The sequence below is a fragment of the Streptomyces sp. NPDC090445 genome (genome assembly GCF_044769385.1).
In the GTDB taxonomy this organism is placed as follows: Bacteria; Actinomycetota; Actinomycetes; order Streptomycetales; family Streptomycetaceae; genus Streptomyces.
Genome location: NZ_JBIVXV010000015.1, coordinates 111,390 through 167,265, shown reverse-complemented (window position 1 = coordinate 167,265; position 55,876 = coordinate 111,390). Strand labels below are relative to the sequence as shown.

Sequence of the window (55,876 nt, the reverse complement as noted above, 5' to 3'; positions counted from 1 at the left end):
TCCTTGAGGATCTGCTTGCCGCCGTCCACCGTGACCGTGAGGTGGCGGGCCGAGAAGGAGACGTCGCCGGAGTCGACGAACTCCTCCAGCCGGTCGCCGACGATCCGGAACGTGGAGTGGCCGACGCCGACGATGTCGTTCGGGCCGAGCATCGCCGAGCCGGACTTGGCCAGCGGCTGGCCGTTGACGTAGGTGCCGTTGTGGCTGCCGAGGTCGTGGATCTCGAAGCGGCCGCCGGTGGAGCGGAACTCCGCGTGGTGCCGCGAGACCTGCAGGTCGGAGACGACGAGCTCGTTCTCCAGGGCACGGCCGATGCGCATGACGCGGCCGACGGCGATCTGGTGGAAGGTCGTCGGGCTGCGGTCGCCGCCGTGGCCGGCGTACGCACCCTGGGCGGGCTGGGCCGCGCCGGCCGCCCCCTGCTGCGGGAAGTGCTGCTGCCGGTCGGGCACCTGCTGCTGCGGCTGCGGCCACGCCTGCTGCTGGGCCGGAGCCTGGTACGCAGGAGCGGCCTGGGCCTGGGCCGGAGCCTGGTAGGCGGGGGCCGGGGCCTGGTAGGCCGGAGCCTGCTGCTGCGGCACGGCGGCCTGCTGCGGCGCACCGGCAACGCTCAGATTCAGCCGCGGGCCGTCGGTGGCATTGCCGAGGTGGACCGGCGTGCCCGGCACGAGCTCCGCCTGCTGGACCCGCGCACCCTGCACGTACGTGCCGTTGGTGCTGCCGTGGTCCTCGATGCCCCAACCCCGGCCGTTCCAAGCGATGGTGGCGTGCCGCCAGGAAACCCGGGCGTCGTCGATCACCATGTCTCCCTGGGGATCGCGCCCCAGCGAGTACGACCTGGACGGATCGAGCGTCCAGGTCCTTCCATTCAATTCCAGTACGAGTTCCGGCACTCCAGCCCCACTTAGGTCCCCCGAGAATCCCCCTGGCCGTCAGGGAGTCCGACGCCAGGGAGTCTAGGGATGGCTAACATCCGGGGGAACTATTTCAGGCCCGCGGCCACATGTGGAATCGGGGCCTTGCCGGGGCGCCTGCGGACTGCGGGCGCAAGTCGCCCGGAGCGTGCGATACGGGACTTCTCGATCACCGGTCCCGGCCGGGCCGCCGCCTCTGAGCGGGGGAAACCCGTTCCGGTGGGTGGGACGGGCCTCCGCCCCCGCGGGACGGGAAGATACGGTGAGGGCACCATGAGCGCTTCGCAGACCTCAGACGTCCCCACCCTCCTCGTCAAGATCTTCGGCAAGGACCGTCCCGGGATCACCGCGGGACTGTTCGACACCCTCGCCGCCTTCTCCGTCGACGTGGTCGACATCGAGCAGGTCGTCACCCGCGGCCGCATCGTCCTGTGCGCCCTCGTCACCACGCCCTCCCACGGCACCGAGGGCGAGCTGCGGGCCACCGTCCACAGCTGGGCCGAGTCGCTCAAGATGCAGGCGGAGATCCTCTCCGGCACCGGTGACAACCGGCCGCGCGGCAGCGGCCGCTCCCACGTCACCGTGCTCGGGCACCCGCTGACCGCCGAGTCCACGGCGGCGGTCGCCTCCCGGATCACCACCACGGGGGGCAACATCGACCGTATCTTCCGGCTCGCCAAATACCCGGTGACGGCGGTCGAGTTCGCCGTGTCCGGCTGCGAGACGGAGCCGCTGCGGACCGCGCTGGCCACCGCCGCCGCGCACATCGGCGTCGACGTGGCGGTGGTCTCGGCCGGACTGCACCGGCGGGCCCAGCGCCTGGTCGTGATGGACGTGGACTCGACCCTGATCCAGGACGAGGTCATCGAGCTGTTCGCCGCGCACGCGGGCTGCGAGGCCGAGGTCGCCGAGGTGACCGAGCGGGCCATGCGCGGGGAGCTGGACTTCGAGCAGTCGCTGCACGCCCGGGTGGCGCTGCTGGCGGGGCTGGACGCCTCGGTGGTGGAGAAGGTCCGGGCCGAGGTGCGGCTGACCCCCGGTGCGCGGACCCTGATCCGCACCCTCAAGCAGCTCGGCTACCAGGTGGGCGTGGTCTCCGGCGGGTTCACGCAGGTCACGGACGACCTGCGGGAGCGGCTGGGGCTGGACTTCGCCTCCGCCAACACCCTGGAGATCGTCGACGGCAGGCTGACCGGCCGGGTCACGGGCGAGATCGTGGACCGGGCCGGCAAGGCCCGGCTGCTGCGCCGCTTCGCGGCGGAGGCCGGCGTACCGCTGGAGCAGACGGTGGCGATCGGCGACGGCGCCAACGACCTGGACATGCTGAACGCGGCCGGGCTGGGGGTGGCGTTCAACGCCAAGCCGGTGGTCCGCGAGGCCGCGCACACCGCGGTGAACGTGCCGTTCCTGGACACCGTGCTGTACCTGCTCGGGATCACCCGCGAGGAGGTCGAGGCCGCCGGCCTGACCTGACCCCGGTCCGCACCCGCGCACGCGCACGGTACGAGAACGGGTACCGGTACGGGGACGGGCCCCGGCGGATCGATCCGCCGGGGCCCGTCCCCGTCCGCGTGAGGCGCGCCGCGGGCCGGTCAGTGGTCCGCGGGGGTCCAGAAATCGAGCAGCGTGGCCACGCCGTGCTCCACGGACTTCCAGGATCCGGTGAAGGAGACGACGGCCAGCGCCCCGGCCGGGAAGCCGCTGCGGTTCATCCGGGCCAGGGCGTCGCCCTCCACACGGCCGGCGAGGGCGTCGGCGAGGGCGTGCATGCCGGGGTTGTGGCCGATGACGAGGAGGTCCCCGACCTCGTCGGGGGTTTCGTTGAGGAGGGCGATGAGCTCGCCGAGCGAGGCCTCGTACAGCCGCTCCTCGTACACGGTCTTCGGGCGGTGCGGCAGTTCCTGGACGGCGAGCTTCCACGTCTCGCGGGTGCGGGTGGCGGTGGAGCAGAGGGCCAGGTCGAAGGCGATGCCGGTCTCGGCCAGCTTCAGTCCGGCGGCCGGTGCCTCCTTGCGGCCGCGTTCCGCCAGCGGGCGGTCGTGGTCGGCCACATCCGGCCAGTCGGCCTTGGCGTGCCGGAGGAGGACGATCCTGCGGGGTGTGTCGGCGCTCATGGCCCCAGCTTCGCACGGATCGGGCCGCGGAGCGGAGGGCGTTGGGGAGCTCGTCCGCGGGCGTTGGGGAGCTCGTCCGCGGGCCGGGGGCGCACCTGCGGCGTGCGCGGCTCGCGCGGACGCGTGGGCCGGATCAGCCCGCGGCACGCAGGAGCTCTTCGCTGACCTTGAGCAGGGGCGCGGTCTCGCCGGTGGCGGCCTGGACCTCGCCGGATCCGGCGAGGAGGAGCAGCAGGAGGCCGAAGGCGAGTGCGGGCAGGGCCAGCGCCCACCAGTGGAGCCGGGCGTCGGCGCCGACGGTGCGGTGGGCGGATGCGGGGGCCGGCACGGGGGCCTTCATGGGGGCTTCCAGGGTGTGTGTCGGGGACGGGCTGCTCCTTCGAATCTAGGGATCCGAAGCAGCCGTTCCCCTCAGGGGCACACCCCATCCGACCCTGAACCCGGCCCCCTAGGGGACGGTGGGGACAGCCCCGCCCCGGTGCCGGGTCAGGGCGAGACGACGGTCGCGATGACGGCGATGATCACGGTGACGGCGAGCATCGCGCCGAGCACGACGCCGAGCTTCTTGCGGCCGTCCTGGGGGTTCGGTTCGAGTACGGGCGACATGCCGTTCAGTCTCGCATGCCGCGTTCGTCCTCGATCGTGCGGTCCCGTCCGGCCAGCACGCCCAGGGCGATCTGCGGGACCAGCAGGCAGGTCATCACGGTCAGCGGCAGGTCCCAGCCTCCGCTGTGCTGGTACAGGGTGCCGATGAGGAGCGGGCCGGGGAGGGAGACGAGGTAGCCGGTGCACTGGGCGAAGGCGGAGAGCCGGACGACGCCGCCCGGGGTCCTCGCACGCAGCCCGATCATGGTGATGGCGAGCGGGAAGGCGCAGTTGGAGATGCCGAGCAGGAGGACCCACGCCCAGGCTCCGGCGGCCGGGGCGAGGTGCAGGCCGGTGTAGCCGGCGATCCCGAAGACGCCGAGGCCGGCGGCGATGGGGCCCTGGTTCCGCATCCGGCCGGCCAGGCTGGGGATGGCGAAGGCCAGCAGGACGCCCATGAACATGGTGGCCGCGAGGAGGACGCCCGCGGTGCCGGCGGAGACCCCGGCGTCGCGGAAGATCTGCGGGAGCCAGCCCATGGTGATGTACGCGCCGGTGGCCTGGAGGCCGAAGTAGCCGGCGAGGGCCCAGGCGGTGCGGCTGCGGGCGACGCCCGGGCCGGCCGGGGCGGGTGCGGAGCGGCCGGCGGCCCGCCGCTCGCGCCGTGCGGAGGCGGCCACGGGCAGCCAGGGCAGTACGGCGGCCACCGCGAGTACGCCCCAGACCAGCAGGCCGGTGCGCCAGCTGCCGCCGAGGGCGGAGGTCAGCGGGACCGTCGCGGCGGCCGCCAGTGAGCTGCCGACGGCCAGAGCCATGGAGTACAGGCCGGTCATGGTGCCGACGCGGTCGGGGAACCAGCGCTTGACGATCACCGGGAGCAGCACGTTGGTCAGGGCGATGCCCGCGAGGGAGAGGGCGCTGGCGGCGAGGAAGCCGGCGGCGCCCGTGGCGAGCGGGCGGATCAGCAGTCCTGCGGCGACGGCGGCCATGCCCGCGCAGACGACGGCGGCCGGGCCGAAGCGGCGGGAGAGCCGGGGTGCGGTGAGGCCGAAGACGGCGAAGCAGAGGGCGGGGACGGAGGTGATCACTCCGGCAACGGTGCCGCTCAGGCCGAGGCCGGTGCGGACCTCCTCGAAGAGGGCGCCGAGGCTGGTGATGGCGGGCCGCAGGTTGAGGGCGGCCAGGATGACGCCGAGGACGAGGACCGGGCCGAGCCATCGGGCCCCGGCGGTTTCGGCGGCGGGGGCGGTGGCGGCTGCGGGGGTGGCCGGGGCGGCGGTGCGGTGGGTCCGGGATGCCGCGGGCGCGCCTGCCGGCCGATCGAGAGCCCGGGTCTCGTCGTTCAACATTCACCCATCATAGAATCATGGGATGATTGACTGTCCAATCGGTTTCAGCCGTCCAGTCCGGAGAGGACTCCCGCCCGCATGCCGCTGACCTCGCCCCGCCGATCCGCCCTGGTCGACCAGGTGATCACCCAGCTCAGGAACCAGATCACGTCCGGCGAGTGGCCGGTCGGCGCCCGCATCCCGACCGAGCCGGAGCTGGTGGAGATGCTGGGGGTCGCCCGCAACACCGTGCGCGAGGCCGTCCGGGCCCTGGCCCACAACGGGCTCCTGGACATCCGCCAGGGGTCGGGTACGTACGTGCTCGCCACGAGCGAGCTGGCCGGAGTGATGCACCGCCGCTTCGCCGGCGCCGACCCGCGGCACATCGCCGAGGTCCGCTCGACGCTGGAGTCGGCGGCGGCCCGGCTGGCGGCGGAACGGCGCACCGAGCGGGACCTGGCGCAGCTGGAGGTGCTGCTGGCGCGGCGCGAGGAGGCCTGGGCGAGCGGGGAGGCGGAGCTGTTCGTGGCGGCGGACGTCGCCCTGCACATGGCGGTGGTGGCGGCCTCGCACAACGAGGTGCTGATCGAGCTGTACGCGGACCTCGGCGACCTGGTGGCCGAGTGGCTGCGCGCGGACGTCGGCGCGGACCTGGATCCGGCGGCGCTCCTGGACCACGCCCGGCTGGTCGAGGCGGTCCGGCGCGGGGACGGGGACACGGCGGCGTCGGAGGCGGCCGGCTACCCGTTCGCCTGCCTCGGCGGGCAGCAGGAGGCCCCGCCGACAGGCGCGCAGGCGGGAGACGCAGGGGCGGGGGATGGCATCACGCCCGCCGGTGGCTGATCCAGGTCGAGCGGACCTCCTTCCAGCACCGGCCGACGAGCTCGGCCCGGCCGGCCGGGCCCACGGCCACGGCGTTGCCGTCCCCGTCCAGGTCCCACCAGCGGTCGCATTCGACGTGCAGCCGGACCAGGTCGGTCCGCGGGTAGCTGTTGTGGCAGTACGCCGTGACCAGCGAGCCGTCGATGACGGTGTCGCAGTCGGCGCCGAACAGGTCCGCGGCCGACGTCGGCGCGGCCGGTACGGCGGGTACGGCGGGTACGGGGGGTTCGGCCGCTATGGGAGGTTCGGCCGGTGCGGGGGGTTCGGCGGGGATCCCGGCGAGGTCGGCCGCGGCGGGGGCCGCCGTCCCGGACCCGGATGCCGGATCGTCGCCCTCGGGCGGGGCGAGCACTCCGGGGATCAGGAATCCCGTCAGGACCGCCGAGGCCACCAGCAGTGACATCGCCCGGCTCGGCCTCGCACGCACGCCCGCACCTCCTCCCCGCAGCAGCCGGGAAGATCCCGACCCGGTCAGTTTGCAGGCTTCTGCCCCGGTTTTCGACTCGGGAAGATCCGGTCGGCCCTCGTAAATCTGATCGAGCGTGAGGTCCGGGCCCTGCCGGAGCCCGTGCCCCGGCACGCCAAACGGCGGCGGCCGCGCCTCCCGGAAGGAGACGCGGCCGCCGCCGTACGCCGTGCGGGTGAGGTTCAGGCACCCATCGCGTGCAGACCGCCGTCCACGTGGACGATCTCGCCGGTGGTCTTCGGGAACCAGTCCGACAGCAGGGCGACGACGCCGCGGCCCGTCGGCTCCGGGTCGCTCATGTCCCACTCCAGCATGGAGCGGTGGTTCCAGGTGTCCGCCAGGTCGGAGAAGCCCGGGATGGACTTGGCGGCCATCGAGCCGAGCGGCCCGGCCGAGACCAGGTTGCAGCGGATGTTCTCCTTGCCCAGGTCGCGGGCGAGGTAGCGGCTGGTGGCCTCCAGCGCGGCCTTGGCCGGGCCCATCCAGTCGTACTGCGGCCAGGCGAACTGCGCGTCGAAGGTGAGGCCGACGATGGCCGCGCCCTCCGCCGGGAACAGCGGCTTGCAGGCCATGGCCAGCGACTTCAGCGAGAACGCCGACACGTGCATGGCGGTGGCGACCGACTCGAACGGGGTGTTCAGGAAGTTGCCGCCGAGGGCGTCCTGCGGGGCGAAGCCGATCGAGTGGACGACGCCGTCGAGGCCGCCGAGCTCGTCGCGGACGAGGCCCTCCAGGCGGGCCAGGTGCTCGTCGTTGGTGACGTCGAGCTCGATGACCTTGACCGGCTTGGGCAGCTTCTTGGCGATGCGCTCGGTCAGCGACGGGCGCGGCCACGCGGTGAGGATGACCTCGGCGCCCTGCTCCTGGGCCAGCTTGGCGGCGTGGAAGGCGATGGAGGACTCCATCAGCACACCCGTGATGAGGATGCGCTTGCCGTCGAGAATTCCGCTCATGGTGATCAGTGACCCATGCCCAATCCGCCGTCAACGGGAATGACGGCTCCGGTGATGTACGCGGCGTCGTCGGACGCCAGGAAGCTGACCGCGGCCGCGATCTCCTCGGGCTGCGCGTAGCGTGCGAGCGGCACGTTCGCCACGATGGCCGCACGCTGCTCGTCGGTGAGCACCTTCGTCATGTCGGTGTCGACGAAGCCGGGGGCGACGACGTTGAAGGTGATGTTCCGCGAGCCCAGCTCACGGGCGAGGGAGCGGGCGAGGCCGACCAGCGCGGCCTTGGAGGCGGCGTAGTTGGCCTGGCCGGCCGAGCCCAGGAGGCCGACGACCGAGGAGATCAGGACGACGCGGCCCTTCTTGGCGCGCAGCATGCCGCGGTTGGCGCGCTTGACCACGCGGAAGGCGCCGGTGAGGTTGGTGTCGAGGACGGAGGTGAAGTCGTCCTCGGACATGCGCATCAGGAGCGTGTCCTTGGTGATGCCGGCGTTGGCCACCAGCACCTCGACCGCCCCGTGCTTTTCCTCGATCTCCTTGTAGGCCTGCTCCACCTGCTCCGAGTCGGTGATGTCGCAGCGGACCGCCAGGACGCCGAGCGCGGTGAGCTCCTGAGGCGGCTCACCCGAGCGGTACGTGATCGCGACCTTGTCGCCGGCCTGCGCGAAGGCACGGGCGATGGCGAGGCCGATGCCCCGGTTACCTCCGGTGACGAGAACCGAGCGGCTCAACGGATCACCCTTTCGACTAGCGGTCTGAGTACCAGAAACCTATAGGCCGCGCATGCCCCGCGCAGAATCGGTCTCCGACAGGGCCTCGGGACGGGCTCTGTCGAGTCCCTACAGAAAGTGGTAGGCACGAACGGCCCGGGCGCGCCATGATCGGGGGGACCGGCCCCGACCCCCGGGAGGACTTCCGTGCCCCATTCCATCGACGCGGCCTTCACCGCGCTGCCCCTGCGGGCGCTCGCCGACGCGGCGCTCGCCCGGGCCCGCGCGCTGGGCTCCGAGCATGCCGACTTCCGGCTGGAGCGGATCCGCAGCGCCTCCTGGCGGCTGCGGGACGCCAAACCGTCGGGCGGGTCCGACACCACCGACCTCGGGTACGCGGTCCGGGTGGTGCACGGGGGCGCCTGGGGCTTCGCCTCCGGTGTGGACCTGACCATGGACGGCGCCGCCCGCGTGGCCTCGCAGGCGGTGGCCATGGCCAAGCTGTCGGCCCAGGTCATCAATGCCGCGGGCGGGGACGAGCGTGTGGAGCTCGCCGACGAGCCCGTGCACGCGGACAAGACGTGGATCTCCGCCTACGACGTGAACCCGTTCGACGTGCCGGACGCGGACAAGGCGGCCCTGCTCGCCGACTGGAGCACGCGGCTGCTCGCCGCCGACGGGGTCGCGCACGTCGACGCCTCGCTGCTCGCCGTGCACGAGAACAAGTTCTACGCGGACACCGCCGGCACCGTGACCACGCAGCAGCGGGTGCGCATCCACCCGCAGCTGACCGCCGTCGCCGTGAACGGCGGCACCGGCGAGTTCGACTCCATGCGGACGATCGCCCCGCCGGCCGGGCGCGGCTGGGAGTACCTGACCGGCACCGGCTGGGACTGGAACGCCGAGCTGGAGGAGATCCCCTCCCTGCTCGCCGAGAAGATGCGGGCGCCGAGCGTCGAGGCCGGCCGGTACGACCTGGTCGTGGACCCGTCCAACCTGTGGCTCACCATCCACGAGTCCATCGGCCACGCCACCGAGCTGGACCGGGCGCTGGGCTACGAGGCGGCGTACGCGGGGACCTCCTTCGCCACCTTCGACCAGCTGGGCACGCTGAAGTACGGCTCCCCGATCATGAACGTGACCGGTGACCGCACCGCCGAGCACGGGCTCGCCACCATCGGCTACGACGACGAGGGCGTCCAGGCGCAGAGCTGGGACCTGGTCAAGGACGGCACCCTGGTCGGCTACCAGCTGGACCGGCGCATCGCGCGGCTGACCGGACTCGGCCGGTCCAACGGCTGCGCCTTCGCCGACTCCCCCGGGCACGTGCCGGTGCAGCGGATGGCGAACGTCTCGCTGCAGCCGGATCCGGGCGGGCTGTCCACGGAGGACCTGATCGGCGGGGTGGAGCGCGGGATCTACGTGGTCGGCGACCGCTCCTGGTCGATCGACATGCAGCGCTACAACTTCCAGTTCACGGGGCAGCGGTTCTTCCGGATCGAGAACGGCCGGCTGGCCGGGCAGCTGCGGGACGTCGCCTACCAGGCCACCACCACCGACTTCTGGGGCTCCATGGAGAAGGTCGGCGGCCCGCAGACGTACGTCCTGGGCGGCGCCTTCAACTGCGGCAAGGCCCAGCCGGGCCAGGTGGCGTCGGTCTCGCACGGCTGCCCGTCCGCGCTGTTCCGCGACGTGAACATCCTTAATACGACCCAGGAGGCCGGCCGATGAGCCGAACGAAGCCCCACGAGATCGTCGAGCGGGCCCTGGAGCTGTCCACCGCCGACGGCTGTGTCGTCATCGCCGACGAGGAGTCGACGGCCAACCTGCGCTGGGCGGGCAACGCGCTCACCACCAACGGCGTCACCCGCGGCCGGACCCTGACGGTCATCGCCACGGTCGACGGCAAGGAGGGCACGGCCTCGGGGGTCGTCTCGCGCTCCGCCGTGACCGCCGAGGACCTGGAGCCGCTGGTCCGGGTCGCCGAGGCCGCGGCCCGGAACGCGAGCCCGGCCGAGGACGCGCAGCCGCTGGTCACCGGGACCCCCGTGTCGCCGGACTTCACCGACGCCCCGGCCGAGACCTCCTCGGCGGTGTTCGCGGACTTCGCCCCGGCGCTCGGCGAGGCCTTCGCCCGGGCCCGGGCGGGCGGCCGGGAGCTGTACGGCTTCGCCAACCACGAGCTGGTCTCCACGTACGTGGGCACCTCGACGGGGCTGCGGCTGCGCCACGACCAGCCGAACGGCACGCTGGAGGTCAACGCCAAGTCCCCGGACCGGCAGCGCTCGGCCTGGGCCGGCCGCTCCACCCGGGACTTCAAGGACGTCGACCCGACCGTGCTGGACGCGGAGCTGGCCGTACGGCTGGGCTGGGCGGAGCGGCGCTTCGACCTGCCGGCCGGGCGGTACGAGACGCTGCTGCCGCCGACGGCCGTGGCGGACCTGCTGATCTACCAGATGTGGTCGGCGGCGGCCCGGGACGCGGTGGAGGGCCGGACGGTGTTCTCCAAGCCGGGCGGCGGCACCCGGCTCGGGGAGAAGCTGTCCCGGCTGCCGCTGACCCTGCGCAGCGACCCGAACGCGCCCGGCCTGGAGTCGGCGCCGTTCGTGATCGCGCACAGCTCGGGCGACGACGCCTCGGTGTTCGACAACGGCCTGCCCGTCCCGCCGACCGACTGGATCAAGGACGGTGAGCTGACCCGGCTGACCACCACCCGGCACAGCGCGGGCCTGACCGGGCTGCCGGTCTCCCCCGGTTTCGGGAACCTGCTCATGGACGCCGGCGGCGACAAGTCGCTGGAGGAGATGGTGGCCGCCACCGGGCGGGGCCTGCTGCTGACCTGCCTGTGGTACATCCGCGAGGTCGACCCGGCGACGCTGCTGCTGACGGGGCTGACCCGGGACGGCGTCTACCTGGTGGAGAACGGGGAGGTCGTCGGCGAGGTGAACAACTTCCGGTTCAACGAGTCCCCGGTGGACCTGCTCTCGCGGGCCTCCGAGGCGGGCCGGCCCGAGAAGACCCTGCCGCGCGAGTGGAGCGACTGGTTCACCCGGGCATCGATGCCCGCGCTGCGGATCCCGGACTTCAACATGAGCTCCGTCAGCAAGGGCGTCTGAGGCCTCCGCGGCCGCCCCGCCCGGCGGCGGCCGCCGCTGCCGGGCGTCGGAGGGGGCTCCCCGCCCGCCTAGACTGGCGGGGAAACCCCTCAGCACCTGTTTCATCTCGTTCAAGGAGAGTCACGACCGTGACGGACATCGTCGACGAACTGAAGTGGCGCGGGCTGTTCGCCCAGTCCACCGACGAAGAAGCGCTGCGCAAGGCGTTCGCGGACGGTCCTGTCACGTTCTATTGCGGGTTCGACCCGACGGCGGCCTCGCTGCACGTGGGCCACCTGGTGCAGGTGCTCACCGTACGCCGCCTGCAGCAGGCCGGGCACCGGCCGCTGGCGCTCGTCGGCGGGGCCACCGGCCAGATCGGCGACCCGCGCCCGACGGCCGAGCGCACCCTGAACGACCCGGAGACCGTGGCGAACTGGGTGACGCGGCTGCGCACGCAGATCGAGCCGTTCCTGTCCTTCGAGGGCGAGAACGCGGCGGTCATGGTGAACAACCTGGACTGGACGGCAGGCCTGTCCGCCATCGAGTTCCTGCGGGACATCGGCAAGCACTTCCGCGTCAACAAGATGCTGACGAAGGACTCCGTGGCCCGCCGCCTGGAGTCGCAGGAGGGCATCAGCTACACCGAGTTCAGCTACCAGCTGCTGCAGGGCATGGACTTCCTGGAGCTGTACCGCCGCCACGGCTGCATCCTCCAGCAGGGCGGGTCCGACCAGTGGGGCAACCTGGTGGCCGGACTCGACCTGATCCACAGGCTGGAGCCGCAGGCGCAGGTGCACGCGCTGGCGACGCCGCTGATGGTCAAGGCGGACGGCACCAAGTTCGGCAAGACCGAGAGCGGGGCCGTCTGGCTGGACCCGGAGATGACCACCCCGTACGCGTTCTACCAGTTCTGGCTGAACGTGGACGACCGGGACGTCTCCACCTACATGCGGATCCTGTCCTTCAAGTCCCGCGAGGAGCTGGAGGCGCTGGAGGCGCAGACCGCCGAGCGGCCGCAGGCGCGCGCCGCCCAGCGCGCGCTGGCGGAGGAGCTGACGACGCTGGTGCACGGCGCCGACCAGTGCGCCGCCGTGATCGCCGCCTCGAAGGCCCTGTTCGGCCAGGGCGAGCTCGCCGAGCTGGACGGGGCCACGCTGGCCGCGGCCCTGTCCGAGCTGCCGCACGCCCGGGTGGCGGAGCTCGCCCCGGTGGTGGACCTGTTCGCGGAGACCGGGCTGGTCGCCAGCAAGTCGGCCGGCCGCCGGACCGTGAAGGAGGGCGGCGCCTACGTGAACAACGTGAAGGTCACCGCCGAGGACGCGGTCCCGGCCGAGGCGGACCTGCTGCACGGGCGCTGGCTGGTGCTGCGCCGCGGCAAGAAGAACCTGGCCGCGGTCGAGGTCACGGGCGCCTGACCCGGGACACGGCCGCACGACCGTACGGCGCAGGGGCCGGTCCGGGCACTCCGTCCGGGCCGGCCCCTGCCGCATCCGCGGTGGTACACGCGCCGGGGTCAGGCCGTACCCCTCTTCCCGCTGCGCACCGACATGTAGATCATCTCGCCGAGGGCGACGACCGCGATCGCACCGGCGAGCTGGAGCAGGTGCCGGGTCCAGTCGATGCCCCGGGTCTCCGCGACGCCGATCCAGCCGGCGACGGCGTTGCCGAGGACGGCGCCGACCATGCCGAAGAGCGTGGTCAGCCAGAGCGGCTGGTGCTGTTTGCCCGGGAGGACGGCCTTGGCGATGAGGCCCAGCACGAAACCGACGATGATCGCCCACAACCACTGCATGTCGAGCCTCCTCGTGGCGCGTGGTGCGCAGCTGGGCCCAGTTTCGACCCGTCCGGCGTACTGCGCATTCCGGACGCGACCGTTCAGGGGCACCCCCTCTCCTGCCCGCCGTGACCTCGGCGTACGGTGGAAGGGTCCGGGCCGCGGAACGCCCGGGAGTCGGATCGGGCGGTGGAGCGTGCTGCGGAGGAAGCAAAGCGGGGCCGAGGTCTTCCGGATCACCGGGGCCCGGATGGGCCTCGACGAGGACGTGCGGGGGCGGCAGCGCCGGTACGTGATCTCGATGGCGGTCCGGACCCTGTCGGTCATCGCGACCGTGCTCCTGTGGAACGTGGAACGGCACCTGGCGGTCGTGACGCTCGTCGCGGGCGCGCTGCTGCCGTACGTGGCCGTGGTCATCGCCAACGCGGGGCGCGAGTCGACGCCGAAGCTGCCGTCGAGTTTCCTGCCGCCACCTGCACGTCCGCCGCTGGAAGCGGGAAACCTCAGCGAAACCTCAGATCAATCATGAAGTTCCGGTGCACCGCACCGGGTCGTGCGTGACATACTGCGTACGCGCTCCGCATCCCCCGTCGGAGCGACGGACCGACGCCGGGCAGCTCCCCCCGTGGCTGCTCGGCGTCGCCCTTTCCCGGGGCCGGTTTGTAGGGTTGAGCCGTGAACTCCCCTGACTCCCCCGAGACTCCCACCTGTTCCGCCAAGGGCTGCCGCGCTGCGGCTGTCTGGGTCCTGGCCTGGAACAACCCGAAGCTGCACACGCCGGAGCGGCGCAAGACCTGGCTCGCCTGCGAGGAGCACCGCGAGCACCTGTCGCAGTTCCTGGGGGTCCGCGGCTTCCTCAAGGACGTGGTGAAGCTGACGGAGTGGGTGCAGCCGGAGGGATCGGAGCGCCGCTAGCCGGAGCGCCGCTGGCCGGAGCGCCGCTGGCCGGAGCGCCGCTGGCCGGAGCGGGCGCCCGGCACCGGCGCCCACCGGCGCGCACCGGCGTCCACTGGTGTTCCCGGCTAGCCGCCGATCGCCGACATCGGGCGGTCGGGCTGGAGGAAGGACGGGTCGTCGAGCCCGGATCCGGCCTTCTTGCCCCACATCGCGGTCTTCCAGAGTCCGGCGATCTCCTCGTCGGGGGCGCCGGAGCGCAGGGCTCCGCGCAGGTCCGTCTCCTCGGTGGCGAACAGGCACGTACGGACCTGCCCGTCGGCGGTGAGCCGGGTGCGGTCGCAGGCGCCGCAGAAGGGCCGGGTCACCGAGGCGATGACCCCGACGGTGGCCGGGCCGCCGTCGACGGTCCAGCGCTCGGCGGGGGCGGAGCCGCGCTCCTCGGAGCCCTCCTCGGTGAGGGTGAAGCGGGTGCGCAGGGAGGCGAGGATGTCGCCTGCCGTGATCATGCCGTCGCGCTTCCAGCCGTGCTGGGCGTCCAGCGGCATCTGCTCGATGAAGCGGAGCTCGTAGCCGTGGTCGACGGCCCAGGCCAGCAGGTCGGGGGCCTCGTCGTCGTTCAGGCCGGGCATCAGGACGGCGTTGACCTTGACCGGGGTCAGGCCGGCCGCGCGGGCGGCGGCCATGCCGTCGAGGACGTCCTGGTGCCGGTCACGCCGGGTGAGGGTCTTGAAGACGTCGGGGCGCAGGGTGTCCAGCGACACGTTCACCCGGTCCAGGCCGGCGGCCTTGAGCGCCTCCGCGGTGCGCTTGAGGCCTATGCCGTTGGTGGTCAGCGACATCTTGGGGCGGGGCTCCAGGGCGGCGCACTGCTCGACGATCCCGACCAGGCCGGGCCGCAGCAGCGGCTCGCCGCCGGTGAAGCGGACGTCGGTGATCCCGAGCCGGGTCACGGCGATGCGAACCAGCCGGACGATCTCCTCATCGGTGAGCAGGTCCGACTTGCCCAGCCACTGCAGGCCTTCCTCGGGCATGCAGTACGTACAGCGCAGATTGCACCGGTCGGTGAGCGAAACGCGCAGGTCAGTGGCCACGCGGCCATAGGTGTCGAGAAGCACTGCGGCCCCTCCCCGGTCCGGTTCCTGTCAGAAGTGCGCCGCCTGCGTGGAGAATGCGAGCGCTGCGATCGAGCCTACGCGAGACAGGCGGCGGGGCGGGATACCCGTTCGAACCAGAGACGGCGTGGCCGTGTCGTACGGACGTACGACACGGCCACGCTGCGTACGCGGTGCGTTCACCCGGGCGGGGTGTCAGTGGGCGCCGGTTCCGGTGAGGGAGCGGACCTCCAGCTCCGCGAACTTCTCGGGGTCGGCCTTCTCCTTGGACAGGACGGTGCCCAGCCAGCCCAGCAGGAAGCCCAGCGGGATGGAGACGATGCCGGGGTTCTCCAGCGGGAACCAGTAGAAGTCGGCGTCCTTGAACATCGACGTGGGCTTGCCGGAGACGACCGGGGAGAACAGCACCAGGACGACCGAGGAGACCAGGCCGCCGTAGATCGACCACAGCGCGCCCCGGGTGGTGAAGCGCTTCCAGAAGAGGCTGTAGAGGATCGTCGGCAGGTTGGCGGAGGCGGCGACCGCGAAGGCGAGGGCGACGAGGCCGGCGACGTTGAGGTCGCGGGCCAGCGCGCCGAGGAAGATGGCGACGGCGCCGATCACGACGGTGGACCAGCGGGCCGCCCGGACCTCTTCCTCCTCGGTGGCGTTGCCCTTGCGGATCACGTTCACGTACAGGTCGTGGGCGAAGGACGAGGACGAGGCGAGGGTGAGCCCGGCGACGACGGCGAGGATGGTGGCGAAGGCGACGGCGGAGATCACGGCGAGCAGGATCGCGCCGCCGGTGGAGCCGGCTCCGCCGCCGAGTTCCTGGGCGACCAGGGGGGCCGCGGTGTTGCCGGCCTTGTTGGAGGCGATGATGTCGGTCCGCTTGAGCAGGGCGGCGGCGCCGAAGCCGAGGGCGATGGTCATCAGGTAGAAGGCGCCGATGATGCCGATGGCCCAGTTCACGGACTTGCGGGCGGCCTTGGCCGTGGGAACGGTGTAGAAGCGGATCAGGATGTGCGGCAGGCCCGCGGTGCCCAGGACGAGGGCGATGCCGAGGGAGATGAAGTCCAGCTTCGAGGTGGAGTCCTTGCCGTACTTCAGCCCCGGCTCCAGGAACTTCGCGCCCTGGCCGCTGTTCTCCGCGGCGGTGCCGAGCAGGTCGGAGATGTTGAAGTTGAACTTGAGCAGCACCAGGAAGGTGATCAGCAGGGCGCCGGCGATCAGCAGCACCGCCTTGATCATCTGGACCCAGGTGGTGCCCTTCATGCCGCCGACGGTCACGTAGACGATCATCAGGACGCCGACCAGCGCGACCACGGCGACCTTGCCGCCGTCGCTGGTGATGCCCAGCAGCAGCGAGACGAGCACGCCCGCGCCCGCCATCTGGGCGAGCAGGTAGAAGATCGACACCACGATGGTGGAGGTGCCGGCGGCGGTGCGCACGGGCCGCTGACGCATCCGGAAGGCCAGGACGTCGCCCATCGTGTAGCGGCCCGAGTTGCGCAGCGGCTCGGCGACCAGCAGCAGCGCCACGAGCCAGGCCACGAGGAAGCCGATGGAGTACAGGAACCCGTCGTAGCCGAAGAGGGCGATGGCGCCGGCGATGCCGAGGAAGGACGCGGCGGACATGTAGTCGCCGGAGATGGCGAGGCCGTTCTGGAAGCCGGTGAACTGGCGTCCGCCGGCGTAGAAGTCGGCGGCGCCCCGGGTCTGGCGGCCCGCCCAGACCGTGATGATCAGCGTGGCGACGACGAACAGGCCGAAGAGGGTGATGATCAGCGGCCGGTGCTCGCCGGCACCGGCCGCGGCCGTGGTGTGCGGCGCCGCGGCCGCCGCGAGGTGCAGCGTGCCGCTCATGCGCCGTTCTCCATCCGCGCCTTGATGGCCTCCGCCTTCGGGTCGAGCTTCTCGGCCGCGTGCCCCGCGTACAGCCAGGCGATGAGGAAGGTCGTCGCGAACTGGCCGAGGCCGAGGACGAGGGCGACGTTGATGTTGCCGAAGAGCTTGGTCCCCATGAAGCCGCCGGCGTAGTTGGACAGCAGGACGTAGAGCAGGTACCAGGCGATGAAGGCGACGGTGAGCGGGAAGGCGAACGAGCGGTGGGAACGGCGCAGCCCGGCGAACTCGGCACTCTGCTGGACGGCGACGAACTGCTCGGCGGTGGGGCTGGCCGTGGACGTTCCCGCGCTGCCCGGCGGCGGCGCTGCTTCGGTGGTCACGGGGGGCTCTCCTTGTGACGCTGGTGCGGTGGGGACGGACAAATCAACCTCCGTGCGGGGGGACGGGCGAACCGGGGCCCCCTGACAACGGCACGGACGGGAGGCCGGGACGGTTCAACGTCCCCGAATTCTTTGGAAACTGATTTCTCGAACTGATGGCGGAGAGGCGAACACCGGCACTAGGTTCACCTGTCATGAACCCGTCGTCCTGCGCGACCGCGCGCGGACGACTTTTTCACGGATGATGTGGAGAACCCATGGCTCATCTGGGATCCGGCCGCCGGCGCCTCGCCGTACCGGTCGGCCTGGCGCTCACCGCCTCGCTCGCCTTCCTGCCCTCGGTCGCGGCCTCCGCCGCCCCGCTGGGCACCACGGCGGACACCGCCGCGGCGGCGAAGGCCGACACGACCGGCCCGAAGCTGTCGTACGTGGCGAACCTGACCGCGTACGGGACGGCGAAGCAGGCCAAGAAGGCCATCGAGGCCGCCGGCGGAACGGTGGTGACGGCCCATGAGCAGATCGGCGTGGTCGTCGCGCACTCCCAGAACCCGGAGTTCGCCAAGACGCTGCGTGCCCAGCGCAGCCTGTTCGTGTCGGTCGGCGCCACCCGCACGGCCCCCCTGCAGGCGGTGCAGACCACCGACGAGGGCGCCACGCAGAAGCTGAGCGCGGCGGACGCCGCCAAGGCCGCCGCGGCGGCCCAGGCGGATCAGGAGCCGCTGGAGCCCAACCAGTGGGACCTGCGGACGATCAAGGCCGACCAGGCTCACAAGATCAACGATGGCAGCCAGGACGTCACCGTGGGTGTCATCGACACGGGTGTCGACGACACCCACCCGGATCTCGCGCCGAACTTCTCCCGGGCACAGTCGGCCAACTGCGTCGGCGGTGTCGCCGACACCTCCGAGGGCGCCTGGCGCCCGTACCCGGACGGCAGCGACCACGGCACCCACGTGGCCGGCACCATAGCCGCGGCCCGCAACGGCATCGGCATCAGCGGTGTCGCCCCGGGCGTCAAGGTCGCCGGCATCAAGGTGAGCGAGCCCGGGACCAGCCTCTTCTACACCGAGGCGGTCGTGTGCGGCTTCATGTTCGCCGCCGAGAAGGGGATCGAGGTGACCAACAACAGCTACTACGTCGACCCGTGGCTCTACAACTGCAAGTCGGACAGCGACCAGGGCGCGCTGGTGGAGGCCCTCTCCCGGGCCACCAAGTACGCCGAGCGCAAGGGCGTCCTCAGCGTCGCCTCGGCCGGCAACTCGAACCACGACCTGGCGGCGGACTCGATCCTCGACGACTCCAGCCCGAACGACACCACCCCGGGCCCGCGCACCATCGACCCGAAGGTCTGCCTGGACCTGCCGACGCAGCTGCCCGGCGTGGTCACGGTGAGCGCGACCGGCGACAAGGGCTTCAAGTCGTACTACTCCAGCTACGGCCTCGGCGTCGTCGACGTGGCCGCCCCCGGCGGCGACAAGTACCAGGTCCCGGCCACCCCGGACGCCAACGGCCGCGTGCTGTCGACCGTCCCGGGCGGCGGCTGGGGCTACAAGCAGGGCACCTCGATGGCCGCCCCGCACGCGGCGGGTGTCGCCGCGCTGCTCAAGAGCGCCCACCCGGAGGCCTCGCCGGCGCAGCTCCAGCGCCTGATGAAGGCCCAGGCCACCAAGGCGGACTGCCCCGCGCAGGTGTACGACGCCACGGGCGCGCTGGTCGACGCCACCACCTGCTCGGCCAAGTGGGGCCAGACGGGCTACTACGGCTACGGCGTGATCGACGCGCTCAAGGCCGTCAAGTAACCGCCTGCCGGCGCCGGTGACACGGGGGCCGGCCGGGGAGCGATCCCCGGCCGGCCCTTCCGCTGTCCGGGGGCGTCAGGGCTTGATGATCACCTTGAGCGCGGTGCGGTCGTCCATCGCGCGGTAGCCGTCCGGGACCTCGTCCAGGACGACGCCGCGGTCGAAGACGGGCGCCGGGTCGATCGCGCCGCTCAGCACGTCCTGGAGCAGCTCCGGGATGTACGCGCGCACCGGGGCCACACCGCCGCGCAGGCTGATGTTGCGGTCGAACATCACGCCGAGGTCGAGGCCGGTGCCGCTGCCGTGCGGGACGCCGACGTAGCCGATGGCGCCGCCGTCGCGGGTGATGCCGACGGCCGTGCGCATCGACTGCTCGGTGCCGACCGCCTCGATCACGGCGTGCGCGCCCTGCCCCCCGGTGAGCTCGCGCACGGCGGCCTCCGCGGCCTCGCCGCGCTCGGCGACGACGTCCGTGGCCCCGAAGAGCTTGGCGATGTCGGTACGGGCCGCGTGCCGGCCCAGGGCAATGATCCGCTCGGCGCCCAGCCGCTTCGCCGCCAGGACACCGCACAGGCCGACCGCGCCGTCGCCGACGACGGCCACGGTGGAGCCCTCGCGGACCCCGGCGCCCACTGCCGCGTGGTGCCCGGTGCCCATCACGTCGGACAGGGCGAGCAGCGCGGTCAGCAGGTGGTCGTCGGAGGCGGCCTCGGCGGGCAGCTTCACGAGGGTGCCGTCGGCGTGCGGGACGCGGACGGCCTCGCCCTGGCCGCCGTCGTGGCCGACCGAGCCCCAGAACCCGCCGTGCACGCAGGAGGTGAACAGGCCCTCGGAGCAGTAGTCACAGGTCCCGTCCGACCACATGAACGGCGCGACGACCAGGTCGCCGGTGCGCAGCCCGGCCACCTCGGAACCGGTCTCCTCGACGATGCCGAGGAACTCGTGGCCGATGCGCTGGCCGGGCTGCCGCGCCGACTCGCCGCGGTAGGCCCACAGGTCGCTGCCGCAGATGCAGGCGCGCAGGACGCGGACGACGGCGTCCCCGGGATGCCGGACGGCCGCGTCGGGCACCTCCTCCACGCGTATGTCGTACGGGGCGTGGATGACGGTGGCGCGCATGCTGGTACTGCCCTCCGGGTCAGGGGTCGGTGCGCATCCGGCCGTCGTCGGCCGGTGCGGCTGCCCTACCGTACGCCTGCCCGGTCGCGGCGAGCGCACCGGTGGTCAGCAGGTACTGGGCCGCCGCGTACGTGGCCATGATCCAGAAGTCGGGGCGGGGCAGCTGGGGCCAGTCGGCGACCCCGCTCGCGATGAGCGAGTCGGACAGCAGGAACAGCGCCCCGCCGATGCCCGCGCGCAGGCCGAACACGCCCGCCCGGCAGGCCATGGCGGTGAGCAGCAGGCTGTAGCAGGCGACCGGGATCCGCAGGTCGGCCGGCAGGTCGCCCCACAGCAGCCCGACGGTGCCGAGCAGGGCGGCGGCGTAGCCGGCCGCCAGGGCGGGCTGGGTCCGGCCCCGTCCGAAGAGGACGAGGTAGCAGACGTGCCCGGCGGCGAAGGAGCCCATGCCGACGAGGAAGGCGGGCTCGGCGTCGAAGAGCAGGGCGAGGTCGCCGCCCCAGCCGAAGGCCAGGGCCGCGAGCAGCAGGCGGGGGGCCCGGCAGGTGACGGCGTAGGCGATGAGCAGCGGCATCAGCAGCGGCTTGAAGAGGACGTGGCCGGGGTACCAGGCGGCGAGCAGCGATACGAGGTCGGCGGCGGTGGCGGCGGCGAAGGCGGCGAGCAGGACCCGGCCGGCGGTGGCGCGGGCGCCGGAGGCAGCCCCCGCACCCGCACCCGCACCCGCGCCCGTGCCGTGGGAGCCCGGTCCCGCTGCCGCGGAGGCGGCGGCGCTCATGCGGCCCGCTCCGGGGCGGCCGTCGCGGCCGGGGCCTCGGCGGCGGAAGCGGCGGCGGCAGGGGCGGGCTGCCAGCCGGGGCCGCGGAAGACCCGTCCGGCGCGCTCGCGCCAGCTGCGCGCGGCGCGCACGTCGCGGGCGATGGCGGCGTACTCGTGGGTGGCGACGCGCAGCGGGTTGTACGTGCCGATGTTCTTCGTCAGCCCGAAGACGGGCTTGGCCTCCTCCGGGACCCAGGAGCCGAACATCCGGTCCCAGATGATCAGGATCCCGCCGAAGTTGCGGTCCAGGTAGCCCCCTTGGGAGGCGTGGTGGACGCGGTGGTGGGAGGGGGTGTTGAAGACGTACTCGACGGGGCGGGGCAGCTTGTCGATGCGCTCGGTGTGGATCCAGAACTGGTAGAGGAGGTTGACCGAGTAGCAGAAGGCGACGGCCGCCGGGTGCACGCCGAGGGCGATCATCGGCAGGTAGAACGGCCAGGAGGTGCCGCTGGTCCACGGCTGGCGCAGGGCGGTGGTGAGGTTGAACTTCCGGCTGCTGTGGTGGACCACGTGGCAGGCCCACAGGATCCGGATGACGTGGTGCCCGCGGTGCTGCCAGTAGTAGAAGAAGTCCTGGGCGAGCAGCATCAGCAGGAAGGTCCACCACAGGAACGGCACGCGCAGCGGGGTCAGTTCGTAGACCGCGGTGTAGATCGCGACGACCGGGATCTTCCACAGGAGGTCGAAGAAGATACTGCCGATGCCCATGGTGAGGCTGGTGACGGCGTCCTTGGTCTCGTACCCGGCGGCGTCCTCGTCGGGATGGATCCGGTAGCTCACCACCTCGATCACGGTGAGCAGGACGAAGGCGGGTATGGACCACAGCACGACATCGGGCAGATTTGGCATGGGCGCACCTTAGGGCGAGTTCCGGGGTGCCGCTAGGGGTTGTTACCGATCAGTATCCGACGGGGTTACCCCGGGTACAAGGGGCAGAAGGGGGAGGATGCGTGGCAGGGCTGGAGACGGCCGTCCTCCGGGCGGCGAGCACGGCGGCGGGCCTGCTGTGGAAGGCGCGGCTCGGGCAGGTGCCCGGAGCGGGCCTCACGGACCGGGCGGTACGGCCGGCGCCGCGCTGGCGCCGGCCGGCGGAGCTCGGCGAACCGGAGCTGCGCCGGCTCGCGGAGCAGCTCGCCGACCGGCTGGGCGCGGCTGCGTCCCGGCTGCCGGAGCACGAACGGCTGGCCGCGCTCGACGCGGTCGCCGACGCCTTCGCCGGACCGGGGCGGCTGGACGCCGACGCCCTCTTCGCCGCGGACCTCGACCCGGCCGAGCTGGCGGCGAGGCTGCCCGTGCCGCCCGGCGCGGGCCTGAGCCCGGCGGCCGAGGCCGTGTGCCGGGACCTGATCCGGCTGGCCTGCGTCCACGCCGTGGAGTACCTGACCACCCTGCCGTCCTTCGGGGCCCGCGCCGAGGTGGAACTCGTACGCCGCACCGGCGCGTTGCAGCGTACGGTGGACCGGCTCGCCGACCGTGCCGACGGGGCGGCCCACGCCTTCGAGGAGCGGTACGCGCGGTACGTGGCCGACACCCACGGGCGGCTCCGCCTGTTCGGCCTGACCACCGGCCGGCGGCAGGAGGAATGGCCGCTGGACCTCGCGTACATCAGCCTCGCGGTGAGCGGCGAGCAGCAGCCGATGCTGCCCGGCGAACCGGGCGTGCACCGGACCACCGTCAAGGCGGAACAGGCCCTGGCCGCCGAGGACCGGGTGCTGCTGCGCGGACCGGCGGGCTCCGGCAAGAGCACCCTGGTCCAGTGGCTGGCGCTGAACGCGGCCCGGCAGAGCGGCGGCCCGTGGTGGAGCACCTGCGTCCCGTTCGTGCTGCGCCTGCGCGCGTTCACCACCGCCGAGAACCTGCCGCTGCCCGAGGAGTTCCTCAAGGCCTCGGGAGTGCCCCTGTCGGCCCCGCCCGGATGGGTCGAGGACCTGATGCTCAGCGGCCGGGCCCTGGTCCTGGTGGACGGCGTGGACGAGGTCCCGCAGCGCCTGCGCAGCCGTACGGAGGCCTGGCTCCGCTCCCTCGTCTCCGCCTTTCCGAAGGCACGGTACGTGGTGACCACCCGCCCGTCGGCGGTCCCCGAGGACTGGCTCGCCGGGCAGGGCTTCGTACCGCACGCACTGCTGCCGATGGAGCGCGAGGACGTGGGGGCGTTCATCGCGCACTGGCACACGGCGGCGCGCGCGGAGACCGGACCGGCCGGGGAGGACCTCGACACGTACGAGGCCGCCCTGCGGGAAGCGGTCTCCGCCCGCCGGGACCTGGGCCGGCTCGCGACGAACCCGCTGATGTGCGCCCTGCTGTGCGCCCTGAACCGGGACCGGCGGATGCAGCTCCCCCGCGCCCGCAAGGAGCTGTACGACGCCGCGCTCGACATGCTGCTGGTCCGCCGGGACACGGAGCGGGAGATCGCCGGGGTCGAGGGGGTCGACCTCACCCGGGACGAGCAGATCGTGCTGCTCCAGCGGTTCGCGTACTGGCTCATCCGGAACGGTCAGGTCGAGGCGGGCCGGGACGAGGCCGTCGAGCTGATGGAGGAGTGGCTGGAGGGCATGCCGCAGGTCCGCGAGCAGGCGGACGCCGAGCAGGTGTTCGCGCACCTGCTGATCCGCAGCGGGCTGCTGCGCGAGCCGGTGCCGGGCTCGGTGGACTTCGTCCACCGGACCTTCCAGGACTACCTGGGCGCCAAGGCGGCCGTGGAGTCACGGGACTTCGGCGTGCTCGTGAAGAACGCGCACGACGACACCTGGGACGACGTGGTCCGCATGGCCGTGGGCCACGCCCGCCCCGACGAGCGGACCCGCATCCTGCGGGGGCTGCTGAAGCGCGCGGACAAGGTCAAGGGCGCCCGCAGCCGCCTGGTCCTGCTGGCCGCGGCCTGCCTGGAACACGCCCCGGAACTGGACCCGACCCTCCGCCGCGACATCCAGACCCGCACCGCCGAACTGCTGCCGCCGCGCACACCGGAGCAGGCGGAGGAGCTGGCCAAGGCCGGGGAACTGGTGCTGGAGCTCCTGCCGACGCCGACCGACGACCCGGGCGAACCGGAGGCAGCGGCCACCATCCGCACGGCGGCCCTGGTGGGCGGGGAGCGGGCGGTCGCCGTGATCCGCCGGTTCCGCGAGGACGTACGCCCCAAGGTCGTCACGGAACTGGACTCCTCCTGGGGCCAGTTCAAGGCCGGCGAGTACGCCGAGGCCATACTCGCCGGCGCGTCGCTGGGCAAGGGGGTACTGACCCTGCGGACGCAGTCGCAGCTGGACTGCCTGGCAGCGCTCCCGCAGTTCGACCGCCTCCGGCTGTACGGCATCCAGCGGGTGCCGCCCGAAGTCGCCGCCCGCCGCGGCCTGAAGATGCTGTACGTGCTCGACTCGCCCGAGCTGACCGACCTCGGGCCGCTGGCCGACCGCCGGGAGCTGGAACACATCGGCCTGACCAACTGCACCGCGCTGTCGGACCTGGGCCCGCTCGGGGAGCTGCCGCTGAAGAACCTGTTCACGTTCGGCAGCCACCGAGTGGGCCTGGGGGTCCTGGAACGCCTGTCGGAGCTCTTCTCGCTCGGCCTGGCCACCACCGGCGGCCACCGGTCGGTGGGCGAGTTGCCGGGACGGCAACAACTCACCAGCCTATGGCTCTACGAGGGGGCGGAAGACCTGTCCCTGGACGGTCTGGAGCGCTGGCCCGGCCTGCTGTACCTGAGCCTCGCGGGGAGTCGGCAGGCCGAGGAGCTGCGTGCGATGGCCCGTCTGCCGGACCTCACCTCGTTCCAGCTCCTCCACCACCACGCCTTCGACGCCGAGGACCTGCTGCGGTTCCCCGGCCTGACCAATCTCTTCTTCGCCGATTGCCGGTTCGCCACCGGGGTCGCGGCCCTGAAGGAGCTGACGGGGCTAACCACCCTCTCGTTCAGTGCGTGCGGCACGGTGGACCTCACCCCCCTCGCGCAGCTACCGGAGCTGACTGTCCACGTGTATCGGGACACGAACGTGCGCGGCGCCGAGCTGTTCCCGCCGGAACGGATCAAGGTGTTCCCGTAACCCGCCCCGGCGGGAGCCCGTGTCACCAGACCCGGACCGAGCCCCCGCGGGCGAAGGCCGGGCTGGTGGCGTCCGGCGGGGGCTGCGGCAGGGGCTCGGCGATCTCCGCGACCGTCGGGCCGTGTTTCGCCGCGAGCGCGTCCAGCAGTGCCAGGTCGAAGCCGTAGACGCGGGCCGCGTTGCCGCCGGCCATCGCCGCGACCTCTTCCCGCGGGAGGCCGGCGTACGCGATGCGCAGGCCCTCGCGGGAGTAGGGGGTGGTGCCCTCGTCGTGGGGGTAGTCGCAGCCCCACATGATCTTGTCGAGGCCGATCCGGTGGCGCAGCGGCACCTCGTGCGGGCGCATGAAGCTGGCGCCCACGAAGCAGTTGTCCCGCCAGACCTCGCTCGGGCCCTTGCCCATGGCTTCGGCGAGCCCCGCACCGAATTTGGACTCTGCGGTGGAAGTGGAAGCAGCCGCCACCAGTCGGCCGTGGTAGTAGTCCAGCATGTCGAGCACGCCCGGGATCCAGCCGGAGCCCTGCTCGGTCAGGACCAGTTTCAGGCCGGGGTGGCGGCGGAAGGCGCCGCCGAAGACGAGGTGCCACAGGGCTCGGTGGGAGAACCAGGTGGTCTCCACCATGAAGACCGCCCGGGCGGCCGGCTCGTCCCCCAGCGGCGGCGAGGCGGAGCCGCCGTGGTGGTTGACCGGGACGTCGAGTTCGTCGCAGACGGCCCAGATCGGGTCGTAGGCCTGTGCGTACAGTTCCGGGACGCCGCTGCCGGGCGGGGCTCCGGGGAGCAGGATGCCGCCGGTCAGGCCGGCTTCCTTGGTGCGGCGGATCTCGCGTACGGCCTCGTCGACGTCGTTCAGGAGGATCTGGGCGACGCCTGCGCGGCGGCCCGGCGCCTGCGTGCAGAAGTCGGCGAGCCAGCGGTTGTGTGCGCGCAGGCCGGCCCAGCGCTGTTCGAACTCGGCCCGGGTCGGGGCCGGGGCCATCAGGGAGGCGCTGGGGAAGAACGGCGGGATGGTGTTGGGGTACACCACCTCGGCGACGATGCCGTCGGCCTCCAGTTCGGCCAGCCGCCGGTCGGAGTTCCAGTTGCGGTCGGCGGTGTCGGCGAGGAGGTCCTCGTACGGGTTGACGTAGTCGGCCGCCCAGGCGTCGAAGGCGTCGTGGTGCTTCTTCTCCAGGTACGGCCTGTAGTCGAGCAGGTCGGCGCCCGCGTGGCAGTCGGCCGAGATGACCGTGTAGCGGTCGCCGTTCACGGATTCACCCCCAGGACCGGGAAGTCGTTGCCGGTCAGCCAGTGCCGGCCGGTCTCGCGGGAGCGGGACCAGGACGCTTCGGCCGCCGCCTGGTCCGGGGACTGGCCCAGGTCGGCGGGGGTGGGGCCGATGCGGCGGGCGGTCGGGGCGAGTTTCTCCGTGTCGAAGCCGAAGACCTCGGCGGCCGCGAGGCCCAGCATGCGGCGGGTCTCGGCGACGGGGATGTCGTGGAAGGTGTCGCGGAGCCACTGCCGGGTGGCGGGCCAGGTGCCCTCGGGGTGCGGGAAGTCGGAGCCCCAGAGGATGTTGTCCACGCCGATCTCGTACCGCTGGGCGAGTTCGCGCCGCTTGGTGTTGGTGGCGCAGATGAACACCTGGCGGTCGAGGTATGCGCTGGGCGGCCGCTTCAGCTCGGCGAACGGGGAGAGCTTCTTGCCGCCGTGGGCGCCGAGGTAGAGCCGGTCCATGAACCACAGCTGGTTGGGCAGCCACCAGCAGCCGGCCTCGGCGACGCCGAACTTGAGCCCGGGGTGCCGCTCGAAGGCGCCCGACCAGAGCAGGAACCACAGCGGCCGGGCCGGCCACCAGGTGACCTCGGAGACGTAGATGCCGAGGTGGTCGCCGTACTCGTGGCGGGGTGCGGCCCCGGAGTGGGTGACGACCGGCATGCCCGTTGCGGCGGCGGCCGCCCAGACCGGGTCGTAGCGGCGGTCGTGGTAGGGGGCCTTGTCGACCCACATGGAGGGGATCATCAGGGCGCCGAGGCCGGACTCCTTGGCCCGGTGGATCTCGGCGACGACCTGGTCCGGCTCGGCGGTCACGGGCAGCAGGGCGACGCCGCAGTGCCGCTCGGGGTGCTCGGAGACGAACTCGGCGAGCCAGCGGTTGTGGGCCCGGGCGCCGGCCATGCCGAGGTCGGGGTCCTGGTCGCCGGAGAGGCCGAGGCCCACGCCGAAGGGGGCGGCGGTCCGGCTGTCCACGGCGTCGGCGTCGGGGAAGACGACTTCGGCGGCCACCCCGTCGCCGTCGAGTTCCTTGAGCCGTTGGCCGGTGTCCCAGCCGCCCTTGAGGCCTTCCTCGTGGTCGTGGAACCACTGGGCGGCGAAGGCCTCGTTGCGGATGCCGAGGCGGGTGGCCTCCTCGCGGCGGGCGTCGCGCTGGCCGAGGAACTCGTCGAACGCGCGGTGGAAGCGGGAGTCGAGGTAGGGGCGGTACTGCTCGGTGGGCAGTCCGGCGTGGCAGTCGGAGGAGATGATCAGGTACGGGTCGTCGTACGCGCTGTCGTCCAACGGTGGCTCCTCAGTCGAGGATGAAGCTCTCCAGGTAGGCGGGGTCGGCGCGGTCGAGCATGGACTGCGACCGGGCCCGGATCTGGCGGTCGCTGTGCTCGCTCGGCGGCAGCATCCAGAAGCGGCCGGCCCGGATCCCGTCGACCACGTGTGCGGCGACCTCCTCGACGGGGGTGAAGCGCACCTCGTGGCCGGCGGCCCGCAGGGCGGCCTCGTACTGGTCGAGGGTGCGGTACGGGGTCTTCCGCGGGCGCTGTTTGGCGTACCGCTCGGGGCGGTTGCGGTGGGACTCCCACAGTCCGGTGCGCAGCATGTGCGGTCCGGGGAAGAGGACGGAGGCGCCGATGGGCGCGCCTTCGGCCTTGAGGTGGGCGTAGAGGGACTCGGTCAGGGTGACCACGGCCGCCTTGGTGACGGCGTAGACGGAGGCGGTGGGCAGGGGGGCGATGCCGCCGTCGCCGGAGGAGGTGTTGACGATGTGGCCGGGGGTGCCGGCGGCGATCATGCGGGGGACGAAGGCCTGGACGCCGTGGAAAACGCCCCAGACGTTGACGGAGAAGGCCCACTGCCAGTCGGCGGGCTCGTGCTCCCACATGCGGCCTTCGGCGCCGGAGCCGACGCCCGCGTTGTTGCAGAGCACGTGGACGGCGCCGAAGGCCTCGTACGCGGTGTCGGCGAGGGCGAGGACGGCGTCGCGGTCGCCGACGTCGACGCGGACGGGGAGCACCTCGGCGCCCTCCGCGGTGAGCTCGCCGGCGGCCTTGTGCAGGGCGGCCTCCTCCACGTCGGCGAGGACGACCCGGAGGCCCTCGGCGGCGAAGCGGCGGGCCATGGCGAGTCCGATGCCTCCGGCTGCTCCGGTGACGACGGCGGTCTGGCCGGTTTCGAGCCGCATGTCACGCACTCCCCTCGGGCGGCGGGCCGTCGAAGGCCTGTTGGGGGTCGTCGTAGCGCTGGTGGAGGTAGGGCAGGAGGGCCTGGGCGCTGACCCGTTCGACGGCGCGGCCCTGCTGGTCGGTGGTCTTCTCGCCGATGGTGATCTCGACGATGCGGCGGACGGCGAGGTCGGCGACGGGGTCGAACATCGACTCGCGCAGGACGACGTCACCGGTGACGTGCTCCAGGGTGCGGACCTTCTCGTTGCGGGTGCAGTGCACGAGCACCGGGTCGTCCTCGAAGCCGGAGCCGTCCACCGCGGGCAGGAACTTGAAGTAGAAGTCGGTCCTGCGGGCCGGTGCGGGCGGCGGCAGCTCCCGGTCGACCGCCCCGCGCACCTCCACGAAGGCGATGCCGTGCCGGGCGAGCGAGGCCCGTACGACGAGCCCGTCGCGCTCGACGGTGACCTCGCCCAGCTTCTTCGGCTCGCCGAAGACCTCGCGGCCGCCGGTCAGGGCCCGCTCGTGGGTCATGGGCATGATGAGCGGGTACCAGCCGTCGACCCCGCCGTGCCGGGCCGCGACCGCCACCGATCCGGCGCCCAGGGGGTGGCCGGTCAGGTCGACCCTGCTCATGGCGGCCCGGACCAGGGGCCGTTCGGCGGGCTTCAGCGGGGGCGGCAGGACCGCCGCCACCACGTCGGGATCGCTCTCCCAGACCGCCACCACACCGGTGGACCAGATGTCGGGGAGGCTGGAACTCCTCGCGCGCGAGGCCGCGATCTCGGCCTCGGTGCGCGCTCCGTACCGTACGCGTGCCATGGCTCGCACCACCCTTCCGGGGATCCCCCGGACGAAGGCCCGGGGACAGGTTCTGTAACACAGTTACACCGCCCCCGATGAAGGGTAAAGACCGCCGCATGCAGTGAAATTGACGGTCCGACAGATTGCGATGGGAGGCGGCCGCCCATGGCCAGGTCCGTGCTCACCCGCGACGAGGTGCTGGAGGCGGCCGCCCGCCTGGTCACGCAGCACGGCCCGGGCGCCCTCACCATGCGCCGGCTCGCCGCCGAGCTGGGCACGGCGGTGACCTCCATCTACTGGCACGTCGGCAACCGCGAATCGCTCCTCGACGCGCTCGTGGAGCTCACCGTGCGGCAGATGGGCGCGATCCGGCCGACCGGCCGGACCCCCGCCGAGCGGGCCGTCTCCGTGGCCCGGGCCCTGCGCCGCGAACTGCGCGCGCACCCGCACCTGGTCGCGATGGTGCACGAGCGCGGGCTCACCGACCGGATGTTCCTGCCCGCCCAGCGGGCGCTCGTCCGCGAGGTGCATGCGGCGGGGCTGCGCGGGGCGCGGGCGGCGGACGCGGTCCGGGCCGTGCAGTTCCAGGTGGTGGGCTTCGTCCTGGTCGAGCGGAACCGGGAGCGCTCCCCCGCCCAGTCCCCGGCCGAGGGCGAGCTGTGGGACCTTCAGGCCGCCGGGGACCCGGCCCTGTCCCGGGCCCTGGCCCGCCCCGCGGACCCGGAGCGGCTGTTCCTGCTCTCCGTACGGGCCCTGGTGGCGGCGCTGCTGGGGCCGGGCGGGGGCGCCGGTCCGGACGCGGGTCCGGGTGCGGATCCGGGTGTCGGTCCCGGCACCGGTCCGGGTGCGGGCGGCCGCGGATCGGGCCGTCCGCGGCCGGATTCCGCCCCCGGCGGGGGGCGGGCTGTCGGTACGGGCCCGTATCCTCTGTGACCATGCTCGACGACCGTACGACCGCAGAGACGACGTGGCCGACCGCCTACCCGACGGGGTACGCGGTCGTCGACGTGGAGACCACCGGGCTCGCGCGCGACGACCGGATAGTCTCCGCGGCCGTATACCGGCTCGACGCGCGGGGCAACGTGGAGGACCACTGGTACACGCTGGTCAACCCGCAGCGGGACCCGGGCCCGGTGTGGATCCACGGCCTGACCAGCGAGATGCTGCAGGACGCGCCCCTGTTCAAGGACATCGCCGCGGAGTTCGCCGAGCGCCTCGCCGACCGGGTGCTGGTCGCCCACAACGCCATGTTCGACTGGCAGATGATCGCCCGGGAGTACGCGCGGGCCGAAGGGGCCGCGCCGGTCCGTCAGCGGCTGTGCACCATCGCCCTGTCGAAGGAGCTGGCCCTCCCGCTGCCCAACCACAAGCTGGCGTCGCTCGCCGCGCACTTCGGCGTGGTCCAGCAGCGCGCCCACAACGCCCTGGACGACGCCCGCGTCCTGGCGGAGGCGTTCCGCCCGTCGCTGCACGCCGCCGCGCAGGGCGGGGTGCGGCTGCCGCTGCTGGAGTGCCGGCCGCTGACGGAGTGGTCGGACTCCCCCGTCACCGCGCGGATCGGCCACCAGGCCTCGTACCGCGGCAGCAGCTGGCGGCCCGCGCGCAAGCGCCCGCCGTGCCCGCACCCCAACCCGGGGCGCTACGAGGACGGGAAGCCGCTGAAGCAGGGCATGCGGGTCGCCTTCTCGGGCGACACGTCGGTCGACCGCGAGCTGCTGGAGGACCGGGCGGTCGAGGCGGGTCTGCACGTGGCGACGAGTGTGTCGCGTCTCACGAGCCTGCTGGTGACGAACGACCCGGACTCGGCGACCTCGAAGACCGTCAAGGCGAAGTCCTACGGAACGCCGGTGGTGGACGAGGCGGCCTTCACCCAGCTGCTGCGGGACGTGGCTGCGGCAGACGGGTGAGCATCGGGCGACTCGCCCGGCGCCCGCTTCCCCGGCCCGCCCCGCGGTCCCACCCTGTGGCGCATGGCACGTTGTGAGGTCTGCGGAAACGATTACGGCATGTCCTTCGAGGTGCACGCGCAGGGCGCCGTGCACGTCTTCGACTGCTTCTCCTGCGCCATCCACCGCATGGCGCCGATCTGCGAGCACTGCCGGGTGCAGATCATCGGGCAGGGCGTCGAGGCCGAGGGCCACTACTACTGCGGGGCGCACTGCGCCCGCGCGGAGGGGAAGGTGGGCATCGTCGACCACGTGTGACACATCTCCTCGCGCTCCTCTCCCACTGCCCTTCCCGCCGGCTCCCCTCCCGACCCCGGACGGCCACCCGGCCGCCGGGGTCTTCGCGGCTGGGGGTACCGTCGTGGGCGTGTACCGCTTTGTGCTGACCCGGCAGTGGGTGACCCTCACCCTCCTCGCCCTCGTCCTCATCCCCGTGATGATCAAGCTGGGCTTCTGGCAGTACCACCGCCACGAGCACCGGGTCGCGCAGAACGAGCTGATCGAGGCCAACCTGACCGCGAAGCCGGTCCCCGTCACCGAGCTGACCTCCCCCGGCCACCGGGTCCCGCGGTCCGACTACTGGCGGGCGGTCACCGCCACCGGCACGTACGACGCCGCGCACGAGGTCGTCGTCCGGATGCGCACCTCCAACAACGACAAGGTCGGCTTCCACGTCGTCACCCCGCTCGTGCTGGCCGACGGCACGGTCGTGCTGGTCAACCGCGGCTGGGTGGCGGGCGGCGACGACCCCCGCGCCTACCCGCCGGTGCCGGCCGCGCCCTCCGGCGAGGTGACGGTCACCGGCCGGATGAAGGCCGACGAGACCAGCGGCGGCAGCGGCATCAAGGACCGCAAGGGGCTGCCGGACCGCCAGGTCATGCTGATCAACAGCGGGCAGCAGGCGGCGTCCCTCGGCCGGCCCGTCCTCGGCGGCTACCTGGAGCTCGCCTCCCCGGCGCCGGCGGACGGCGCACCCGAGCCGGTCGCCGATCCCGACCACGACTCGATCGGCGCACACATGGCGTACGCGGTGCAGTGGTGGCTGTTCGCGGCGTCGGTGCCGGTGGGCTGGCTGGTCCTGGTACGGCGGGAGAAGCGCGACCGGGAGGCCGCGGCGGCCGCGGCCGATGCCCCCGGGCGGGAGCCTGCTCCGACGGCGTAGGTTGTCGGGCATGGATCTTGGACTGAAGGACCGTGTCTACATCGTCACCGGCGCCACCCGCGGCCTGGGCTTCGCCTCCGCGCGCGAGCTCGTCGCGGACGGCGCCCGCGTCGTCGTGTCGGGCCGCGACGAGGAGCGGGCCGCGGCGGCCGCGGACGCGCTGGGCCCCAACGCGGTGGGCGTCGCGGCGGACAACGCCGACCCGGAGGCCGCCGGCCGGCTCGTCGCCACGGCGAAGGAGCGTTTCGGCCGCTTCGACGGCATCCTCGTCAGCGTCGGCGGCCCGGCGCCCGGCTTCGCCGCCGGCACCACCGACGCGCAGTGGACGGAGGCGTTCGATGCGGTGTTCCTCGGCGCGGTGCGCCTGGCCCGGGCGGCGGCGGCCGAACTGGGCGAGGGCGGGGTCATCGGCTTCGTCCTGTCGGGCTCGGTTCACGAGCCGATCCCGGGCCTGACCATCTCCAACGGCCTGCGGCCCGGGCTGGCCGGGTTCGCCAAGTCCCTGTCGGTGGAGCTCGGGCCGCGGGGCATCCGGGTGGTCGGGCTGCTGCCGGCCCGGATCGACACCGACCGGGTGCGGGAGCTGGACGCGCTGTCCGGCGATGCGCGGGCGGCCCGCGCGGCCAACGAGGCCCACATCCCGCTGGGCCGCTACGGCACCCCCGAGGAGTTCGGCCGGACCGCGGCGTTCCTGCTGTCGCCGGCGGCCTCGTACCTGACGGGTGTGATGCTGCCGGTCGACGGCGGCTTCCGGCACGGCTTCTGACCGGCCGACCGGCCGGCCCGACCCGACCGCCCGGCGCCCGACCGGCCGGCGCGCGTCGGGCTCCGGGGGCCCGTCAGGTGACGCGGCCGGCGCGGTGCCTGGGCACGCGGAGGCGGACCTCGGCCGGGAGCCGGGCCAGGCCCGCCGAGGTGCGGGCGTGGCCGAGCACCGGCCCGGACAGCGCGGCCAGCGCATCGGCCGGGACGGCGTACGGCTCCAGCTCCACGGCCATCCGCAGGCTCGGTGCGCCCCGCCGCCCGCGCAGCACGACCCGGCACCGCGCGACCCCGTGCAGCGCGCCGGCCTCCGCCGCCACCGCCTCCTCCAGGGCGCGGCCGCGGAGCACGGCGAACGCCCCGTCACCGGTGTCCACCAGCACGGCCGGCAGCCGCGGGCGGCGCAGCTGGGCCAGCAGCCACCACAGGGCGAGCAGGACGCACAGCGCCAGGCCGGCGGCGACGGCCCACCACCAGCCCCCGGCCTGCCAGTGCTCGCGCCGGGTCTGCTCCGCGAGCAGCGGCGCGTGGCGTCCGCCGAGCGGCGGCACCGCCGCCAGCACGCCCGCCCCGGCGGCGAGCAGGACGAGTCCCACGAGGCCGAGCAGGATCCGGTTGACCGTCCGGAGCACGCGGTTCACCTCTTCCCGTCGGCGGCCCGGGTGACCCGTACCCGCGGCTGCGGCGGGTGGGCGAGGCCCAGTTCGCCGATGCCGACGGCGAGTACGGCCTCCAGGTCGGCCCGTACGTCGTCCAGCTCGCGGAAGTGCGAGGCGGCCCGGACGGCGACCCGGGTGCGGCCCACCCGCACGCGCGCGGACCGCACCCCGGACACCTCCATGGCACGGTCCCGCAGCACCAGCGCGGCGTCCTTCCGCCCGAGCCCGGCCCGGACGCCTGCGCCGTCCCCCTCGCCGGGGGGCAGCATCGGCAGGACGCCGCGCAGCCCCGGGGTGAGGGCCAGCACCAGCAGGACCGCCCCGGCCACGGCCAGGACCCCGGCGGCGGCGAGCACTTCCGGGTCGGCGGGGGTGTGCTGGGCGAGCCGGGCGGCGAGGTCGCGGCGCCACTGCATGCCGGGCCGGCGGGCGCGTACGGCGGCGAGGTCGTAGAGGAACAGGCCCGCCGCCCCGAGCAGGACGAGGGCGGTCAGCGCGGCCGGGATCCGCCGGGCAGACCAGAACCGGCCGACGGCGGGCGGCCGGCCGGGGGCGTGGTCACCGAGACGGCGCCCGCCACGGCCGCGGCTCCCCGCCCCGTGCCTGCCCGCCCCCGGACCGGACGGCACGGGGCCGGCGGGCACGCGGTCGGAGGGCGCGGGGCCGGAGGGCGCGGGGCCGGAGGGCGCGGGGCCGGAGGGCGCGGGATCCGGCGGGGCTGCCGGTTCGGGGGCCGTCACCGCAGTTTCCGGTCCCGTACGGCGGCGCTGCGGGTGTGCGCGGAGTGCAGGTGCTCGATGTCGATGTCGACCTCCGGTACGGCCATGCCGGCGCAGTCCTCGACGCGCCGGACCACCTGGCGGCGCACGGCCGCGCAGCTCTCGGCGAGGTCCGACGGGTAGTCGAGCTCCAGGCTGACCCGGACCCGCGCGATGTCGTGGTGCACGGTCACGGCGGCGTGCGGCGCGGCCGCACCCCCCGGCCCGGCGCCCCCGGGCGGCCCGCCCGGCTGTGCGGCCAGCGCCTCCCGGGCGGCCTGGGCCGCGATCTTGGCCACGACCCGGTCGGCGATGCGGGTGGCTCCCCGCTCGGCGGGAGGCACCCGGGCCGGTGCCGCCCGCGGCGCGCCGGCCGGGGGCGCTCCGGCAGGGGGCGCGCCGGCCGGGGGCGTACTCGTCGGACGCTCACTCGTCGGGGGCGTGTCCTTCGGCGGTGTGCCGGTCGGCGGCGTGCTCATCGGCGGCTCACCTTCACCTGCCGCGGTCGCGGGGTCGGAAGAAGTCGCCCGGCTCCAGGTCCCCTTCCAGGAACCTGCCGACGACGAAGCCGACGGCGCCGAGCGCCGCCACGAGCAGGAAGGCACCGAAGCCCCCGAAGTAGCCGGCGAACGCCAGTGCCATGCCGGCGAAGAGGCCGACGACCGCCATCCTCATGCGGGCTCCCTCACTGGAGTCGGGGTTCCGGTTGCTCCTCGTCCGGCTCGTCGGGCAGCTTGACGTCGCTGACCGCGATGTTGACCTCGACGACCTCCAGGCCCGTCATCCGCTCGACGGCGGAGATCACGTTGAGCCGGACGGCGCGGGCCACGTCGCGGATGGCCACCCCGTAGTCGACGACGATTTCCAGGTCGAGGGCGGTCTGCACCTCGCCCACCTCGGCCTTGACCCCGCGGGTGACGGAGGATTTGGCCCCGCCGGGGACGCGGTCGCGGACGGCACCGAAGGTGCGGGACAGGCCGCTGCCGCTGCCCATGGCGTGGACGCCCTCGACCTCTCGGGCGGCGAGTCCGGCGATCTTCTCGACCACGCCGTCGGAGATGGTCGTGCGGCCGCGGTCGGCGGGGTCGCGTGCGGCGCCCCCGGAAGCGGATTCGGTCATCGTGTGTCCCTTCGCGTGGATGGACTCACTCGCACCACCACGGTAAGCGCGGGAGCGCCGCGGCGCCCCGGGACTACGCCGGCCGGTCGGCGCCGCCTTCCTCCCCGCTTGACCTCAACCGCGGTCGAGGCCGAAGAGTGGGGGCGTGATCACGGCCGAAGGGCCTGACGCAACGAGTGCAGCCCTGACGGGCACGAACGAGGGGGACGTCGTGAAGGCGATTCGGGTGGACGGGTTCGGGGGTCCGGAGGTTCTGGTCCCGGTGGAGTTGGCCGATCCCGTCCCGGGGGCGGGCGAGGTGGTGATTGCGGCCGAGGCCGTGGACACGCTGTACGTGGAGACACAGATCCGCGGCGGCTGGGGCCCGCGGTTCGGCATGCACCCCCCGTTCGTACCCGGCGGCGCGGCGGCCGGCACCGTCGTCGCGGTGGGCGGGGGCGTCGCCCCGGATTGGCTGGGACGCAGGGTCGTCGCCGCGGCGGGCTCGCGGGGCACCTACGCGGAGCTGGTCCGCGTCCCGCTGGAACGGGTGGTCCCCGTACCGGACGGGCTGGGGCTGCGCGAGGCCGCGGCGCTGGCACACGACGGGGTGACCGGCGCGAGCATCGCCGCGCGGGCCGGGATCACGGCGGGTGCCCGGGTACTGATCCTGGGGGCCGCCGGCGGCATGGGGACGCTGCTGGTGCAGTTCGCGGTCGCTGCGGGGGCCGAGGTGATCGGTGCGGCGCGCGGTGAGCGCAAGCTCGGGCTGGTCCGGGAGCTGGGCGCGCACCGGGTGGTGGACTACTCCGAGGAGGGCTGGACCGAGGGGGTCGGCGGCCCCGTGGACATCCTGCTGGACGGGGTGGGCGGCGACCTGGGCCGGGCCGCATTCGCCCTGGTCCGCGACGGCGGGTGGGTCTCGGCGCACGGCGCGCCGAGCGGCGGCTTCGCGGAGGCGGACCCGGAGGACGCACGGCGGCGCGGGATAACGCTGAGCGGGATCAAGGAGGTGCAGCTCGCCCCTTCCCAGGTGCAGCAGCTCACCGCGTTCGCACTGGGCGAGGCGGCGGCCGGCCGGCTGAAGCCGGTCATCGCCCGGACCTTCCCGCTGGCCGATGCGGCGCTGGCGCACCGGGCGATCGAGGCCCGGGAAGTGCCGGGCAAGGCGCTGCTGATCCCGTGAAGGGGGGAACGGGAACGACCGGCGGGCGCCGCCCGGCCCCGTCGGGCCGGGCGGCGCCTGCTCAGTCGGAGAGTCCGGCCAGGTCGCGCAGGCGGCGGGCCTGGGCGGCCCGCTCGGCGGCGCGCTGGTCGTCGTACGCGCGGGACGGGGCGCTGCGGAGCAGGGCCTTGGTCTCGATCACCGCGTCCCGCGGCGGGGCCAGCAGCGCCGAGGTGAGGTCCTGGACCGCGGCGTCGAGTTCCGCGGCGGGGACGACGAGGTTGGCGAGCCCGATCCGCTCGGCCTCCTCGGCATGCACGAAGCGGCCCGTCGCGCAGATCTCGAGCGCGCGGGCGTAGCCGACGAGGGAGGTCAGGGGCTGGGTGCCGGCGAGGTCCGGGACCAGGCCCAGGCTGGTCTCGCGCATGGCGAACTGGACGTCGTCGGCGACGACGCGGAGGTCGCACGCGAGGGCGAGCTGGAAGCCGGCGCCGATCGCGTGGCCCTGTACGGCGGCGATGGAGACGATGTCATTGCGGCGCCACCAGGTGAAGGCCTCCTGGTACTCGGCGATGGTGGAGTCGAGCAGTTCGTCCGAACCGCGCGCCAGATCGAGGAACGAGGGTTCACCCTCGAAGCCCTCGGGGGTGAACGCCTGCCGGTCGAGTCCGGCGGAGAAGGACTTGCCCTCGCCGCGCAGCACGACGACCCGGACGGTGCCCGGCATCGACCGTCCGGCCTCCGTCAACGCCCGCCAGAGCGCGGGGGACTGAGCGTTTCGCTTGGCCGGATTGGTCAGTGTCACCGTGGCGACCGCGTCGTCCACGGTGAGCCGTACGCCATCCTTGTCGAGCAGAGCCATCTGGTGCCTCCGGTGGGGTGCAGTCGGCCGCAGTCTCGGCCCAAGTGACTGCACAGTAACCACCCAGTCGGCTGTTCGGCCGACCGGGGGTCACCGAAGGAACCGCGGTTCAGGCAGGCAAGCGTTGTCTTTCCCGGCCCCGGGCCTCACGGCCGGGGTCGTGATCAGATCGAAGCCGCTTTCTTGCCGCGTGTCGCGCCACCGCGACCGCGCAGCACGACTCCGGACTCGCTGAGCATCCGGTGGACGAATCCGTAGGACCGGCCCGTTTCCTCGGCCAGCGCCCGGATACTCGCACCGGAGTCGTACTTCTTCTTCAGGTCTGCCGCGAGCTTGTCGCGCGCGGCGCCGGTCACCCGGCTGCCCTTCTTCAGAGTCTCGGCCACCCGTGCCTCCTCATGGGAAGTGCGCTCTGGACTTCTCATGATCACCCCTCCCCGGCTTCCTGGCCACCCATTCAGCAAGGTCGGTACGACGGCATTTCCCCGGGCGTGGACACGCGAGCGGACCGGAATCTCCCCTTCCGCTGCATGACGTCCGTCACATTTCCGCGCCCGCGCAAGGAATCACCAGGTCAGAGGGCGGAAACCGGAAAAACACGGCCCCGGGGCGCCTTCGCGAGAAGGCGCGGCCGGGGCCGTCGTACAGAGCGCAGCGGTACGAGACCGTCTCACTCAGATGATGGAGAACGCCTGAGCCGAATGATCCATAAGGAACTGGATCAGCCCGCGGGGCGATCAGAGGGCTGCCGCAGGTCGGCTGCAGGTCGCCGCGGGGCGGCCCCGCGGCGGCGGCCGGACGGGTCAGGCGAGGGCGACGAGGTCCCGGTAGTCCGGGCCCCACATGTCCTCGACGCCGTCCGGGAGCAGGATGATCCGCTCCGGTTCCAGGGCGTCGACCGCGCCCTCGTCGTGGGTGACGAGGATGACGGCGCCCTTGTAGGTGCGCAGCGCGCCGAGGATCTCCTCGCGGCTGGCGGGGTCGAGGTTGTTGGTGGGCTCGTCGAGGAGCAGCACGTTCGCCGAGGAGACGACCAGCGTCGCGAGCGCGAGGCGGGTCTTCTCGCCGCCGGACAGGACGCCCGCGGGCTTGTCCACGTCGTCGCCGGAGAACAGGAACGAGCCGAGCGTCTTGCGGACGTCCACCAGGTCCATGTCGGGCGCGGCGGAGCGCATGTTCTCCAGGACGCTGCGGCCCGGGTCCAGGGTCTCGTGCTCCTGGGCGTAGTACCCGAGCTTGAGGCCGTGGCCGGGGGTGACGGCGCCGGTGTCCGGCGCCTCGGTGCCGGACAGCAGGCGCAGCAGGGTGGTCTTGCCGGCGCCGTTGAGGCCGAGGATGACGACCCGGGAGCCCTTGTCGATGGCCAGGTCGACGTCGGTGAAGATCTCCAGCGAGCCGTACGACTTCGACAGGCCCTCGGCGGTGAGCGGCGTCTTGCCGCAGGGGGCGGGCTCGGGGAAGCGCAGCTTGGCGACCTTGTCCTGGGCGCGCACGGCCTCCAGGCCGGACAGCAGCCGGTCGGCGCGCTTGGCCATGTTCTGCGCGGCGACGGTCTTGGTGGCCTTGGCACGCATCTTGTCGGCCTGCGCGTTGAGGGCCGCGGCCTTCTTCTCGGCGTTCTGGCGCTCGCGCTTGCGGCGCTTCTCGTCGGCCTCGCGCTGCTGCTGGTAGAGCTTCCAGCCCATGTTGTAGACGTCGATGACCGAGCGGTTGGCATCGAGGTAGAAGACCTTGTTGACCACGGTCTCGACGAGGTCGACGTCGTGGGAGATCACGATGAAGCCGCCGCGGTAGGTCTTGAGGTAGTCCCGCAGCCAGACGATCGAGTCGGCGTCGAGGTGGTTCGTCGGCTCGTCGAGGAGCAGCGTGTCGGCGTCCGAGAAGAGGATCCGGGCGAGCTCGACGCGGCGGCGCTGACCACCGGAGAGGGTGTGCAGCGGCTGGCCGAGGACCCGGTCGGGCAGGCCGAGGGCGGCCGAGATGGTCGCGGCCTCCGACTCGGCGGAGTAGCCGCCCTTGGTGAGGAACTCGGTCTCCTGGCGCTCGTACTGGCGCAGGGCCTTCTCGCGGGTGGCACCGGAGCCGTTTGCGATGCGGTCCTCGTTGGCGCGCATCTTCTTGATCAGCACGTCGAGGCCGCGGGCGGACAGGATCCGGTCGCGGGCGAGGACGTCGAGGTCGCCGGTGCGGGGGTCCTGCGGCAGGTAGCCGACCTCACCCGAACGGGCGATGGCGCCGGCGGCGGGCTGGCCTTCGCCCGCGAGGCACTTGGTGAGGGTGGTCTTGCCGGCTCCGTTGCGGCCGACCAGGCCGATGCGGTCGCCCTTGGCGACGCGGAAGGAGGCGGACTCGATGAGGATGCGGGCGCCGGCGCGCAGCTCGATGCCGGTGGCGGTGATCAAGGAAATACTCCAGGGCGGTGGGAACGGCGGAAGGGGGCGGGTGCGAGCTTCGACGCCGCTAATCCGCGAGGAGATTTGCCATGGGATTCATTCTACCGGGGGTGCGCAACCTGTTTTCGGGCCGTGGGCGCCGTGCGGGGGGCGCGGGCGCACGCGGTACGGGCCGGAGCGGGCGCCGGAAGGGACCGGAGCGGGCGCCGGATGGGGCCGCACGGCAACGCGGTGACCGCCTTCCCGCCGCTGTCGGTGCCGCCTGCCATGCTGTTGCGCAGGTCACATTCACGAGTACGCGCACGAGCCGACAAGGGGTGATCGTCATGGCCGGACAGCCGTCCGTGTTTCCCGCTCTCGTCTACCGCGACGCGAAGGCCGCGATCCGGCAGCTGACGGAGGTCTTCGGATTCACCCGGGTCGCGGTGTACGAGGGCGACGACGGCACCGTGAGACACGCCGAGCTGTCGTACGGGCCGGGGGCGGTCATGCTCGGCAGCAGGGGGACGGGCAGCGTCTTCGACAAGGCGATGGCGGACGCCGGCCCGACCGGCGTCTACGTCGTCGTGGACGACGTGGACGCGCACCACCGGCGGGCCGTGGACCACGGGGCGGAGATCCTGATGGAGCCCACCGACCAGGACTACGGCTCGCGGGACTACATGGCCCGGGACGTCGAGGGCAACATCTGGAGCTTCGGGACGTACGCGCCGCAGCTCTGACCCCCGCGGCGCGCCCGTCCGGTCCGCCGGCCTCCCGGGCACCTGACGAGCCGGTCGGCCGGTCGGCCCGTACGCCGGCCCCCCGGTCAGACGCCGCCCGTGTGGACCTGGAAGGCGGCCCGGCGGACCGCCTTGGCCAGGGCCGGGTCCGGGTGGGCGGCGGCCAGCGCGACCAGGACCTGCACGGTGCGCGGGTGGCCGACCGCGCGGACCTCGTCCAGCAGCCGCGGGACCGTGGTCCGGACGGCCGAGTCGAGGTGGCGGGCCAGCAGGTCGGCCTCGCCGTGGTCGGCGATCGCGGCGGCGGTGTCCACCCACAGCCAGGTCGACTCCTCGGGGGTGAGCACCTCCTGGGCCTCGTCGGGGTCGACCCCGTCGTGCTCGGCGAGCCAGAGCAGCGCGTACGGCCGCAGGGCGGGCTCGCGGGCGGCGGCGCGCACCTCGGGCTCGGCGGGGGCGCCGACCACGCGGAGGGCCTCGAAGGCGAGGCCGCGCAGCAGGGCGTCCTCGCCGCGGGCGGCGCCCAGCAGCTCGCCGACCGCATGGCCGACGGGGCGGGCGGCGAGCCAGGCCCGGTACTCCGCCCGGGCCGGGCCGGGGGTGAGGCCGGCGCAGCCGTGCAGCATGGCGGCGGCGGACTGCTCGATGTTCCCGGCGGGGCTCTGCGCGGCCACGCAGATCTGCTCCAGCTTGACCCAGACGGCCCAGCTGCCGAGCGGGGTGAGCGAGGCCTGGGCCGGGCCGAGGGTGACGGCGTCCACGGCGGCGAGGCCGCCGAGCGCCCAGCGCAGCAGCCGGGCGAGCGGGACGGGGGCCGCCCCGGGGCCGGAGGCGGAGGTCTCGGGGGCGGGGGTCCCGGGCGCTGCGGCCGCGGGGGTCCCGGAGGCGGGTTCCGGTGGGGTGCCGGGCGCGGCCTCGGCGGGCGGGCCCCCGCGCGCGGGGGTGTCGTACGGGACCTCGCAGCGCTCGTCGCGGAGTTCGGCGACGCGCTGGCCGAGCAGGTCCAGCAGGTCCGGGACGGTCACGGGGCCGGCGGACAGCTGGAGCAGGGAGAGCAGCTGGGGCATCGCCTCGACGACCTCGGCGATGTCGGCGGCGGCGATGTCGGCGGGCGCCGGGTGCACCAGCGACCAGGCGTCGAAGAGCGCGACCCAGCCGCGCAGGACGGCGCTGTCGTCGCTGCCCCAGGCCCGCAGCCGCCAGCCCGGCCGGGCGTGGCCGCCGTGCACCTCGACGAGTCCGGCGAGGCGGGCCCGGTCCCAGCCGGCGCGGATCTGCCCGTGCGTCAGGCCCAGTTCCTCGGAGGCCCGTTCGACGTCCACCGCGGGCAGGGCCGCGGCCGGGGCGGGCCGTCCTCCGTCGCCCGCGCCGAGGTTGCGTTCGGCCCACCGGGCGAGCCGTACGGCGTCGGCGAGCGAGGCCCGGGCCCGGTTGGCGAGTTCGGCCGGGGCGGGGGTGCCCGCCGGGGGCCTGGAGGCCGGCCGGGTGCGCCGGTCCGTCACCGCCTTGCGGGCTGTTGCGACGGAGCGCGGGGAGACGAGTCGGAGTCTGGAGTCGCGAACCAACTGCTCATCAGGCTTTCGGGACGTCACGGAAGCAGTCTCGCCCGTCACCGGCCGAAAGCCCAAACGGAACCGGCCGTTATCAGAGGTCGGGGCGCGGGAATTCCAGACATATCGACGCCCCTGCCCCTGTGTGCACACGGGCTTCACATCAGGGGGGTGAGAAAGCGGCGCAGCGCTTCCTCGTACCCGTGCGGGTCGACGTTCCACATCGCCCCGTGCGCGGCGTCGGGGACGGTCCGCAGGGTGACGAGGTCGGGCCGGGCGGCGGCGAGCCGGCGGGAGGGCTCCCAGGGGGCGATCGTGTCGTCGGGGCCGTGGAAGATCAGTACGGGGATGCGCAGCGCGCCCGGGTCCTCGCCGGGCCGCCGGTGGCCGGCCCGCAGCCCGGCGCGGCCCTCGGCGGCGCGCACCGCGAGCGGCAGCAGGGCGGCCGGGGTGCGCCGGGCCGCGACGAGCGCGCGCAGGGTGGTGTGCCAGTCGAGCACCGGCGAGTCGAGGACGAGGCCGGCGATGCGGTCGGCGAGGGCGGAGCGCTCGGCGGCGTGCAGGGCCATGGCCGCGCCGGTGGACCAGCCGTGCAGGACGACGCGGCGGGCGCCGTGGCGCAGGGCGTAGCGGATGGCGGCGTCCACGTCGCGCCACTCCGATTCACCGAGGTGGCCGAGGCCGTCCGGGGAGGCGGGGGCGCCGAGGTCGCCGCGGTAGGACAGGGAGAGGACGGGCAGCCGGAGGCGGTGGAGGAGGGGCATGACCACCATCGGGTGCTCGCGGCCGGTGCCGAGCCCGTGGACGGCGATGACCCAGGTGTCGCGGGGCGCGGGCACGAACCAGGCGGGCAGGGCGCCGAGCTCGCCGGGGACGTCCGCGTCGGCGTGTTCGAGGCCGAGGGCGGTGCCCGGGTCGCCCGCGTGGACCTGGGGGGTGAGGGCGACGCGGGTGCCGGGGGCGAGGCTGCCGCGGGTGACGGCCAGGAGCCGGCGGACGACGGTGTCGGGGTCGTGGGCGACGCCGTCCAGGACGGACCCGACGACGGCGTGCACCCCGGGCGCGGTCAGGCCGTAGGTGCCGGGGCGCAGCGAGGCCAGGGACCGGGTCAGTGCGACGCGGCCCGGGCCGGTGGAGTGGACGCTCAGCCTGGGCCCGCCGGGGAGGGGGCGGCCGGGCCGGGAGCGCAGGGCGGCGTCCGCGGCGTAGCGGCCTGCGGCGACGGCGGCCGCGCCGGCGCCGGCGAGGGTGGTGGCGACGGCCGCGGCCGTCACTGTGGCGGTACGCACCGCTCCAGTGTCGAGGCGGGAGCGCGGGCGGGCCACCGGGAGCGGCGCGGGCGGGCCTCCGGGGGGAACGGCCCGGCCTCGGGGCGGCCGGGAAGCGGAACGTCGGCCGCGGTGGCGGGATCCGGAACGCGGGACCTCCCGGCAGGAGCCTCCGCCGGGCGTGATGTGGATCACTTTCCGCTCCGCTTCGGGGCGGGGTCCGGGCGGCCGCGGGCCGGGCGGGAAGGTTCGTTAACCCAGCTTTGACATGCATTAATCGACATATGGACCATGAAACCGGGACGAAGGCCGGGACGGGGTCCCGACCGGGTCCACCGCTCCGACGATGTCAGTTCATCTTCCGTTCACCCAGGTTGCCTACGGTCGCCGAGCCACTGACGCCAAACAGAAGCCTGGGTAAATGGAGCACATAACGCTTCTCCTCGGGATCGTGATCATCACCGCTCTCGTGTTCGACTTCACGAACGGTTTCCACGACACAGCCAACGCGATGGCGACCACCATCTCGACCGGCGCCCTCAAGCCCAAGACGGCGGTGGCGATGTCCGCCGTGCTCAACCTCGTCGGCGCCTTCATGTCCGTGGAGGTCGCCAAGACGATCTCCAAGGGCCTCGTCAACGAAGAGGGCATCCAGCCCGAAGTGATCTTCGCCGCCCTGGTCGGCGCGATCCTGTGGAACCTCGTGACCTGGCTGGTCGGCCTGCCCTCCAGCTCGTCGCACGCCCTCATGGGCGGTCTGATCGGTGCCGCGGTCGCCTCCGCCGGCCTCGGCGCCGTCAACGGTGACGTCGTCGTCACCAAGGTGCTCATCCCGGCCGTCGCCGCGCCGCTCGTCGCCGGTGTGGCCTCTCTGCTGGCCGCCCGCGTCACGTACAAGCTCGGCGGCCACGTCGGCGAGAAGACCTCCGCCAAGGGCTACCGCGCCGGGCAGATCGCCTCCGCCGGCCTCGTCTCCCTCGCGCACGGCACCAACGACGCGCAGAAGACCATGGGCATCATCACGCTGGCGCTCGTCGCCGGCGGCGCCCTGCACCCGGGTGCGAACCCGCCGGTCTGGGTCATCGTCTCGGCCGGTATGGCCATCGCCCTCGGCACCTACCTGGGCGGCTGGCGCATCATCCGCACCATGGGCAAGGGTCTGACCGACCTCCAGCCGCAGCAGGGCTTCGCCGCCCAGACCTCGGCCGCGAGCGTCATCCTGGCCTCCTCCAGCCTCGGCTTCTCCCTCTCCACCACCCACGCCTGCTCCGGCGCGGTCATGGGTGCCGGCCTGGGCCGCAAGGGCGGCGTGGTCCGCTGGTCCACCGCCACCCGCATGTTCGTCGCGTGGGGCCTGACCCTGCCGGCCGCCGCCCTGGTCTCCGCGCTCGCCGAGATGGTCATGCGCACCGGCGACGTCGGCATCGCCGCCGTCACGGTCTTCCTGGTCGGCTCCTGCCTGGCCATCTGGCTGATCTCGCGCCGCAAGGTCGTCGACCACCACAACGTCAACGACGTCCAGCCGGCCGACACCGAGGCCCCGGGCGTGGTCACCACGGCCATGGCCGCCGTCACCGTCCCGCCGACCGCCGCAGCCGTGGCGGGCGAGGAGCTCAAGGCCACCATCCCCGCGCCTGCCGCTCCGACGACCCCGTCGGCCCCCGCGGCCACGGTCTGACCCCGCGAACGACAGAGGAATCCGCAGTATGAAGATCGACTGGGCAGCCCTCGGCTCCGTCTTCGGGGTCAGCCTCTCCGCCACCGTCGCCCTCGTGGCCCTGTTCACCCTGGGCCTGGTGGGCCTGTCGAAGCACGAGGCAGCCGTCGAGCAGGGCGGCGCCGCCACCCTGGCCCGCAGCGGTGCGTACGCCTGCTTCGCGGTCGTCGCCGCGGCCGTCGCGTACGGCATCTACCTGATCGTCAGCTGACGACGGCACGCAACACGCACGAAAGCTCCCTCCGGGTTCTCCGGGGGGAGCTTTCCCGTGTCGTGACCGTCCCGGTGACCGTGCCTGTGCCGTGCCGGTGACCGCCTTGTGTGACGTGCCTCGCCGCAGGTCAACGGCGAGTTGACGGGCGTTCGCGGTGCGTGGTGGACTGCCCGAGCCATCACGGCGGCATGGAGAGGAAGTCCGGTGCGAATCCGGCGCGGTCCCGCCACTGTCACCGGGGCGCACGCGGCGCGTGCGGTCCGGGAGCCAGGAACTCTCGCCGCCGGACACGTCGAACCAGGGCGCGGACCCTGAGTGAGGACATACCTGCAACCATGCGTGCCGATCGCGTCTTCGCGTACGGCGCCACGGCGGGCCTGCTCGGCGACCGGATCCTCGGCGATCCGCGCCGCGGGCACCCCGTGGCCGCTTTCGGACGGGCCGCCGCCGCCGTCGAACGCGCCCTGTGGCGCGACGACCGCGCCCGTGGCGCCGTCCACACCCTCGTCTGCGTGGGGGGCGCGGCCGCCGTCGGCGCGCTGGCCGCCCGCGCCGTGCGCTCCCGGTCCGCGGCCGCCCGGATCGCCGTCACCGCCGCCGCCACCTGGGCCGTCGTCGGCGGCACCACACTGGGGCGGGAGGCCCGCGCCATCGGCGGGGCACTCGCCGCCGGCGACGCCGAGGTGGCCCGCGAGCGGCTGCCCCACCTGTGCGGGCGCGACCCGCAGGCCCTGGACGAACAGCAGATGGCCCGCGCCGTCGTGGAGTCGGTGGCCGAGAACACCTCCGACGCGGTCGTCGGGGCCCTGGTGTGGGGCGCCGTCGCGGGCGTCCCCGGACTGCTGGCCTTCCGCGCCGTCAACACCCTCGACGCGATGGTCGGCCACAAGTCGCCCCGCCACCTGCGCTACGGCTGGGCCTCCGCCCGGCTCGACGATCTCGCGGGCTGGCCGGGCGCCCGGCTGACCGCGCTGGCGGCCGTGGTCGCCGGCCCGGACCGGCGGGGCGCCGTACGGGCCTGGCGCGCCGACGCCGGCCGGCACCCGAGCCCCAACGCCGGGCCGGTGGAGGCCTCCTTCGCGGGAGCCCTCGGCGTACGGCTGGGCGGCACCCTCTCGTACGGCGGGCGGGTCGAGCACCGGGCCGTGCTGAACGGCGCCGCGGGCCGGCCCGTGGAGCTCGCGGACGTCGAACGGGCCGTGCGGCTCTCGCAGCAGGTGACGTGGCTGGCACTGGGGACCTGCGTGGCACTGCGGTACGCGGTGTCGCGCCGGCCGGGAAAGTCGGGGACTTCAGGGACGTCGAGGATGTCGAGGATGTCGGGGACGTCGGGGAAGGGACGGGCATGAGCGGCGGGAAGCGGGCGGGGGGACTCCTCGTCGCCGGTACGACGTCGGACGCGGGCAAGAGCGTGGTCACGGCGGGCATCTGCCGGTGGCTGGCCCGCAAGGGCGTGAAGGTGGCGCCGTTCAAGGCGCAGAACATGTCGCTCAACTCGTTCGTGACCCGCGAGGGCGCCGAGATCGGGCGGGCGCAGGCCATGCAGGCGCAGGCGGCCGGCGTCGAGCCGACCGCGCTGATGAACCCGGTCCTGCTCAAGCCCGGCAGCGACCGCAGCAGCCAGGTGGTGCTGCTGGGCAAGCCGGTCGGCGAGATGAGCGCCCGGGGCTACCACGGCGGCCGGCAGGAACAGCTGCTCGGCGTCGTCACGGACTGCCTGGAGCAGCTGCGGGGCACGTATGACGCCGTGATCTGCGAGGGGGCGGGCAGTCCGGCCGAGATCAACCTGCGCCGGACCGACATCGTGAACATGGGGATCGCGCGGGCCGCGCGCTTCCCGGTCGTCGTGGTCGGCGACATCGACCGGGGCGGGGTCTTCGCCTCGTTCTTCGGGACGACGGCGCTGCTGTCCGAACAGGACCAGTCCCTGATCGCCGGATACCTGGTCAACAAGTTCCGCGGTGACGTCTCGCTGCTGGAGCCGGGCATGGAGATGCTCCGGTCCCTCACCGGCCGGGCCACGTACGGGGTCCTGCCCTACCGGCACGGGCTCGGCATCGACGAGGAGGACGGCCTGAGGGTCTCGCTGCGCGGCGCGGTGCGCGAGTCGGTCGTCGCCCCGCCGGTCGGCGAGGACGTGCTGCGGGTCGCCGTCTGCGCGGTGCCGCTGATGTCGAACTTCACCGACGTCGACGCGCTGGCGGCCGAGCCGGGCGTGGTGGTGCGGTTCGTGGACCGCGCCGAGGAGCTGGCCGACGCCGACCTCGTCGTCGTCCCCGGTACCCGCGGCACGGTGAAGGCCCTGCAGTGGCTGCGCGAGCGCGGGCTCGCCGAGGCGCTGGCGCGGCGGGCCGCGGAGGGCCGGCCGGTGCTCGGCATCTGCGGCGGCTTCCAGGCGCTCGGCGAGCGGATCGAGGACGAGGTCGAGTCGAAGGCCGGCGTCGTCGACGGCCTCGGGCTGCTGCCGGTCCGGGTCCGGTTCGCCCGGGAGAAGACCCTGGCCCGGCCGACCGGCACGGCGCTCGGGGAACCGGTCGACGGCTACGAGATCCACCACGGCGTGGCCGAGGTGCTGGGCGGGGAGCCGTTCCTGGACGGCTGCCGGGTCGGGTCGGCCTGGGGCACCCACTGGCACGGCTCGCTGGAGTCCGACGCCTTCCGGCGGGCCTTCCTGCGGGAGGTTGCGGCCGCGGCCGGGCGGCGCTTCGTCCCGGCCCCGGACACGTCCTTCGCGGGGCTCCGGGAGGAGCAGCTCGACCTGCTCGGCGACCTGATCGAGGAACACGCCGACACCGGAGCCCTGCTCCGCCTCATCGAGGCCGGCGCCCCGACGGGCCTCCCGTTCCTCCCCCCGGGTGCCCCGTGACCGCCGCGGGGGGCTGGGCCGGGGCCCTGCGGGCGGCTGTCCCCGCCCCGCCCCTTCCCGAAACCGGGGACTCCGCCCCCGGACCCCGGGACGGGCGCTCCACGCCCGCGCGCTCAAACGCCGCGCGGGCCGGAATCCCGTACTCCGGCATCCGGGGCGGAGCCCCGGGACATCGCTTCGCGCCCGCACGGGCTGACATGCCGCAGCCGTACATCCGTACACGAGGAGTGAGCACATGAGCACGCCCTATCCGTTCACCGCGGTGGTCGGCCAATCCGACCTCCGGCTGGCGCTGCTGCTCAACGCCGTGAGCCCGGCGGTCGGCGGCGTACTCGTGCGCGGCGAGAAGGGCACGGCCAAGTCGACCGCGGTGCGTGCCCTGACGGCGCTGCTGCCGCAGGTGGACGTGGTCCCCGGCTGCCGGTTCTCCTGCGAGCCTGCCAAGCCCGACCCCGGCTGCCCGGACGGTCCGCACGAGCCCGGGACCTCGGCCGAGCGGCCCGCCCGGATGGTGGAGCTGCCGGTCGGCGCCTCCGAGGACCGCCTGGTCGGCGCGCTCGACATCGAACGGGCCCTCGCCGACGGGGTGAAGGCCTTCGAGCCCGGGCTGCTGGCCGACGCACACCGCGGCATTCTGTACGTCGACGAGGTCAATCTGCTCCACGACCACCTGGTGGACGTGTTGCTCGACGCCGCCGCCATGGGTGCCTCGTATGTCGAGCGGGAGGGCGTGTCCGTCCGGCACGCCGCGCGGTTCCTGCTCGTCGGCACGATGAACCCGGAAGAGGGCGAGCTGCGCCCGCAGTTGCTCGACCGGTTCGGGCTGACCGTGGAGGTGGCCGCCTCCCGGGAGCCGGAGCAGCGGGTCGAGGTGGTCCGGCGCAGGCTCGCGTACGAGGACGACCCCGCCGCCTTCGCCGCCCGCTGGGCCGGTGACGAGGCCGAGGTGCGGTCCCGGGTGGTGGCCGCACGGGCTCTGCTGCCGAAGGTCCGGCTGGGCGACAACGCCCTGCTGATGATCGCGGCGGTCTGCGCCGGCTTCGAGGTGGACGGCATGCGCGCCGACATCGTGATGGCCCGCACGGCGGCCGCGCTGGCCGCCTCGGCCGGGCGTACGGCAGTGCTCAGGGAGGATGTGCGGCAGGCCGCACTGCTGGCCCTGCCCCACCGCCGTCGGCGGGCCCCCTTCGATGCACCCGGGTTGGACGAGGCCAAGCTCGACGAGATCCTGGACGGCTTCGCCGACGACGAGCCCGAGCCGGACCCGGAGCCGGACCCTGACCCGGATCCGGGCCCGGAGGGGCCGGAGGGGCCCGAGGGGCCGGAGGGGCCGGAGGGGCCCGATGACAACGGCGGCGGCCCCGACGGCGGCGGGATTCCCCCGCAGGGCGGGCCCGAGGCTCCGGAGGTTCAGGAGTCGCCTGATGCCCCTGATGCCCCTGGTGCTCCGGACGTCGCGGACGCCCCCGCCCCGCAGCCCGCCGCCGGGCAGGGCGGGGACGCTCCCGAGCAGGCGGCCGTGCGGGCCGGGGAGCCGTTCCGGACGAAGATGCTCAGCGTGCCGGGCCTCGGCGAGGGCGCGTCCGGCCGCCGCTCGCGCGCCCGCACCGCGCACGGCCGTACCACCGGCGCCCAGCGCCCGCGCGGCCAGCTGACGAAGCTGCACCTGGCCGCGACCCTGCACGCGGCCGCCCCGCACCAGAAGGCGCGCGGGCGCAGCGGCCGCGGGCTCGTCGTCCGCAAGGACGACCTGCGCCAGGCCACCCGGGAGGGCCGCGAGGGCAACCTCGTGCTGTTCGTGGTCGACGCCTCCGGCTCGATGGCCGCCCGGCAGCGCATGGGCGCGGTCAAGGGGGCCGTGCTGTCGCTGCTGCTGGACGCCTACCAGCGCCGCGACAAGGTCGGCCTGATCACCTTCCGGGGCGCGGGCGCCGACCTCGCCCTGCCGCCGACGTCCTCGGTGGACGCGGCCGCGGCCCGGCTGGAGCGGCTGCCGACCGGCGGCCGGACCCCGCTCGCCGCGGGCCTGCTGAAGGCCCGTGAGGTGCTGCGGATCGAGCGGCTGCGGGATCCGAGCCGCCGCCCGCTGCTGGTGGTCGTCACCGACGGGCGGGCCACCTCGGCCGGCGCCCTCGCCGGGGACGCCCGGGCGCTCGCGGCGCGCAGTGCCCGGCTGCTGGCGGCCGACGGGGTCGCCTCGGTGGTCGTGGACTGCGAGACGGGGCCGGTCCGGCTGGGCCTGGCCGGGGCACTGGCCGCGGACCTCGGCGGGCCGGCCGTGACGCTGGAGGGGCTGCGGGCCGACGCGCTGGCCGGGCTCGTGAAGAACGTACGCACGTCGGCGATGTCGCCGTCGTCATCGCACACCAACAGGAGGGCCGCGTAATGCCGCAGGGACAGCCGACCGTCATCCCGAACGACGGACTCACCACCCGCCAGCGCCGCAACCGCCCGCTCGTCCTGGTCCACACCGGGCCGGGCAAGGGCAAGTCGACGGCGGCGTTCGGGCTGGCGCTGCGCGCCTGGAACCAGGGCTGGCCCATCGGGGTGTTCCAGTTCGTCAAGTCGGCGAAGTGGAAGGTCGGCGAGGAGAACGCGCTGAAGGTGCTCGGCGCCTCCGGCGAGGGCGGCAGCGTCGTCTGGCACAAGATGGGCGAGGGCTGGTCCTGGGTCCAGCGGGACGCGCAGCTCGACAACGAGCAGGCGGCCAAGGAGGGCTGGGAGCAGGTCAAGCGGGATCTGGCCGCCGAGACGCACCGGCTGTACGTGCTGGACGAGTTCGCGTACCCGATGAAGTGGGGCTGGATCGACGTCGACGAGGTCATCGAGGTGCTCCGCGACCGGCCGGGCACCCAGCACGTGGTGATCACGGGGCGGGACGCGCCGGAGAAGCTGATGGAGTTCGCCGACCTCGTCACGGAGATGACGAAGGTCAAGCACCCGATGGACGCGGGCCAGAAGGGCCAGAAGGGCATCGAGTGGTGACCTCGCAGTTGTTCGGCGTCCCGCGCCTGGTGATCGCCGCGCCCTCGTCGGGCAGCGGCAAGACCACCGTGGCGACGGGCCTGATGGCGGCCTTCGCGGGGCGCGGCCTGGCCGTGTCCCCGCACAAGGCCGGCCCCGACTACATCGACCCCGGCTACCACGCCCTGGCCACGGGGCGGCCGGGGCGCAACCTGGACTCGTTCATGTGCGGGCCGGAGCTGGTGGCTCCGCTGTTCGCGCACGGGGCGGCGGGCTGCGACCTCGCGATCGTCGAGGGCGTGATGGGGCTGTACGACGGGGCGGCGGGCCGCGGTGAGCTGGCGTCGACGGCGCAGGTCGCGAAGCTGCTGCGGGCGCCGGTGGTGCTCGTGGTCGACGCCTCCTCGCAGTCGCGGTCGGTGGCGGCGCTGGTGCACGGGTTCGCGTCGTTCGACCCGCAGGTGCGGCTCGGCGGGGTGATCCTGAACAAGGTCGGGTCCGACCGGCACGAGGCGATGCTGCGGGAGGCGCTGGAGGAGGCGGGCACCCCGGTGCTGGGCGTCCTGCGGCGGGCGCCGCAGGTTTCGGCGCCGTCGCGGCACCTGGGGCTGGTGCCGGTGGCCGAGCGCCGCGCGGACGCGGTGGCCTCGGTGGCGGCGCTGGCGGAGCAGGTCCGGGCCGGCTGCGACCTGGAGGCGCTGCTGGCGCTGGCCCGGTCGGCGCCCGCGCTGGACTGCACCGCCTGGTCGCCGGAGCGGGCCCTGGCCGGGGCCGGTGCCCACGGGCGGGCCGGGGCCCCGGCCGACGGGCCTGCCCCGGGCCCGGGTGCGGGGCGGCGGCCCGTGGTCGCCGTTGCCGGTGGGGCGGCGTTCACGTTCTCGTACGCCGAGCACGCCGAGCTGCTCGCCGCGGCCGGCGCCGAAGTGGTCCCCTTCGACCCGCTGCGCGACGAGCAGTTGCCCGAGCGCACCGCGGGCCTGGTGATCGGCGGCGGCTTCCCGGAGGTGTACGCCCCGGAGCTCTCCGCGAACGAGCCGCTCCGCAAGGCCGTCGCGGACTTCGCGGCGGCGGGCGGGCCGATCGCCGCCGAGTGCGCGGGGCTGCTGTACCTGGCGCGGAGCCTCGACGGGAAGCCCATGTGCGGGGTGCTGGACGCCGACGCGCGGATGTCGGAGCGCCTGACCCTCGGCTACCGGGAGGCGGTGGCCGTGTCGGACAGCTCCCTCGCGGCGGCCGGAACCCGGCTGCGCGGCCACGAGTTCCACCGCACGGTGGTCGATCCGGGTGCCGGAGAGGCCCCCGCCTGGGGGTTCACGCATCCGGAGCGGCGTGTCGAGGGGTTCGTCCGGCAGGGCGTGCACGCCAGCTACCTGCACACCCACTGGGCGGCGGAGCCCTCCGTCGCCCGCCGTTTCACCGGAGCGGCGGCGGCCCGCCCGTGAGCTCATTCCGCCAGGCCCACCACGAGCCAGATCCCGGCCACCCCGCCCACCGTGCACAGCAGGGTGGACAGGGCGGGGTGCTCGTGGTGTGCCTCGGGCAGGATCTCGGCGGCCGCGAGGTAGAGCAGGGCCCCGCCGAAGAAGCCGAGGTACGCCCCGAGCGGTTCCTCCGGAAGGGTGAACAGCAGAGTGGACGCCGCGCCCACCACCGGGGCGGCGGCGTCCGCCAGCAGCATCAGCTGGGCGCGGCGGCGGGCGTTCCCGTACACGCGGGTGAGGGTGTACGTGTTGAAGCCGTCGGCGAAGTCGTGGGTGACGACGGCCAGTGCCACGGCCGCCCCCATCCCCCCGCCGACCTGGAAGGCCGCGCCCAGCGCCACCCCGTCGGCGAGGCTGTGGAGGACCATCGCCGCGGCCGCCGTGAGGCCGACCTGCGGGACGCGTCCGTTCTCGGCGCCGTGTGCCGCGTGGCGTACGGCGAGCAGCCGCTCCCCGACGTGCGCGGTGAGGAAGCCGGCCACGAAGAGCAGCAGGGCGAGCGGGACCCCGAACACCGGGCGGCCGGCGGCCTGCAGCGATTCGGGCAGCAGGTCGAGGCCGACCACGCCGAGCATCAGCCCGCCGGCCAGGCCCAGGACGAGGTGGCGGCGGTCGTTGACGCGCTGCGCCGTCCACCCGCCCGCGAGGGTCATCAGGAACGCGCCCAGCGCCACGATCACGGCCATGTGCCCCTGAATACCGACTGCGGGCCGCGCGTGCACATCCGCGCGCGGGCCGCGGGCGACGCACCATTGACGACTACGGAGGGGGCTTGATCCCGGTGGGTGACTACGCGACGCAGCTGGTGGTCGGGGTCGGCGGACGGGCCGGGGTGTCCGTGGCCGAGGTGTGCGCCCTGGTCGAGGAGACGCTGCGCGGGGCCGGGCTGTCCGCGGGCGCGGTGAAGGCGCTGGCCACGGTGGAGTCGAAGGCGTGCGAGGCGGGGATCGCGGGCGCGGCGGAACGTTTCGGCGTGCCGCTGCTCAGCTACCCGGCCGAGCAGCTGGCCGGCATCGGCGTGCCGCACCCCTCGGAAGCGGCGCGCGAAGCCGCCGGGACCTCCTCGGTGGCGGAGGCCGCCGCGCTCGCGACCGGCGGCGAACTCCTCGTCCCGAAGCGGCGGTCGGTGGCCGCGACGTGCGCGGTGGCCACGGCGCAGGCGCACGACCTGCGGCACCACGGGGACGCGGAGGTGCGGGGCGACGGCGCGTCGCTGGTGGACCTCGCGGTGAACGTACGGGCGCACATGCCCCCGGCCTGGCTCAAGCAGCGCATCGCGGCTTCGCTGGACGCCCTCTCCGCGTACCCCGACGCCCGCGCGGCCCGCGCGGCCGTGGCGGAGCGGCACGGGCTGCCGGTCGGGCGGGTGCTGTTGACCGCGGGGGCCGCGGAGGCGTTCGTGCTCATCGCGCGGGCCCTGGACGCCGAGTGCCCGGTGGTGGTGCACCCGCAGTTCACGGAGCCGGAGGCGGCCCTGCGGGACGCGGGGCACCAGGTGGAGCGGGTGGTGCTGCGGGCGGCGGACGGGTTCCGGCTGGACCCGTCGGCGGTGCCGGAGGAGGCGGACCTGGTGGTGGTCGGCAATCCGACCAACCCGACGTCGGTCCTGCACCCGGCGGCGACCCTGGCCGCGCTGGCCCGGCCGGGCCGGATCCTCGTCGTGGACGAGGCGTTCATGGACGCCGTCCCGGGCGAGCGGGAGGCACTGGCCGGGCGGACGGACATCCCGGGCCTGGTGGTGCTGCGGAGCCTGACGAAGACGTGGGGGCTGGCGGGGCTGCGGATCGGCTACGTGCTGGCCGAGCCGGAGGTGATCGCGAAGCTGGAGGCCGCGCAGCCGCTGTGGCCGGTGTCGACGCCGGCCCTGGTGGCGGCCGAGGCCTGTGTGACGCCGGAGGCGCTGGCGGAGGCGGAGGCCGCGGCCCGGCAGATCGCGGTGGACCGGGCCCATCTGCTGGCCGGGCTCGCCGAGTTCGACGAGATCACGGTGTCGGGGGTGGCGGAGGGCCCGTTCGTGCTGATCCGCGTGCCGGGGGCGGCGGAGGTCCGCGCCCGCCTGCGGAACCTCGGCTTCGCGGTCCGCCGCGGGGACACCTTCCCGGGCCTGGACAACTCCTGGCTCCGGCTGGCGGTGCGCGACCGGGCGACGACGGGCCGCCTGCTGCAGGCCCTGGACCACGCGCTCACCCTGACGGCCCGCTGAGCCCCACCCGTACGGCTGCCGAGCCCCAGCCGTACGGCCGCCGAGCTCACCCGTACGGCCCGGTGAGGGCCCAGTGAGGGCCCAGTGAGCCGCGCCGTGAGCCGCCCCGCCGCGGCCCGCCCGCGGCACCGGAGGCCCGCCGGCGACCCAAGGGGCCTGTTCAGGCCTCTGACCTGCGGTGAAGCGGAATCCGGCGGCCGGGCACCATTGGCGGTACGGGGCCGTGTGGGTGATGATCTGCGCATCGGCACGGAGTCACGGGGGGATCCGCAATGAAGGCAGCCGCCAAGGCAGGCGTGGCAGTGGCAGGACTGGCAGTGGTGGGCGGCGCGGTGTTCGCCGTCCCCGCCCTGCTCGACCGGGGCGGGGAGGACGGCGGCGCGTCCGGTGAGCAGCGGCTCGCCGGCGGCAAGGCCGGCCAGGGCAACGGGAAGGGCAAGGGCCAGGCGGGGCCTGCCGCGCCGGCCGACGCGCGCCCGTTCACACTGCTCGCGACAGGCGACACCATCCCGTACCCGTCGATCATCCAGCAGGCGGCGGACGATGCGAAGGGCAGCGGCCAGAGCCACGACTTCCGGAAGATACTCGACGGGGTCAAGCCCCTGGTGGCCGCGGCCGACCTGGCGATATGCCACCACGAGATACCGTACGGCCGGCCCGGCGGCCCCTACACCGGGTACCCGGCCTTCAAGGCCCCGCACCAGCTGGCCGACGCGCTGAAGGACGCCGGCTACGACAGCTGCTCGACGGGCTCGAACCACACGCTGGACGACGGCTACGACGGTGTCGTCCGCACCCTCGAACACCTCGACCGGGTCGGCATCAAGCACGTCGGCTCGGCCCGCAGCGCCGAGGAGGCCAAGGCCCCGGCGGTGCTCTCCGCGGGCGGCGCCAAGGTCGCCCAGCTGGACTACACGTACGGCACGAACGGCATCCCGGTCCCGTCCGGCAAGCCGTGGGCCGTCAACCTCCTCGACCAGAACCGGATCATCGCCGACGCGCGGGCGGCGCGGGCGGCCGGGGCGCACGTGGTCGTCCTCAGCATCCACTGGGGCACCGA

Annotated in this window: 53 protein-coding genes, 2 pseudogenes and 1 riboswitch (2 of these 56 only partly in view); of the genes and pseudogenes, 25 read left to right on the top strand and 30 right to left on the bottom strand. The window is 73.8% G+C overall.

Annotated elements, in window-relative coordinates; translation table 11 throughout:
- Positions 1-872, bottom strand: the 5' end (the start) of a protein-coding gene (locus tag ACIQUT_RS25850) for an FHA domain-containing protein (protein ID WP_403566039.1). It extends 1,639 nt beyond the left edge of the window; 872 of the gene's 2,511 nt are visible here — the first part of the coding sequence; the start codon lies at positions 870-872; its stop codon lies off the left edge, out of view.
- A 315-nt stretch (positions 873-1,187) separates the two neighbouring features.
- On the opposite strand from ACIQUT_RS25850, the gene serB reads away from it, so the two are divergent.
- The gene (serB, locus tag ACIQUT_RS25845; protein ID WP_403566037.1) at positions 1,188-2,387 is read left to right on the top strand and encodes a phosphoserine phosphatase SerB; all 1,200 of its coding nucleotides are present in this window, start codon (positions 1,188-1,190) and stop codon (positions 2,385-2,387) included.
- Positions 2,388-2,506: 119 nt separating this feature from the next.
- Here the strand turns inward: serB and ACIQUT_RS25840 are convergent, their stop codons facing one another.
- The 4 genes from ACIQUT_RS25840 to ACIQUT_RS25825 all read right to left on the bottom strand — a co-directional run bounded on the left by ACIQUT_RS25840 (position 2,507) and on the right by ACIQUT_RS25825 (position 4,962).
- A complete protein-coding gene (locus tag ACIQUT_RS25840) occupies positions 2,507-3,028 on the bottom strand; it encodes a SixA phosphatase family protein (protein ID WP_403566036.1) in 522 nt (173 codons plus the stop codon).
- A gap of 133 nt (positions 3,029-3,161) precedes the next feature.
- Positions 3,162-3,368 carry a hypothetical protein gene (locus ACIQUT_RS25835; RefSeq protein WP_403566034.1) on the bottom strand — a complete coding sequence of 69 codons (207 nt, stop codon included), beginning with the start codon at positions 3,366-3,368 and terminating at the stop codon, positions 3,162-3,164.
- A 146-nt stretch (positions 3,369-3,514) separates the two neighbouring features.
- Positions 3,515-3,634: an SGM_5486 family transporter-associated protein gene (locus tag ACIQUT_RS25830; RefSeq protein ID WP_403566033.1), complete on the bottom strand. Its 120-nt coding sequence runs from the start codon at positions 3,632-3,634 to the stop codon at positions 3,515-3,517.
- Positions 3,635-3,639: 5 nt separating this feature from the next.
- Positions 3,640-4,962, bottom strand: coding sequence for a CynX/NimT family MFS transporter (locus ACIQUT_RS25825; protein WP_403566031.1), 1,323 nt, complete (start codon positions 4,960-4,962; stop codon positions 3,640-3,642).
- Between the two features lie 78 nt (positions 4,963-5,040).
- Between ACIQUT_RS25825 and ACIQUT_RS25820 the strand changes: the two genes are divergently transcribed.
- Entirely contained in the window at positions 5,041-5,784 is a 744-nt protein-coding gene (locus ACIQUT_RS25820; protein WP_403566030.1) for a FadR/GntR family transcriptional regulator, read from the top strand.
- Here the strand turns inward: ACIQUT_RS25820 and ACIQUT_RS25815 are convergent.
- The 3 genes from ACIQUT_RS25815 to fabG form a co-directional block, all read right to left on the bottom strand.
- Complete coding sequence (locus ACIQUT_RS25815) at positions 5,765-6,250, bottom strand: hypothetical protein (RefSeq protein ID WP_403566028.1); 486 nt, start codon at positions 6,248-6,250, stop codon at positions 5,765-5,767. The two genes, ACIQUT_RS25820 and ACIQUT_RS25815, sit on opposite strands and share 20 nt — an antisense overlap.
- A gap of 221 nt (positions 6,251-6,471) precedes the next feature.
- On the bottom strand, positions 6,472-7,242 hold the full coding sequence (gene fabI, locus ACIQUT_RS25810; RefSeq protein WP_376661284.1) for an enoyl-ACP reductase FabI: 771 nt from the start codon (positions 7,240-7,242) through the stop codon (positions 6,472-6,474).
- A gap of 5 nt (positions 7,243-7,247) precedes the next feature.
- A complete protein-coding gene (gene fabG, locus ACIQUT_RS25805) occupies positions 7,248-7,967 on the bottom strand; it encodes a 3-oxoacyl-[acyl-carrier-protein] reductase (protein ID WP_403566026.1) in 720 nt (239 codons plus the stop codon).
- Between the two features lie 186 nt (positions 7,968-8,153).
- Here fabG and ACIQUT_RS25800 point away from each other — a divergent pair, with 186 nt between their 5' ends.
- The 3 genes from ACIQUT_RS25800 to tyrS all read left to right on the top strand — a co-directional run bounded on the left by ACIQUT_RS25800 (position 8,154) and on the right by tyrS (position 12,459).
- On the top strand, positions 8,154-9,677 hold the full coding sequence (locus ACIQUT_RS25800; protein ID WP_403566025.1) for a TldD/PmbA family protein: 1,524 nt from the start codon (positions 8,154-8,156) through the stop codon (positions 9,675-9,677).
- Complete coding sequence (locus ACIQUT_RS25795) at positions 9,674-11,062, top strand: metallopeptidase TldD-related protein (protein ID WP_403566023.1); 1,389 nt, start codon at positions 9,674-9,676, stop codon at positions 11,060-11,062. The genes ACIQUT_RS25800 and ACIQUT_RS25795 overlap by 4 nt, the downstream gene beginning before the upstream one ends.
- 128 nt (positions 11,063-11,190) lie before the next feature.
- Positions 11,191-12,459, top strand: coding sequence for a tyrosine--tRNA ligase (gene tyrS / locus ACIQUT_RS25790; RefSeq protein WP_403566021.1), 1,269 nt, complete (start codon positions 11,191-11,193; stop codon positions 12,457-12,459).
- 98 nt (positions 12,460-12,557) lie between these two features.
- Here tyrS and ACIQUT_RS25785 read toward each other — a convergent pair whose 3' ends face one another.
- The gene (locus ACIQUT_RS25785; protein WP_403566020.1) at positions 12,558-12,836 is read right to left on the bottom strand and encodes a GlsB/YeaQ/YmgE family stress response membrane protein; all 279 of its coding nucleotides are present in this window, start codon (positions 12,834-12,836) and stop codon (positions 12,558-12,560) included.
- A gap of 181 nt (positions 12,837-13,017) precedes the next feature.
- On the opposite strand from ACIQUT_RS25785, the gene ACIQUT_RS25780 reads away from it, so the two are divergent.
- Positions 13,018-13,347: a DUF3099 domain-containing protein gene (locus ACIQUT_RS25780; protein WP_403566070.1), complete on the top strand. Its 330-nt coding sequence runs from the start codon at positions 13,018-13,020 to the stop codon at positions 13,345-13,347.
- A gap of 146 nt (positions 13,348-13,493) precedes the next feature.
- Positions 13,494-13,733 (top strand): hypothetical protein, encoded by a 240-nt coding sequence (locus tag ACIQUT_RS25775; RefSeq protein ID WP_403566019.1) that lies wholly within the window; start codon positions 13,494-13,496, stop codon positions 13,731-13,733.
- Between the two features lie 107 nt (positions 13,734-13,840).
- Here the strand turns inward: ACIQUT_RS25775 and moaA are convergent, their stop codons facing one another.
- The 3 genes from moaA to ACIQUT_RS25760 form a co-directional block, all read right to left on the bottom strand.
- Positions 13,841-14,830, bottom strand: a complete 990-nt coding sequence (gene moaA / locus ACIQUT_RS25770) for a GTP 3',8-cyclase MoaA (RefSeq protein ID WP_403566017.1) — start codon at positions 14,828-14,830, stop codon at positions 13,841-13,843.
- Between the two features lie 192 nt (positions 14,831-15,022).
- The gene (locus ACIQUT_RS25765; RefSeq protein WP_403566016.1) at positions 15,023-16,672 is read right to left on the bottom strand and encodes a cation acetate symporter; all 1,650 of its coding nucleotides are present in this window, start codon (positions 16,670-16,672) and stop codon (positions 15,023-15,025) included.
- Positions 16,669-17,034 (bottom strand): DUF485 domain-containing protein, encoded by a 366-nt coding sequence (locus tag ACIQUT_RS25760; protein ID WP_385677959.1) that lies wholly within the window; start codon positions 17,032-17,034, stop codon positions 16,669-16,671. The genes ACIQUT_RS25765 and ACIQUT_RS25760 overlap by 4 nt, the downstream gene beginning before the upstream one ends.
- 257 nt (positions 17,035-17,291) lie before the next feature.
- Between ACIQUT_RS25760 and ACIQUT_RS25755 the strand changes: the two genes are divergently transcribed.
- A complete protein-coding gene (locus tag ACIQUT_RS25755; protein ID WP_403566014.1) occupies positions 17,292-18,833 on the top strand; it encodes a S8 family serine peptidase in 1,542 nt (513 codons plus the stop codon).
- A gap of 75 nt (positions 18,834-18,908) precedes the next feature.
- On the opposite strand, the gene ACIQUT_RS25750 is transcribed toward ACIQUT_RS25755, so the two are convergent.
- The 3 genes from ACIQUT_RS25750 to ACIQUT_RS25740 are packed head-to-tail and all read right to left on the bottom strand — an operon-like array spanning position 18,909 to position 21,620.
- Complete coding sequence (locus ACIQUT_RS25750) at positions 18,909-19,952, bottom strand: zinc-dependent alcohol dehydrogenase family protein (RefSeq protein WP_403566012.1); 1,044 nt, start codon at positions 19,950-19,952, stop codon at positions 18,909-18,911.
- Positions 19,953-19,971: 19 nt separating this feature from the next.
- Positions 19,972-20,730, bottom strand: a complete 759-nt coding sequence (locus ACIQUT_RS25745) for a lysoplasmalogenase (RefSeq protein ID WP_403566011.1) — start codon at positions 20,728-20,730, stop codon at positions 19,972-19,974.
- Positions 20,727-21,620, bottom strand: a complete 894-nt coding sequence (locus tag ACIQUT_RS25740; RefSeq protein ID WP_403566009.1) for a sterol desaturase family protein — start codon at positions 21,618-21,620, stop codon at positions 20,727-20,729. The genes ACIQUT_RS25745 and ACIQUT_RS25740 overlap by 4 nt, the downstream gene beginning before the upstream one ends.
- A 101-nt stretch (positions 21,621-21,721) precedes the next feature.
- On the opposite strand from ACIQUT_RS25740, the gene ACIQUT_RS25735 reads away from it, so the two are divergent.
- Complete coding sequence (locus tag ACIQUT_RS25735) at positions 21,722-24,808, top strand: NACHT domain-containing protein (RefSeq protein WP_403566007.1); 3,087 nt, start codon at positions 21,722-21,724, stop codon at positions 24,806-24,808.
- Between the two features lie 22 nt (positions 24,809-24,830).
- On the opposite strand, the gene ACIQUT_RS25730 is transcribed toward ACIQUT_RS25735, so the two are convergent.
- The 4 genes from ACIQUT_RS25730 to ACIQUT_RS25715 are packed head-to-tail and all read right to left on the bottom strand — an operon-like array spanning position 24,831 to position 29,043.
- The gene (locus tag ACIQUT_RS25730; RefSeq protein WP_403566005.1) at positions 24,831-26,057 is read right to left on the bottom strand and encodes an amidohydrolase family protein; all 1,227 of its coding nucleotides are present in this window, start codon (positions 26,055-26,057) and stop codon (positions 24,831-24,833) included.
- The gene (locus tag ACIQUT_RS25725) at positions 26,054-27,346 is read right to left on the bottom strand and encodes an amidohydrolase family protein (RefSeq protein ID WP_403566003.1); all 1,293 of its coding nucleotides are present in this window, start codon (positions 27,344-27,346) and stop codon (positions 26,054-26,056) included. The genes ACIQUT_RS25730 and ACIQUT_RS25725 overlap by 4 nt, the downstream gene beginning before the upstream one ends.
- Before the next feature lie 10 nt (positions 27,347-27,356).
- Positions 27,357-28,241, bottom strand: coding sequence for an SDR family NAD(P)-dependent oxidoreductase (locus ACIQUT_RS25720; RefSeq protein WP_403566001.1), 885 nt, complete (start codon positions 28,239-28,241; stop codon positions 27,357-27,359).
- A 1-nt stretch (position 28,242) separates the two neighbouring features.
- Positions 28,243-29,043, bottom strand: a complete 801-nt coding sequence (locus tag ACIQUT_RS25715; protein WP_403566000.1) for an acetoacetate decarboxylase family protein — start codon at positions 29,041-29,043, stop codon at positions 28,243-28,245.
- 147 nt (positions 29,044-29,190) lie between these two features.
- Here ACIQUT_RS25715 and ACIQUT_RS25710 point away from each other — a divergent pair.
- The 5 genes and pseudogenes from ACIQUT_RS25710 to ACIQUT_RS25690 all read left to right on the top strand — a co-directional run.
- Positions 29,191-29,814 (top strand): annotated as a pseudogene (locus ACIQUT_RS25710) (TetR/AcrR family transcriptional regulator); the annotation flags it as partial.
- A 140-nt stretch (positions 29,815-29,954) separates the two neighbouring features.
- Positions 29,955-30,932, top strand: coding sequence for a DEDDh family exonuclease (locus ACIQUT_RS25705; protein ID WP_403565998.1), 978 nt, complete (start codon positions 29,955-29,957; stop codon positions 30,930-30,932).
- Between the two features lie 63 nt (positions 30,933-30,995).
- On the top strand, positions 30,996-31,229 hold the full coding sequence (locus tag ACIQUT_RS25700) for a hypothetical protein (protein WP_403565996.1): 234 nt from the start codon (positions 30,996-30,998) through the stop codon (positions 31,227-31,229).
- Positions 31,230-31,338: 109 nt separating this feature from the next.
- The gene (locus ACIQUT_RS25695) at positions 31,339-32,133 is read left to right on the top strand and encodes an SURF1 family protein (RefSeq protein WP_403565995.1); all 795 of its coding nucleotides are present in this window, start codon (positions 31,339-31,341) and stop codon (positions 32,131-32,133) included.
- A 10-nt stretch (positions 32,134-32,143) separates the two neighbouring features.
- On the top strand, positions 32,144-32,899 hold the full coding sequence (locus ACIQUT_RS25690) for an SDR family oxidoreductase (RefSeq protein ID WP_403565993.1): 756 nt from the start codon (positions 32,144-32,146) through the stop codon (positions 32,897-32,899).
- Positions 32,900-32,972: 73 nt separating this feature from the next.
- Here ACIQUT_RS25690 and amaP read toward each other — a convergent pair whose 3' ends face one another.
- From amaP to ACIQUT_RS25665, 5 genes are all read right to left on the bottom strand, one after another.
- A complete protein-coding gene (gene amaP, locus ACIQUT_RS25685) occupies positions 32,973-33,536 on the bottom strand; it encodes an alkaline shock response membrane anchor protein AmaP (RefSeq protein WP_403565992.1) in 564 nt (187 codons plus the stop codon).
- A complete protein-coding gene (locus ACIQUT_RS25680; RefSeq protein WP_403565991.1) occupies positions 33,533-34,294 on the bottom strand; it encodes a DUF6286 domain-containing protein in 762 nt (253 codons plus the stop codon). Before ACIQUT_RS25680 ends, amaP begins: the two co-directional genes overlap by 4 nt.
- Complete coding sequence (locus ACIQUT_RS25675) at positions 34,291-34,656, bottom strand: hypothetical protein (RefSeq protein ID WP_403566069.1); 366 nt, start codon at positions 34,654-34,656, stop codon at positions 34,291-34,293. The genes ACIQUT_RS25680 and ACIQUT_RS25675 overlap by 4 nt, the downstream gene beginning before the upstream one ends.
- A gap of 148 nt (positions 34,657-34,804) precedes the next feature.
- The gene (locus ACIQUT_RS25670; protein WP_403565990.1) at positions 34,805-34,987 is read right to left on the bottom strand and encodes a hypothetical protein; all 183 of its coding nucleotides are present in this window, start codon (positions 34,985-34,987) and stop codon (positions 34,805-34,807) included.
- A 10-nt stretch (positions 34,988-34,997) separates the two neighbouring features.
- Positions 34,998-35,432 carry an Asp23/Gls24 family envelope stress response protein gene (locus ACIQUT_RS25665; RefSeq protein ID WP_403565989.1) on the bottom strand — a complete coding sequence of 145 codons (435 nt, stop codon included), beginning with the start codon at positions 35,430-35,432 and terminating at the stop codon, positions 34,998-35,000.
- A gap of 211 nt (positions 35,433-35,643) precedes the next feature.
- Between ACIQUT_RS25665 and ACIQUT_RS25660 the strand changes: the two genes are divergently transcribed.
- Positions 35,644-36,597: a zinc-binding dehydrogenase gene (locus tag ACIQUT_RS25660; protein ID WP_403565987.1), complete on the top strand. Its 954-nt coding sequence runs from the start codon at positions 35,644-35,646 to the stop codon at positions 36,595-36,597.
- A 61-nt stretch (positions 36,598-36,658) separates the two neighbouring features.
- Here ACIQUT_RS25660 and ACIQUT_RS25655 read toward each other — a convergent pair whose 3' ends face one another.
- The 3 genes from ACIQUT_RS25655 to ACIQUT_RS25645 form a co-directional block, all read right to left on the bottom strand.
- Positions 36,659-37,438, bottom strand: coding sequence for an enoyl-CoA hydratase/isomerase family protein (locus ACIQUT_RS25655; protein WP_403565985.1), 780 nt, complete (start codon positions 37,436-37,438; stop codon positions 36,659-36,661).
- A gap of 164 nt (positions 37,439-37,602) precedes the next feature.
- On the bottom strand, positions 37,603-37,824 hold the full coding sequence (locus tag ACIQUT_RS25650; RefSeq protein WP_179175146.1) for a helix-turn-helix domain-containing protein: 222 nt from the start codon (positions 37,822-37,824) through the stop codon (positions 37,603-37,605).
- Between the two features lie 417 nt (positions 37,825-38,241).
- On the bottom strand, positions 38,242-39,840 hold the full coding sequence (locus ACIQUT_RS25645; RefSeq protein ID WP_403565984.1) for an ABC-F family ATP-binding cassette domain-containing protein: 1,599 nt from the start codon (positions 39,838-39,840) through the stop codon (positions 38,242-38,244).
- 317 nt (positions 39,841-40,157) lie between these two features.
- Between ACIQUT_RS25645 and ACIQUT_RS25640 the strand changes: the two genes are divergently transcribed.
- On the top strand, positions 40,158-40,553 hold the full coding sequence (locus ACIQUT_RS25640; protein ID WP_403565982.1) for a VOC family protein: 396 nt from the start codon (positions 40,158-40,160) through the stop codon (positions 40,551-40,553).
- Between the two features lie 86 nt (positions 40,554-40,639).
- Here the strand turns inward: ACIQUT_RS25640 and ACIQUT_RS25635 are convergent, their stop codons facing one another.
- On the bottom strand, positions 40,640-42,145 hold the full coding sequence (locus ACIQUT_RS25635) for a hypothetical protein (protein WP_403565981.1): 1,506 nt from the start codon (positions 42,143-42,145) through the stop codon (positions 40,640-40,642).
- Positions 42,146-42,261: 116 nt separating this feature from the next.
- Positions 42,262-43,392 (bottom strand): alpha/beta hydrolase family protein, encoded by a 1,131-nt coding sequence (locus ACIQUT_RS25630; protein ID WP_403565979.1) that lies wholly within the window; start codon positions 43,390-43,392, stop codon positions 42,262-42,264.
- Positions 43,393-43,792: 400 nt separating this feature from the next.
- Between ACIQUT_RS25630 and ACIQUT_RS25625 the strand changes: the two genes are divergently transcribed.
- The 7 genes and pseudogenes from ACIQUT_RS25625 to ACIQUT_RS25595 all read left to right on the top strand — a co-directional run bounded on the left by ACIQUT_RS25625 (position 43,793) and on the right by ACIQUT_RS25595 (position 52,574).
- Positions 43,793-45,049 (top strand): anion permease, encoded by a 1,257-nt coding sequence (locus tag ACIQUT_RS25625; protein WP_403565978.1) that lies wholly within the window; start codon positions 43,793-43,795, stop codon positions 45,047-45,049.
- Positions 45,050-45,077: 28 nt separating this feature from the next.
- Complete coding sequence (locus tag ACIQUT_RS25620) at positions 45,078-45,299, top strand: hypothetical protein (protein WP_403565976.1); 222 nt, start codon at positions 45,078-45,080, stop codon at positions 45,297-45,299.
- 195 nt (positions 45,300-45,494) lie between these two features.
- A riboswitch (cobalamin riboswitch) is annotated at positions 45,495-45,579 on the top strand.
- A gap of 58 nt (positions 45,580-45,637) precedes the next feature.
- Positions 45,638-46,651 carry a cobalamin biosynthesis protein gene (locus ACIQUT_RS25615; protein WP_403565975.1) on the top strand — a complete coding sequence of 338 codons (1,014 nt, stop codon included), beginning with the start codon at positions 45,638-45,640 and terminating at the stop codon, positions 46,649-46,651.
- Positions 46,648-48,407: pseudogene (locus ACIQUT_RS25610) on the top strand (cobyric acid synthase). Before ACIQUT_RS25615 ends, ACIQUT_RS25610 begins: the two are co-directional and overlap by 4 nt.
- Entirely contained in the window at positions 48,404-50,554 is a 2,151-nt protein-coding gene (locus tag ACIQUT_RS25605) for a putative cobaltochelatase (RefSeq protein ID WP_403565973.1), read from the top strand. Before ACIQUT_RS25610 ends, ACIQUT_RS25605 begins: the two are co-directional and overlap by 4 nt.
- The gene (gene cobO / locus ACIQUT_RS25600; protein WP_179176931.1) at positions 50,554-51,153 is read left to right on the top strand and encodes a cob(I)yrinic acid a,c-diamide adenosyltransferase; all 600 of its coding nucleotides are present in this window, start codon (positions 50,554-50,556) and stop codon (positions 51,151-51,153) included. Before ACIQUT_RS25605 ends, cobO begins: the two co-directional genes overlap by 1 nt.
- A gap of 8 nt (positions 51,154-51,161) precedes the next feature.
- Positions 51,162-52,574: a cobyrinate a,c-diamide synthase gene (locus tag ACIQUT_RS25595; protein WP_403566067.1), complete on the top strand. Its 1,413-nt coding sequence runs from the start codon at positions 51,162-51,164 to the stop codon at positions 52,572-52,574.
- Positions 52,575-52,576: 2 nt separating this feature from the next.
- On the opposite strand, the gene ACIQUT_RS25590 is transcribed toward ACIQUT_RS25595, so the two are convergent.
- Positions 52,577-53,299 (bottom strand): ZIP family metal transporter, encoded by a 723-nt coding sequence (locus ACIQUT_RS25590; protein WP_403565971.1) that lies wholly within the window; start codon positions 53,297-53,299, stop codon positions 52,577-52,579.
- A 95-nt stretch (positions 53,300-53,394) separates the two neighbouring features.
- Here ACIQUT_RS25590 and cobC point away from each other — a divergent pair, with 95 nt between their 5' ends.
- Positions 53,395-54,816 (top strand): Rv2231c family pyridoxal phosphate-dependent protein CobC, encoded by a 1,422-nt coding sequence (gene cobC, locus ACIQUT_RS25585; protein ID WP_403565969.1) that lies wholly within the window; start codon positions 53,395-53,397, stop codon positions 54,814-54,816.
- Between the two features lie 272 nt (positions 54,817-55,088).
- A protein-coding gene (locus ACIQUT_RS25580) for a CapA family protein (protein WP_403565967.1) crosses the window boundary here: on the top strand, positions 55,089-55,876 show its 5' portion. Its footprint extends 469 nt past the window's final position; 788 of the gene's 1,257 nt are visible here — the first part of the coding sequence; its start codon is at positions 55,089-55,091; the stop codon falls past the right edge of the window.

Coding starts and splice junctions, on each gene's coding strand:
- ACIQUT_RS25835 (WP_403566034.1), bottom strand. CDS start 3,368: ATGAAGGCCCCCGTGCCGGCCCCCGCATCCGCCCACCGCACCGTCGGC.
- fabI (WP_376661284.1), bottom strand. CDS start 7,242: ATGAGCGGAATTCTCGACGGCAAGCGCATCCTCATCACGGGTGTGCTG.
- ACIQUT_RS25620 (WP_403565976.1), top strand. CDS start 45,078: ATGAAGATCGACTGGGCAGCCCTCGGCTCCGTCTTCGGGGTCAGCCTC.
- cobO (WP_179176931.1), top strand. CDS start 50,554: ATGCCGCAGGGACAGCCGACCGTCATCCCGAACGACGGACTCACCACC.
- ACIQUT_RS25625 (WP_403565978.1), top strand. CDS start 43,793: ATGGAGCACATAACGCTTCTCCTCGGGATCGTGATCATCACCGCTCTC.
- ACIQUT_RS25715 (WP_403566000.1), bottom strand. CDS start 29,043: ATGGCACGCGTACGGTACGGAGCGCGCACCGAGGCCGAGATCGCGGCC.
- ACIQUT_RS25825 (WP_403566031.1), bottom strand. CDS start 4,962: ATGTTGAACGACGAGACCCGGGCTCTCGATCGGCCGGCAGGCGCGCCC.
- serB (WP_403566037.1), top strand. CDS start 1,188: ATGAGCGCTTCGCAGACCTCAGACGTCCCCACCCTCCTCGTCAAGATC.
- ACIQUT_RS25750 (WP_403566012.1), bottom strand. CDS start 19,952: ATGCGCGCCACCGTCATCCACGCCCCGTACGACATACGCGTGGAGGAG.
- ACIQUT_RS25605 (WP_403565973.1), top strand. CDS start 48,404: ATGAGCACGCCCTATCCGTTCACCGCGGTGGTCGGCCAATCCGACCTC.
- ACIQUT_RS25670 (WP_403565990.1), bottom strand. CDS start 34,987: ATGAGGATGGCGGTCGTCGGCCTCTTCGCCGGCATGGCACTGGCGTTC.
- ACIQUT_RS25830 (WP_403566033.1), bottom strand. CDS start 3,634: ATGTCGCCCGTACTCGAACCGAACCCCCAGGACGGCCGCAAGAAGCTC.
- ACIQUT_RS25590 (WP_403565971.1), bottom strand. CDS start 53,299: ATGGCCGTGATCGTGGCGCTGGGCGCGTTCCTGATGACCCTCGCGGGC.
- ACIQUT_RS25820 (WP_403566030.1), top strand. CDS start 5,041: ATGCCGCTGACCTCGCCCCGCCGATCCGCCCTGGTCGACCAGGTGATC.
- ACIQUT_RS25840 (WP_403566036.1), bottom strand. CDS start 3,028: ATGAGCGCCGACACACCCCGCAGGATCGTCCTCCTCCGGCACGCCAAG.
- ACIQUT_RS25615 (WP_403565975.1), top strand. CDS start 45,638: ATGCGTGCCGATCGCGTCTTCGCGTACGGCGCCACGGCGGGCCTGCTC.
- ACIQUT_RS25655 (WP_403565985.1), bottom strand. CDS start 37,438: ATGGCTCTGCTCGACAAGGATGGCGTACGGCTCACCGTGGACGACGCG.
- ACIQUT_RS25795 (WP_403566023.1), top strand. CDS start 9,674: ATGAGCCGAACGAAGCCCCACGAGATCGTCGAGCGGGCCCTGGAGCTG.
- ACIQUT_RS25690 (WP_403565993.1), top strand. CDS start 32,144: ATGGATCTTGGACTGAAGGACCGTGTCTACATCGTCACCGGCGCCACC.
- ACIQUT_RS25755 (WP_403566014.1), top strand. CDS start 17,292: ATGGCTCATCTGGGATCCGGCCGCCGGCGCCTCGCCGTACCGGTCGGC.
- ACIQUT_RS25640 (WP_403565982.1), top strand. CDS start 40,158: ATGGCCGGACAGCCGTCCGTGTTTCCCGCTCTCGTCTACCGCGACGCG.
- ACIQUT_RS25665 (WP_403565989.1), bottom strand. CDS start 35,432: ATGACCGAATCCGCTTCCGGGGGCGCCGCACGCGACCCCGCCGACCGC.
- ACIQUT_RS25765 (WP_403566016.1), bottom strand. CDS start 16,672: ATGAGCGGCACGCTGCACCTCGCGGCGGCCGCGGCGCCGCACACCACG.
- ACIQUT_RS25720 (WP_403566001.1), bottom strand. CDS start 28,241: ATGCGGCTCGAAACCGGCCAGACCGCCGTCGTCACCGGAGCAGCCGGA.
- ACIQUT_RS25700 (WP_403565996.1), top strand. CDS start 30,996: ATGGCACGTTGTGAGGTCTGCGGAAACGATTACGGCATGTCCTTCGAG.
- ACIQUT_RS25785 (WP_403566020.1), bottom strand. CDS start 12,836: ATGCAGTGGTTGTGGGCGATCATCGTCGGTTTCGTGCTGGGCCTCATC.
- ACIQUT_RS25740 (WP_403566009.1), bottom strand. CDS start 21,620: ATGCCAAATCTGCCCGATGTCGTGCTGTGGTCCATACCCGCCTTCGTC.
- ACIQUT_RS25745 (WP_403566011.1), bottom strand. CDS start 20,730: ATGAGCGCCGCCGCCTCCGCGGCAGCGGGACCGGGCTCCCACGGCACG.